The sequence below is a fragment of the Sphingomonas sp. Leaf5 genome (assembly GCF_001421155.1).
In the GTDB taxonomy this organism is placed as follows: Bacteria; Pseudomonadota; Alphaproteobacteria; order Sphingomonadales; family Sphingomonadaceae; genus Sphingomonas.
On record NZ_LMJZ01000020.1, the window covers coordinates 56020 to 111416 of the forward strand.

The window sequence follows — 55397 nt, forward strand, 5'->3', positions numbered from 1 at the left end:
ATCGCGACCGGCTGAAACGCTATCTTGCCGCCGCCGGCGAAGCCGCCGGACGCGGCAGCGCAATCACCCGCCGCCTGCTGAGCTTCAGCCGGCAGCGCGATCTGGCCGCCGAAGTCTTCCGCCCCGACGAAGCGATTCAGTCGATCGAGGAGCTGATCCTGCGGACCACCGCCGGCCGCATCCGCGTGACCTACGACTTCGCGCAGGAACCATGGTCGGTGCGCACCGATCCGGGTCAGTTCGAGCTGGCGATCCTGAACCTTGCCATCAATGCGCGCGATGCGATGGGCGGCGGCGGCACGGTCCGCATCGCCAGTACGCATATCGCCGATCCCGCCGGGCTGGTGCCGGACCTGCAGGGACCGTTTGTCCGCATCTCGGTCGGCGATACGGGCAGCGGCATGGACGACGCGGTGCGCGCGCGGGTGTTCGAACCGTTCTTCACGACCAAGGCGCAGGGGGCCGGCACCGGGCTGGGCCTGCCGATGGTGCGGGCGATGGCGCGCGCGGCGGGCGGCGACGTCACGATCGACAGTGTCGTCGGTCAGGGGACGACGATCCATCTATGGCTGCCCCGCGCCCAGACCGATGCGGTGGCCGCCGCCCGCCCCGACCGGCACGACGCCGTTCCGCGCCGGCTGTTGCTGGTCGAGGACGATCCCGAAGTGCGCGCGGTCGTCGCCGCACAGCTGGAAGCGGTCGGGCACAGCGTCACGGTGCAGGGATCGGCGCGCGCCGCGGTCGATGCGCTGGAGTCAGGCGCACGGTTCGATCTGGTGCTGACCGATTACGCCATGCCCGACCTGTCGGGGATCGACGTCGCCAACCGGGTGCAGTCCTGCTGCCCCAAAACGCCCGTGCTGCTGATCACCGGCTTCGCCGAGATCGGCGATACCCCGGTCGGGGTACCGGTGCTGACCAAGCCGTTCACCGGCGATCAGCTGCACGCGGCGATCGCGGCGGTGCTGGCTACCGCGGACAGCGCACGCGACTGAACGGCTGGCCGCCGGTATCGATGGTCAACCGGTTGCCGGCGACGGTCAGCGTCTGCGTCGCGGTCCAGCGTTCGCCCTCGCCATCATACTCGGCACGGATGCGGATGCGACCGGTGCCGAGCGGTTCGACCCGCGTCACCCGGCCGGCGCTTTCGTGGAACAAGATTTCGTGCGGCGTGACCCGGACCCCCTCGATCGAGGCGGCGGGATTGGCGCAGGCGGCGGCGTCGGTGTTCCAGTTGCCGGTAAAGGTGGCGGGGATCGTCGCTGCCGGTTCACCGGGCGGCGGCGCGGGCGTGCCGGTGAAGGCACAACCGCGCACGGTCCGGCCAGCAAGCGTCAGCGTACCGCGATAGTCGCGCGGCGCGCCCGACATATCGTCTTCGCAAGCGGCGCGCGTCGCGGTGACGACGACGGTGCCGCCTTCGTCGCGCGCGGTCCAGCTTCGGCGGTCGGCGGTGATGTCGCGATCGGTGATCGGCAAGCGCCGTTCGGCCATGTCGACGCCGCTGAGGATGATCGTGTCGCCCGCGACCCGCGCGGAATAGAAGGGTTCGTTGGTCGCCACGGTGATCCGGTCGGGTACGGTCGAGGTGACCGGCGGCGCGACGATCGTCGCGGTCGGGCGGGGCGTGGGCGTTGCCGCCGGTGCGGGATCGCCACGGTCGTTGCAGCCGGCCAGCGCCAGCGCGATCAGCACGGCCGTGATGGCGGTTCCCCGCAGGGGTAAAGTCGGCACGGGGTTCGGCGCACGGCTGTCTAGGACTTTTCGGGCCGATCCGGGGCGACAGCGATTTCGCCTATCGCGGCTCGCCACGACGGCCTCCGCTGCTCACCCGGTCGTCGCGGCCGGCGAGCATCGCCACCTCCGCCTCCAGCCGTGGCACCGGATCGGCAGGGCGATAGGCGGGAAAGGCGATGACGTCGTTCACCACCGCCACCTGCCCGCCGAGTGCCGTCGCGGCGAACAGCGCGCGGGCAAAGGCGGTCGGGATACGGATGCAGCCATGCGATGCGGGGAAGCCCGGAAGATTGCCGGCGTGCATCGCCACCCCGTCCCACGTCAGCCGCTGCATGAACGGCATCGGCGCGTTATTATACAGGTTGGAGCGGTGAAAGGCTCGTTTTTGCAGGATGGCATATTCGCCGATCGGCGTGGTCTTGCCCGGCTTGCCGGTCGACACCGTCGTCGCCCCGATCAACACGTCGCCGCGATAGACGAACGCCATCTGCATCGGCACGCTGACGACGATGCTGACCGGTCCCGGCAGGGTCGGGTCATCGGCCCAGCGATGCGCGCCCGGCCGCATGGTCAGCGCCGCCCGCTCGACCGCCAGCGCGTCCGATCGCTGCGCCATCGCCGGCAGCGGCAACAGCGCCAGCACGAGTCCAAGGCGGAGGGCGACGATCACGCAGCGAATATCGCCCAGCCGCCCACCGAACGCAAATTCGAATGGTATCGACTGCAACGGAGTCGACCGCCCGTGGCATCGCCGCGACCAGTGACGCAACCCATTACCCGGCGTTAATTGAATGGAACCGGTTCGTACCGTATCTGGGGAAGCCACAACGGTTTGACGAGGATTTGGATGCAAGACGAAGCGGTTCGATCGCGGCGGGCAGTGCTGAAGGCAGCAGGGGGCCTTGCGGGGCTGGTGCTGGCACAGGGCTGTACCAGGAACGCGATCGTGCCCGTCGCGCAGAATCTGCCGGTCGGGCCGATGCCGCAGCGACTGGCATCGGCGGCGGTTCCTGCCGCGCCGGTCCAGAAGATGCTGGCGCCGCCGACGGTGAATCCCGGCTTGTTCGAACGCGCCCATGCCGCGCTGCAACGCCATGGCGGCACGGTCCGCAAGACCGACCGGATCGCCATCGCCGACTTCGCGGTCGACTCCGCGCATCCGCGCTTCCAGTTCATCGACATGTACAGCGGCGTCGTGTCGGCAATGCGCGTCTCGCACGGCAGCGGATCGGACCCGCGCCATCGCGGGATGCTCGACCGGTTCAGCAACGTGCCCGATTCGAACGCCACGTCGGAAGGCGCGTTCGTCACCGAGAATTATTATATCGGCAAGCATGGCCGGTCGCAGCGGCTGGTCGGGCTGGACCATACCAACGACAATGCATTGATGCGCGCGATCGTCATTCACGGCGCATGGTATGCCAATCCGGAAATGATCGCACAGCACGGCAAGCTGGGCCGCAGCCAGGGCTGTTTCGCCGTCGCCGAAGGCGATCTGGCGCGGGTGTTCGACCTGATCGGCGAAGGCCGGATGATCTACGCCGCCAAGGTCTAGGGCGGATCGACGGTTACCGGCTGACATGGTGTCTGCGGTACCGACCGTCGCCATTGTTACGCCCGGCCGGAGTGGGACCGGAGCGAACGTCGCCCGCTGAACCACAAATCCGTCGTACGCTCGGCGGAGGCGGTATCTCGGCGAAAGTCCTGCCCCCCCCCAGCCGTACCCCCGCGCAGGCGGGGGGCCAGGGTTCCAAGCGCAAGCCGTTGTTCTGCTTGGCTCTGGACCCCCGCCTGCGCGGGGGTACGGCCAGTTTCCGCCGATGATTGCGGCTTTCGCAGAGGTCTCACGGATGCCGGGGCCCAGTTGGCAGGTCCTTCGGCAAGGTACGAGCGTCCCCCAACTGGACCCCTGCCTTCGCCGGGGTACTGCTCGATTCGGTTTAGCGCGCGACTTTCGAGAGGGTTCGCCTTCGCCGGGGTACGGAACCGGGAGCATCGTAGAAGCCTCCTCCCCCAAGACGGACATGGCGATCGGCCCCCGATCCTGAAGCGTCACGAACGGTTTCGCTTTCCAGCGCCCTCCCCTACGGTGCGGCCCATGACCGCGCACCGCTTCCATTCGATCCACACCCATGGCCTGCTCCGCGTCGGGGCCTGTACCCCGCTGGCGAGCGTGGGCGATCCCGCTGCCAATGGCCGTGCCGCGATCGCGCTGGCCCAAGAAGGGCATGCGGCGGGGGCCGACCTGCTGGTCTTTCCCGAACTCAATCTCACCTCCTATGCGATCGACGACCTGCATGTGCAGGACGCGCTGTGCGACGCGACCGAGGCGGCGCTGGCGGCGGTGGTCGCGGCGAGTGTCGACCTGCGCCCGGCGCTGCTGCTCGGCGCGGCGCTGCGACGCAACGGGCGGCTGTATAATTGCGCGGTGGCGGTGGCGCGCGGACGGGTGCTCGGTGTGGTGCCGAAAACCTATCTGCCCAACTACCGCGAATATTACGAGAAACGCTGGTTCGCACCCGGCGCCGGACTGACCGGACTGACCATGCGCGTCGCCGGACAAGAGGTACCGTTCGGCACCGACCTGATTTTCGCTGCCGACGACCTGCCCGATTTCATCTTCCATGCCGAGATTTGCGAGGATTTCTGGTCCCCCCTGCCCCCGTCGACGGCGGGCGCGCTGGCCGGGGCGCTGGTGCTGTGCAACCTGTCGGCGTCGAACATCGTCATCGGCAAGGCGCGCGACCGCGAGATGCTGTGCGCGTCGCAATCGGCGCGGACCATGTCGGCCTATGTCTATTCGGCGGCGGGCATGGGCGAAAGCACGACCGACCTGTCCTGGGACGGACAGGGCACGATCCATGAACTGGGCGAGGTGCTGGTCGCCTCCGACCGGTTCGATCGTTCGGCGGGCATCGTCTATGCCGATGTCGATCTGGAGCGGTTGCGGCTGGAGCGGATGCGGACCGGCACGTTCAACGACTGCGCCACCGCCAGCGGCCATCCCGAAACCCGGTTTAGCCGGATCGGGTTCGACCATGCGCCGGCCCATGAAGATATCGGGTTGCTGCGCCAAGTGCGTCGCTATCCGTTCGTGCCGAACACCCCCGAGCGGCTGGACGATGACTGTTACGAAGCGTTCAACATCCAGGTCGAAGGGTTGCGGCAGCGGCTGGTCGCGTCGGGGACGAAGCGGCTGGTGATCGGCGTATCGGGCGGGCTGGATTCGACCCATGCGCTGATCGTCGCGGCCAAGGCGTTCGACCGGCTGGAGCGGCCGCGCACCGATATTCTGGGCTTCACCATGCCGGGCTTTGCCACCGGCGAGACGACCAAGAGCAATGCGTGGAAGCTGATGCGCGCGCTGGGCATCACCGGCGGCGAGATCGACATCCGCCCGGCCGCGCGACAGATGCTGGGCGATATGGACCATCCCTTTGCCAAGGGCGAGCCGGTCTACGACGTGACGTTCGAGAATGTGCAGGCGGGCCTGCGCACCGATTATCTGTTCCGGTTGGCGAACCAGCGCGAGGGGCTGGTGCTGGGGACCGGCGACCTGTCCGAGCTGGCGCTCGGCTGGTGTACCTATGGCGTCGGCGATCATATGAGCCATTATGGGGTCAATGCCGGCGTTCCGAAGACGCTGATCCAGTACCTCATCCGCTGGGCGATCCGCACCGATCAGTTCGATGCCGATACCGACGCGGTGCTCGACGCGATTCTGAACACCGAGATTTCGCCCGAGCTGGTGCCGGCGGATTCGTCGGGCAGGATGCAGAGCACCGAAGACCGGGTCGGCCCCTATGCGCTGAACGATTTCTTCCTGCACCATGTCGTGCGCTTCGGGATGCGGCCGTCGAAGATCGCGTTCCTGTCCTGGCATGCGTGGCGCGATGCGGCGGCGGGGCGCTGGCCGATCGACTTTCCGGAGGATGCGAAGGGCAGCTACGACCTGCCGACGATCGCGGCGTGGCTGGAGAAGTTCCTGTGGCGGTTCTTCCAGACCAGCCAGTTCAAGCGGTCGGCGCTGCCCAACGGACCGAAGGTGTCGGGTGGCGGGGCGCTGTCGCCGCGCGGCGACTGGCGCGCGCCGTCGGATGGCGTCGCCGGGCCGTGGGTGGCCGAGCTAAAGGCAGGGTTGCCGCCGCTCTAACCCTGCGCCCGCGCCGTCTTCTCCGACGCCGATCCGCCGAGTGCCCAGCGCAGGACGCGCGCCATGCCGTGGGCGCCGGTGCGGACGCCAACGCCGTTGCCCTGCAATTCCAGCATCGCGCGCGCCCATGGCGGCAACAGGTCGATCGCCGCCGCGGTGTTGAGCGCGCCGAACCCCTTCAACAGCGGGTTGGGCAGCGGCTGGTGCAGCAGCGCATCGCGCACCGTGCGCGTCCGGTCGTCGCAGCGCAGTTCGCGCCGCACCGACAACAGCCATGCATCGACCGCCGCCCGGCTGTCGGGCACGTCGGTTGCGCCCAGCCGTTCGGCCACCACGACATTTTCGGCGAAATACCGGTCCTGATCGGCGCGCGACAGCGTCGGATCGCGGTAGCGAAGATAGGCGCGCAGGAACGAGTCGGTCTCGGCGACATGGACCCATGTCAGCAGGTGCGGATCGTTGGCGTCATAGGGCGTGCCGTCGGGCAGCACGCCGTTGACCCGGTTATGGATCTGCCGGACCCGGCCAATCAGCCGTTCGGCCTCGAGGGTGCTGCCATAGGTGGTGGCGGCGATGAACTGCGCGGTCCGTTTCAGCCGGCCGAGCATGTCGCGCTGGAAATTGCTGTGATCCCATACGCCTGCCAGCGCACCGGGATGCAGCATCTGTACCAGCAAGGCCGCGGTGCCGCCGATCATCATCGACGAGAAATCGCCATGGACGCGCCAGCTGACCGATCGCGGCCCGAAGAGCCCATCGTCACCCGGCGGCCGGGTCAGATCGATCGCGCCATCGCCCGCGCCCGTCAGCAATCGGACCTGGCGGGCAATGGCTTGGCGGACGGGGTTCATGGAAGGTGCAACGACCGGGGGTCGGATCGGGGTCCGTCCCGCCGTGGAACCAAAGCAACCGTTCGAGACCTTTACGCAACTCCTCGAACCGGTAGATTCCGTCCATGCATGCGCCGTCCAGCCCGGAAAAACCGCTCGATCCCGTGCATCGGCAACCGGCGATCGCCGAAGGGGACATGCGCGACCCGGCGAACGGCATTTTTTTCGCGGCGGTCAAGACCACCCGGATGCCGATGATCGTCACCGATCCGAAGCAGGACGACAACCCGATCATCTTCGCCAACCCCGCCTTCCTGCAAATGACCGGCTATACGGCGGACGAGGTGTTGGGCCGCAATTGCCGGTTCCTGCAGGGGCCCGACACCGATGCCGAGACGATCGCGGAAATCGGCGAGGCGATCCGCGAGCGCCGCGAGACCTCGGTCGAAATCCTAAATTACAAGAAGAACGGCAGCGCGTTCTGGAACGCGTTGTTCGTGTCGCCGGTGCTGGATGGCGATGGCGAGCTGCGATATTATTTTGCCTCGCAGCTCGACGTCACCCGCCGCCGCGATGCCGAGGAAGGGCTGCGGCAGGCGCAGAAGCTGGAGGCGGTCGGACAATTGACCGGCGGGATCGCGCATGACTTCAACAATCTGCTGACCGTCATTCAGGGGTTTACCGACGTCGTGCTGACCCAGGTCGAGCGCAGCAACGACAAGCCGATCGACCCCGCGCGAACCACCCGGTCGCTGCGTGCCGTGGTCGAGGCGGCGGAACGGGGTGCCGAACTGACCCGGCAACTCCTCGCCTTCTCGCGCAAGCAGAAGCTGTCGTGGCGCGTCACCAATATCGACGACCTGATCGCGAACCTGTTGCCGATGCTCAACCGCACGATCCGGTCAACGCCGATCGACATCGAGGTGAAGCGTTGCGGGAGCGACTGCAATGCCCGGATCGATCCCGTGCAGGCCGAAACCGCGATCCTCAACATCCTGATGAATGCCCGCGACGCCATGCCCGATGGTGGCACCGTAACGATCGCCGCCCAACACACCTGTATCGACGGCACCGACCCACGTTTTGCCGATGCGCGGCCCGGCCGATATATCGGCCTGTCGATCGCCGATACCGGCCCCGGCATGACCCCGGAGGTGCTGGCGCGGGCGACCGAGCCGTTCTTCACGACCCGGGATCAGGGCAAGGGCACCGGCCTTGGCCTGTCGATGGTCTATGGGTTCATGAAACAGTCGAACGGTGCGCTGCGGATCGAGTCCGTCGCGGGCAAGGGCACGACCGTCCACCTGCTGTTCCCGGCGGCCACCGATGCCGCCGAGCCGATCCGTCGTGGCCGGACGCAGGACGAACGCGACTCCCGCGGGGACGAAACGGTGCTGGTGGTCGAGGACCAGCGCGATATCGGCGATCTGGCCGAATCGATCCTGAACGATTTCGGCTATCGCGTCGTGCGCGCCGGCAACGGTCCCGAAGCGATCGACATTCTGGAACGCGGAACGGCGATCGACCTGTTGTTCACCGACCTGATCATGCCGGGCGGTATGAACGGGGTGATGCTGGCGCGCGAGGCGAAACGGCAGCGCCCCGACCTAAAGGTCCTGCTGACGACCGGCTATGCGGAAGCATCGATCGAGCGGGTCGATGCGCGTGGCACCGAGTTCGATCTGATCGGCAAACCGTATAAGCGCGCCGATCTGGCCGCCCGCATCCGGCAGGTGCTGGACAGCGCGACGGGGGCCGGTTGAACAAAACGCCAAGCCCTTTTACTGCAAGCGTTTCCCGCCGCGATGTTCGCCGCCGGGTCGCATCATGACCACGAAAGGCCACCCGTTGGCGACGACTGCCGATTTCGATGCGCCCAGGCGGCCCGATGCCCATTCGGTGTCCGATCTGGGACCGGACGTGACCGCGTGCGATCGCGAGCCGATCCATATTCCCGGCGCGATCCAGCCGCATGGCGTGCTGTTGATCGTCGATGCCGTCGAGGACCGGATCGTGGGCGGCGCGGGTGACGCAGCCGGATTGTTGGGCGATGCGTGGCTGGGCGGGCCGATCGGAACGCTGGTGGGGGCCGATGCCCTCGCCGTTCTGCAGTCGACCATCGTCGGGCCGGTATCGCTCGGGACGATCAACGACCGCGCGCTGTCGGTCGTCGCCAGTCGGGCTGGGACGTACTGGCTGATCGAGATCGAGCCGACCGCGCCCGGACGACCGGGGACCGACGATGCGTTGACCTGGATCGAGCATGGCGGCGAGGAATTCGCCCGCGCCGTCGATCTCGACGATCTGGGTGCGCGCGCCGCCGCGCTCTTTTCGCGCCTGACCGGGTTCGACCGGGTCATGATCTATCGCTTCCTCGACGATGATTCGGGCAAGGTCGTTGCCGAACGCCACGCCCCGGATATGGACGGGTTCCTGAACCACCACTTCCCCGCCTCCGACATTCCGCGGCAGGCGCGCGCGTTGTATGTCCGCAACCGGGTGCGGGTAATCCCCGAAGTCGGCTATACCCCCGCGCCGATCGCCGGGATCGACCCGGCGTTGCGTTCGATCGACCTGAGCGATGTCGGCCTGCGCGCGGTATCGCCGATCCATATCCAGTATCTGCACAATATGAGCGTCGCGGCGTCGGCATCGGTATCGATCGTCAAAGACGGCATGTTGTGGGGACTGGTCGCCTGCCACCATCGCAGCCCGCGCACCCTGTCGTCGCTACAGCGCAAGACGTGCGAACTGGTCGCGGCATCGTTCGCGCAGCAGGTGACCGCCAAGGAAGAAGCCGCCGAATATCGCGAACGGTTGCGGCTGCGCGCGGCCGAGGATGCGCTGGCGCAGCGGCTGGCACAGGACGGCGATCCCGATCAGCTCGCGGCGCTGATCGGTCCCGACCTGCAACGGATGCTGGGTGCCGACGGCTTCGCCCTGCAACGCGGTGCGGTATTGCATACGACCGGCCATGTCCCGGCGCGAGAGGATATCGACGACCTGTCGCGCTGGATCCGGCGGCAGGGCACGATCCTGACGCACAGCGCGGCGCTGGAACTGCGCCTGCCCGCCGCCCATGCGTATCGCAATCTGGCCAGCGGCATCCTCGCGATCACGCTGTCGGCCGACGAGCCGGTCGTGCTGATGTGGTTCCGTGCCGAGACGTTGCAGACGATCCAATGGGCCGGCAACCCGCACAAGGCGGTGAACGACACTCCCGACCAGCCGCTCAACCCCCGTGCGTCCTTTGCGGCGTGGAGCGAGGATATTCGCGGGCGCGCGCGGCCATGGACCCCGGCCGAGGTCGAGGCCGGGCACCGGTTGTCGCGGCTGTTGTTCGACATGCGCCAGCGGCGGCGGATCGGCGAGTTGAACCGCGAATTGTCGCGCGCGGTCACCGACAAGGATGCACTGCTGGCGCAACAGGACACGCTGATCAAGGAAGTGAACCACCGGGTGCAGAACAGCCTGCAACTGGTGGTCGCATTCCTCGCGATGCAGGCGACCGCGGAAAATGACGAGACGCTGACCCGCCACCTGGGCGAGGCCCAGCGGCGACTGTCGGCGGTCGCGCTGGTCCATCGCCGGCTCTATTCCGACGACGCCGTCACGGTCATCGACCTCGGCCGCTATATCGAGGATCTGCTGGCCGAGATGCAGTCGTCGATGGGGGACGAGTGGACCGGGCGACTGACCATGGACCTGTCGCCGATGCTGATTTCGGCCGACGCGGCGGTGCAGGTCGGGCTGGTGCTGGTCGAACTGGTCATCAATGCCCAGAAATATGCCTATGAAGGCAAGCCGGGGCCGATTTCGGTCTCGCTGGAGCGGTTCCGCAACCGCTTCCGCCTGACCGTCGCCGATCGTGGGCAGGGGCGGGTCGGCAACCGCACCGGATTCGGCACGCGGATGCTGACCGCGATGGTCAAGCGGCTCGACGGAGTGATCGAGGAAAACGACAACGCGCCGGGGTTGCGGTTTACCGTGTCGGCCCCGATCGCCGGGCCGGACGAGGTTTGAGGGCGGATTGCGGCAGAGGCAACCGGCTTCAGCTTATCGAAACGGAGCCGACCTTTCCCGACTGGGATGGTAAAACGGGAATCATCCTTTGCAGGCAACAGGCTCGATCAGGTCCCAGCGGTTGCCGTAGAGGTCTTCGAAGACGGCCACGATGCCATAAGGTTCTGATCGAGGTTCCTCAACGAAGCGGATACCCCGCTGCGTATAGGTAAGGTGGCCACGGGCAAAGTCATCCGTTTCAAGAAATAGGAACACGCGACCGCCACTCTGGTCGCCGATCGCATCACGTTGCCGGTCGTTGACGGCCCGCGCCAGTAACAATGCGCTCGTCGCACCATGCGGCGCGACCACGACCCATCGCTTGCCATCACCCAAGGCAGTATCTTCACGCACCTCAAAGCCGAGTTTCCCGACAAAAAAGGAGAGTGCGGTGTCATATTCGTCGACGAGGAGCGCGGTCATGTTCAAGTGCTGTGGCATTCGGTGAGGATGCCCTGATCCGGACGGACAGCCAACGCCCGTTTCCCATCTGGGAACCAGCAACGGGAATCCACCGGAATTTTCGGGCTTACGGAACATCGCGTCGATCGCGTTCCCAAAATCCGTTCCCGTTTCATTTTCCCGAAACGGCATGTCCCAAGCGGCAAACTGTGAATGTCAGACCGCACCGCCCACAAAAAGGGCGCGGCAGCCATTGGCCACCGCGCCCTTTCCGTAGCGCAATGCGCGCAGCCAATTACTCGGCCGCAGTCGCCTTGACCGGACGCGGATCGCGGCGTTCGGCGATACGCGCCGACTTGCCGGTACGACCGCGCAGATAATAGAGCTTCGCGCGCCGCACGACGCCGCGACGGACGACGTCGATCGAATCGATGTTCGGCGAATAGAGCGGGAAAACGCGCTCCACGCCTTCGCCGAAGCTCATCTTGCGGACGGTGAACGACGAACCCATGCCGGCGTTCGACCGGGCGATGCACACGCCTTCGTAATTCTGCACGCGGGTCCGCTCGCCTTCGACGACCTTCACACCGACCTTGAGGGTGTCACCGGCACGGAAATCGGGGATCGACTTCGATTCGAGGAACTTGGCGATCTGTTCCGCTTCGAGCGTCTGGAGGAGGTTCATGTCTTGTGACCTTCGTCTTGCTTGTGCGCGCCAGAGGGCGACTGAACCCGAGCGTCGACGTGACGCTCCCACAGGTCCGGCCGCCATAGCCGTGTATCGGATTCCGACCGTGACTTGCGCCACGCGGCGATCCGCGCATGATCCCCCGATCGCAACACTTCGGGGATCACGCGCCCTTCCCATTCATAGGGCCGGGTATATTGAGGATATTCGAGAAGGCCGCTTTCGAAGCTCTCCTCGATACCACTCGAAGCCGCGCCCATTACGCCGGGAAGCAGCCGAACGCAAGCGTCGAGCAGCACCAGCGCCCCCATTTCGCCGCCCGACAACACATAGTCACCGATCGCGACGGGCTCGATCGCGCGCGCCTCGAACAGGCGTTCGTCGAAGCCCTCGAACCGGCCGCACAGCACGATCGCGCCCGGCCCCGCCGCCAGCGCGCGCACCCGCCGCTGGGTCAGGGGGCGGCCGCGTGGCGTCATGGCGAGGATCGGGCGGCCGTCGGTCACGCTGTCCAGCGCGGCGGCCAGCACATCGGCGCGCAGCACCATCCCCGCCCCGCCCCCCGCCGGCGTATCGTCCACCGAGCGATGCCGGTCGGTCGCGAAGTCGCGAATCTGCACCGCGTCCAGCGACCAGCGTTCCTCGCGCAATGCCCGCCCGGCCAGCGACAAGCCGAGCGGCCCCGGAAACATTTCGGGATAGAGGGTCAGCACGGTCGCGGCAAAGGTCATGGGCACAGCCTGTGCCCGCAAGTCGCGGGGAACGAAACCCCATCCGCTTCATTTGCGCCCCATGCCGGCGACTGCCCCTACCCCCGATCCCGAGATCGTCGATTGCGTGATCGTCGGCGCCGGCCCTGCCGGACTGACCGCCGCCATCTATCTCGCCCGCTTCCATCTGCGGATCCGGATGTTCGATTGCGGGTCGAGCCGGGCGGCGATGATCCCCCGGACCCACAACCATGCCGGCTTTCCCGGCGGGATCGCTGGCAAGGACTTGCTGGCCCGGATGCACGAACAGGCACGGACCTTTGGCGCGACCTGCACGCCCGCCGCCGTGACCGCCATCGAGCGCGACGGCGACGATTTCCGCGTCACCACCGCCGATGGCGTGGTCGCGGCGCGCAGCGTGCTGCTGGCGACCGGGGTGGTCAATCATCGCCCACGGGGGCTGGACGACGACGTGCATGACGCCGCGCTCGCGCGGGGCCTGTTGCGCTATTGCCCGATCTGCGACGGCTATGAGGTGACCGACCGGCGGATCGGCGTGATCGGCACCAGCGGCCATGGCATGCGCGAGGCGCTGTTCCTTCGCGGCTACAGCGCCGACGTGACGCTGATCGCGCCGGACAGCGATCATCATCTCGACGATGCCTGTCGCGCTGCGCTGGACGATGCGGGGGTCCGCCGGGTCGACGGGCCGTGCGGGCGCTACCGCATCGACGGCGACCGGTTCGTGGTCGAGACGGCCGAGGGGGAGATGGCGTTCGACAGCGTCTATCCGGCGCTCGGTTCGCGCATCCGTTCCGAACTGGCGGTCGCCGCCGGTGCCAAGGCGACGGAGGATGGCTGCCTAGAGGTCGACGATCATCAGCGGACGTCCATTCCCGGCCTGTTCGCCGCCGGTGACGTGGTGAAGGGCCTCGACCAGATCAGCCATGCCATGGGCGAGGCGGGGGTTGCGGCGACGACGATCCGCAATCTCCTGAGCGAACGGCAGCCGCTTCGCCGGTGAGCCTTGGGCCGGGCGGGGCGTCATGCTACCGCCGCGTCATGTCCGTCGGTCTGTTCCTGCTCTTCGCCCTGCCCGCCGGTGTCGCGGGGCAATCGGTCGACCGCATCCTGGCCGCCGCCGCCGAACGCGAAGCCCGCCGGAACTGCACCGCGGCGCGCGACAACGAGGTCGTCGTCTGCGGCGATCCGGACCGCAATGCCCGATATCGCCTGCCCCTGCCCCGCGCCAAATCGCCCGCTGAGGAAGGCGCGGTGGCGGGCGACCCGGCACGGGCGTCGACGCAGGACCCGTTCCTGTCCGGATGCGGAATCTTTCGCGGTCAGCGTCGCTGCGGCAAGGCGGAGGCCGAAGCCTATGGCTATGGCGGCGGGCGCGATCCGGTGACGCTGGTCGGGCGGCTGGTCACGAAGCTTATCGATCCCGATGCCGAGGTCGGCCCGCCACCGACCATTCCCGATCCGAGGCGGTAAGCCACCGCTCCGGGACTTGATTGCCCCCCGTAACGATCATATTTGGCGGGGGTGACTCTCTCTCCGTTTCGCCAGATCTTCTACACCAGCCGGTGCGTGCCGGGCGTGGATGTCGATCAGATCGTCCAGCATTCTCGGCACAACAACGCGGTCGACGGCATCACTGGTCTGTTGTGGTACAAGGACGGCATCTTCCTGCAAGTCATCGAAGGGCCGGAGAGCAGCGTCGCGTCGACCTATGCCCGGATCGCCAAGGATTCCCGGCACGATTCGCTGACGATCCTGTCCGATCGCCCGGTCGAGGCACGCGAATTCGGTTATTGGAGCATGGAGCGTGCCGAACGGGGCAACGCCGATAGCGATGCGTTGCTGGCGCGGCTGGAGCGACGGCTGAACAACGCGCCCGACACGGTGCGGCAGGCGTTTACGGCCGCAGCCTTTCGCTGAACGGTCAGTCGGCGGCGAACAGCGCGTCGACGACCATCCGGTCACCATTCCATTCGGGTACCGCGTGCGGCTGCATCGGCACCATGAAGCGCTTGCCATCGGGCCGTTCGATTTCGATCACGTCCCCGGCACCGAAATCGTCGATCGCGACGACCTGTCCCAAGGCTTCGCCCTCGCTCGACACTACCGGCAATCCCAGCAGGTCGGCATGATAATATTCGCCCTCGCCCAGCGGAGGCAGCTGGTCGCGGCCGATCCATAACTCGGTACCGCGCATCGCCTCGGCCTTGGTCCGGTCGGGGATTTCACGGAATTTGCCGATCACGCCGTTGGTGGCGGGACGCACCGACACGAGGGTCAGTGCGCCGCCGTTCAGCGCCGGATAGGCCGACAGATCGTCGGTGAACAGCTTCAGCCGCACCTCGCCATTCAGCCCGTGCGCGCCGGCGATCGCCGCCAGCACGACACGGTTACGGTCCGCCGGCTCAGGCGTCGGGCGAGCCTTCGCAGCCGGCGGGGGCGTCGTCGCGGCCTTCGGCAGGTTCTTCCGCCGATTGGCCGAGGTTGATGGCGTCTTCGTCATGGTGCGGCTGCTGTTCGGGATCGATCATCGGTCATGCTCCTGGTCGGGTCGACCCGGAACGGATGACGCCGATCAAAGGGTGCCGGCACGTCCCGTAAGACGCACCGGCACGATAGGTCACGCTTCGGCGGTTTCGGCCGGTGCGGCGGCGGCTTCTTCAGCGGCCTTCGCCTTTTCGGCACGTTCCTCGGCGCGCTCGACGGCCTTCTCGCCCGGCTTGCCCTTGCTCGGGTTGTTGCGGGCAGCGCGTTCCTTCACGCCGGCCTTGTCGAGGAAACGGGCGACGCGGTCGGTCGGCTGCGCGCCGACGCTCAGCCAATGGGTCGCACGCTCGGCGTCGAGCACGACGCGCTTCTCGTCTTCCTTGCCCAGCAGCGGGTTGTAGGTGCCGATCTTCTCGATGAAGCGGCCGTCGCGCGGGCTGCGCGCATCGGCGACGACGATGCGGTAATACGGACGCTTCTTCGAGCCACCACGCGACAGACGGATGCTGATTGCCATTATTCTTCTTCCTTCGTTGGTTCGTGTAAGCCGGTTCCGACCGGCGATTACTTCTTCTTGATAAGGTTTTCGAAGCCGGGGGGCAGTTGCGGCATGCCGCCGCCCTTCCCGCCCATGCCGCCGCCAAGCCCCGGCAGGCCCGGCATTTCGCCACCCGCCTTGCTCATCAGGTCGCCAAGGCCGGGGCCGCCCAGCGCATTGCCGAGGCCGCCCATGCCGCCCTTGCCCAGCATCGACATCATGCCCTTGATTCCGCCCATCTTCTTGAGCTTCTTCATGGCTGACTGCATTTCCTGATGCATCTTCAGCAGCTTGTTGATGTCCTGCACCGTGGTGCCCGACCCCTTGGCGATGCGGATCTTGCGCTTGGCATTGATCAGTTCGGGCCTGGCGCGTTCCTTGACGGTCATCGACGTGATCATCGCGTCCATGCGCAGCAGGATCTTTTCATCGACCGCGCCGGACGCCATCGCCGCCTGCGCCTTCTTCATGCCCGGGATCATGCCGGCCAGCGCGCCCAGCCCCCCCATGCGCCGCATCTGCGCCAACTGTCCGCGCAGATCGTTCATGTCGAACTGACCCTTGGCAAGGCGACCGGCCATGCGCTCGGCGTCTTCGGCCTCGATCGACTGCGCGGCCTTTTCGACCAGCGAGACGACGTCGCCCATGCCGAGGATGCGGCCGGCGACGCGCTTGGGGTGGAACGGCTCGATCGCGTCGAGCTTTTCGCCCGTACCCGCAAATTTGATCGGCTTGCCGGTGACGGCACGCATCGACAGTGCGGCGCCACCGCGCGCATCGCCGTCCATCCGCGTCAGGATGACGCCGGTCAGCGGCACCTGTTCGGAAAAGTTCTGCGCGACGTTGACCGCATCCTGACCAGTCAGCGAGTCGACGACGAGCAGGATTTCGTTCGGCCGGGCGATGTCCGCCACGGCCTTCATCTCGTCCATCAGCGCCTGATCGACGTGCAGGCGGCCCGCCGTATCGAGCATGACGACGTCATAGCCCTGCAGCTTTGCCGATTGCAGCGCGCGCCGCGCGATATCGACCGGCTGCTGCCCCTGCACGATCGGCAGCGTCGCGACCTCGACCTGCGTGCCGAGGACCGCCAGCTGTTCCTGCGCCGCCGGACGATTGACGTCGAGCGACGCCATCATCACTTTCTTGCCCTCGCGCTTGGCGAGCAGCTTGGCGAGCTTGGCCGTCGTGGTGGTCTTGCCCGACCCCTGCAGGCCGACCAGCATCACGACCGCCGGCGGGGTGACCGCGACGTCGAGTTCGGCGGTGTCCGACCCCAGCATGTCGATCAGCGCGTCGTGCACGATCTTGACGACCTGCTGCCCCGGCGTGATCGACCGCAGGACATTCTGCCCGACGGCGGCCTCGGTCGCCTTCTCGACGAAATCGCGGGCGACCGGCAGCGCCACGTCCGCTTCGAGCAGGGCGACGCGGACTTCGCGCATCGCGGTGCGAACGTCGGCTTCGGTCAGCGCGCCGCGACCGCGCAAACGATCGAACACCCCTCCCAGCCGGTCACTCAGACTCTCGAACACGCTACCACTCCAGCCTTGCCACCTGAAAAACGCTCAAGCAAAACACGCCGGCGGACGAAACCTCGTCGGCCGGCGTCGCCCGTGGGCGGCAATGCTGAACGTCTCCTTGGCGGAAACGATCTGCGCCCGTACCCCGAAACTCGGTTGGGCGCAAGTCGTGGCGATCGGCGGCGCTTCGGGGGCGGACATTCGGTCGGCTTTAACCGCTTCTATACCGATCATCCTGATAAGCGATGCTGATGGAATGGGATCGTCAAAAAGGAACCGAGGGCATTGGCCCCGCCCTGGCGGAACCGCGGGAACGCGGCGAACGCTGGACGCTGGCGATCTGCGCCTCCGCCATCCTGCTGTTCGTGGGCCTTAGCTTCGCGGTCATATCGGGGCTGCTCGACCATCGGTTCTACGGCGGTGAGCCGGTCGCGCAGCCGCTGGTGACGGCATTGCTGATCAACGCCGCGCTGGTCATCTTCGGCTGGCGACGCCACCGCGCCGTCCGGGTCGAGATGCACGGCCGTTCCGCCGCCGAGGAGCGCGCGCGGATGCTGGCGTCGCGCGACCCGCTGACCGGCTTCCTCAACCGCCGCAGCCTTAGCGAAGCCGGTGCCGCGCTGCTGCGGTCGGCGACGAAGCGCGATCAGGCCGTGGCGCTGCTGATCGTCGATCTCGACCATTTCAAGATGGTCAACGACATGCACGGCCATGCCGCGGGCGACAGCGTGCTGCGCAACGTCGCGCTGGAAATCGCCGGCGCGATGCCGCCCGCGGCACTGACCGCCCGATTCGGGGGCGACGCCTTTGCCTGCGCCTTCGTGTTCGACGCACGCGATCCCTCGGTCGTCGAACGCATCGCCAACCGCGTCACCACCGCGCTGTCGCAACCGATCTTCGTCGACGACCTGCGCATCCATCTGAGCTGTTCGATCGGCATCGCCCGGTCGGACTTCGATGGCGGCGGCATCGACACGCTGCTGCGCTCTGCCGATATCGCGATGTATTCGGCGAAGAAATCGGGTCGCGGCGACTTCACCTGGTTCGACCGGGCGATGGAACATGCGTTGATCGACCGCAACGACATTGAAAGTGGCCTTCGCCTCGCCATCCCCGCCGGACAGGTCGTCCCGTATTTCGAACCACAGGTCGATCTGGCGACCGGCCGGTTGTGCGGGTTCGAGGTGCTGGCACGCTGGACGCATCCGACGCAGGGGCCGATTCCGCCCGATCGCTTCATTCCGGTGGCGGAGGAAGCCGGGCTGATCGGTGATCTGTCGCTGTCGATCATGCGACAGGCATTCGCCGCCGCGCGCGACTGGGATCCGGGCATCACCCTGTCGGTCAACATCTCGCCATGGCAGCTGCGCGACGCATGGCTGGCGCAGAAGATCATCAAGACGACCGTCGAATGCGGTTTCGCGCCCAACCGGCTGGAGATCGAGATCACCGAAAGCGCGTTGTTCGACAATCTGCCGCTGGCGCAGTCGATCGTCGGATCGCTCAAGAATCAGGGCGTGCGCCTGTCGCTCGACGATTTCGGTACCGGCTATTCGAGCCTAGCGCATCTGCGGGCACTGCCGTTCGACCGGATCAAGATCGACAAGAGCTTCGTCCTGTCGCTGCTCGACAATGCCGATTCGGCGGCGATCGTCCACGCGATCATCGGCCTTGGCGAAAGCCTGAACCTGCCGATCACCGCCGAGGGCGTCGAAACCGACGCGATCGCGGAGCGACTGGCCGCGCTGGGGTGCGCGAAGGCGCAGGGCTGGGCATATAGCCGGCCGCTGACCGTGGCCGACACGCGGCGGATGCTAGCCGCGCGCGGGCTGCTGCATAGCGGCGGATCGGCCGACGCCGACACGACCGACGTCACCAACCGGCGTCGGGCCGGGTGAGATAAGCGCGCTCCGCCTCGGTCGATTCCCGGCCGAGCGCGGCGTTGCGCGACGGATACCGACCATATTGCGCGAGGACCGCCGCATGATCGCGCGCGAATTGCAGGTTCAGCGGATTGCCGAGCGATTCGAAACAGCGCAGCGAGAATCGCGCCACCCCGGCGTCCTCGCAGTGCATCAGCGGCATGTAGAGAAACGAGCGTTCGAGCGGCGGAAATTCCCTATCGTCGCCGCGCGCAATCCCGATCAGTGCCAGTTCGAGCGCCAGCGGGTCGGCGGCGAACGCATCGGCGGTACCGCGATGGAGGTTGCGCGAAAACTGGTCGAGCAGGATTACCGCCGCCAATAGAGGATGCGCGTCCGCCCGCCACTCGGCGGCCTCGCTCGCCAGCACCGAGTCGCGCAAGCCGCCGAACCGGTCGGCGATCGTCGCGTCCAGCGCCGCATCCTTGGCGAAATGCCGGTCCGGCCCGACCTCGTCGAACCAGAAGTCGAGCACGCGCCGCGCGTTCGCGTGGACTTCGCGTGTCCCTGTCCCTAGATCACCGCCCATGCCATCCTCCGCTGGTCCCAACATCATCACGCTCGGCTGCCGGCTGAACATCGCCGAAAGCGATGCGATCCGCGGGTTGCTGGTCGACCGCGACGTGACCGTGGTCAATAGCTGTGCGGTCACCAACGACGCGGTAGCCGCCACCCGCCGCGCGATCCGCCGCGCCCGCCGCGACCGGCCGACGGGGGCATTGATCGTCACCGGCTGCGCGGCGCAGATCGATCCGGCAAGTTTCGCGGCGATGCCCGAAGTCGACCGGGTCATCGGCAATTCGGACAAGCTGAACCCGGCAGCGTGGGGCTCCACCGATCCGGTCGTGGTCCGCGACATCGCCCGTGTCCTCGACACCGCGCCGCAACTGGCCGGCGGGTTCGAAGGGCAGACCCGCGCCTTTGTCGAGGTGCAGAACGGGTGCGACCACCGCTGCACCTTCTGCGCGATCCCAGCCGGTCGTGGCCCCTCGCGATCGGCGACGATCGATGACGTAGTGGCGCAGGTCGCCGGCCTCGTTTTGGCTGGTCATGCCGAAATCGTGCTGACCGGTGTCGACGTGTCGAGCTATGGCGACGACCTGTCCGATACCCCGAAACTGGGCGATCTGGTCGAGGCGATCCTTGCCCGCAGCGGCTTGCGACGGCTGCGGCTATCCTCACTCGATCCGGCAGTGTTCGATCCCAAGCTGTTCGAATTGTTGACGCAAGAGCCACGCGTCATGCCGCACGCCCATCTATCGTTTCAAGCCGGCGACGACATGATCCTCAAGCGGATGCGCCGCCGCCACAGCCGCGCCGATGCGGTCGCGCTGGTCGATCGATTGAAGACGGCGCGCGGAGAAATCGCGATCGGTGCCGATCTCATCGCCGGCTTCCCGACCGAGGACGATGCGATGGCGGCGAACACGCTCTCGCTGATCGACGATTGCGATATCGTCCACGCCCATGTCTTTCCCTACAGCCCGCGCGCGCGTACCCCGGCGGCTCGAATGCCGCAGGTGCCGCCGCCGATCGGCAAGGCGCGCGCGCAGGCGTTACGCGCCGCCGCCGAACGCCGCCACCGCGACTGGCTGCAACGGCAGGTCGGTACCACCGCCGACATCCTCGTCGAACGCCCCGGCACGCGCGGGCACAGCCCCGGTTTCGCCGATGTTTCGCTTCCCCCCTGCCCGCCCGGTGCGATCGTGACCGCGCGGCTGATCCATATCGAAGGCAATCAGTTGATCGGAATGCCCCTATGAGCCTTTCGTGGCACGAACGCCTGCTCGGCGGCCTCAAGAAGACCTCCGACCGGTTGACCGGCAATCTAGTCGGCCTGTCCGCCGCGCGGCTCGACGACGCGCAACTCGACGATATCGAGGAAGCGCTGATCGCCTCCGACCTCGGCCCCGCCACTGCCGCGCGAGTCCGCCAGCGCCTCGCCGAAGGGCAATATGAGCGCAACATGGAGGAACTCGGCATCCGGCTGGTCGTCGCCGAGGAGATCGAAAAGGTCTTAACACCGGTTGCCAAGCCACTGGAAATCGAAGCCTTTCCACGACCGCAGGTCATTCTGGTCATCGGCGTCAACGGATCGGGCAAGACCACCACCATCGCCAAGCTCGCCAAGACACTGGTCGAGCAGGATTACGGCGTGATGCTGGCGGCGGGCGACACGTTTCGCGCTGCCGCCATCGGTCAGCTCAGGACCTGGGCCGAGCGGATCGGTGTGCCGATCGTCAGCGGGGCCGAGGGCGGCGACGCGGCAGGCATCGTTTATGAAGCGGTCAAGCAGGCGACGGCGACCGGCATCGACGTGCTGATCGTCGACACCGCCGGCCGTCTGCAAAACAAGCGCGAACTGATGGACGAACTTGCCAAGGTCCGCCGCGTCCTCGGCCGCCTGAACCCGGCAGCCCCGCACGACGTCGTCCTCGTGCTCGACGCGACGACGGGTCAGAATGCGCTGAACCAGATCGACGTGTTCAAGGAGATGGCGGGCGTCACCGGTCTCGTCATGACCAAGCTGGACGGCACCGCGCGCGGCGGCGTGCTGGTCGCGGCGGCGGAACGGTTCGGGCTGCCGATCCATGCAATCGGAGTCGGCGAGACCGCCGACGACCTGCGCGGGTTCGACGCCAACGAAGTTTCCCGGATCATCGCCGGTGTCGAACGGGTGCGCAAATGACCGTCAATCGCAAGCCCACCTCGCCGCTGTTCCGCATGGCGCTCGATTACGGGCCGCTGGTGGTGTTCTTCGTCGCCAATCTGCTGGCGGGCAAGATCGGCCTTCCCGACATGATCGATTCGCTGGCGCAGGTCATCATCGCCAGCGCCGCGTTCATGATCGCCAGCGTGATCGCGATCATCGTGTCGAAATGGAAGACCGGCCATATCTCGCCGATGCTGTGGCTGTCAGCGGGGCTGGTCGTCGTGTTCGGCGCGCTGACGCTGTATTTCCGCGACGATACCTTCATCAAGATGAAGCCGACGATCGTCTATGCGATGTTCTCGGCGATCCTGACGTTTGGCCTCGTCACCGGGCGGCCGTTGCTGCAACAATTGCTGGAAACCGCCTATCCGGGGCTGAGTGCGCTTGGCTGGCGCAAGCTGACGATCAACTGGGCGGCGTTCTTCGCGTTCATGGCGGTGCTGAACGAGGTCGTCTGGCGGCATTCGACCTGGGATTTCTGGGTCGGGTTCAAGCTGTGGGGCGCGGTCCCGCTGACGCTGCTGTTCGCGCTGGCGAATATTCCGATGCTGTTGCGCAACGGCCTGCAAATGGAAAAGGACGCACCGCTGCCCCCGGCGGACTGAATCTCCCTCTCCCCTTCAGGGGAGAGGGCCGGGGAGAGGGGGAGTCGCGGGCGTCGTGCGCATGAAAAAGGGGGCTGCCCTCGCGGACAGCCCCCTCTCCCAACCCTCTCCCCTGAAGGGGAGAGGGCTTTGCGGCTTACTTCACCGCTGCGTCGTAACGCTGGCCGACCTTGTCCCAGTCGACCACGTCCCACCACGCCTTCAGATACGCCGGACGCGCATTGCGGTACGTGATGTAATAGGCGTGTTCCCACACATCGTTGCCGAGGATCGGCGTGCCCTTGACCGGGGCAACGTCCATCAGCGGGTTGTCCTGGTTCGGGGTCGAGGTGATGGCCAGCTTGCCGTCCTGACCGACGATCAGCCACGCCCAGCCCGACCCGAACTGGTTCGCGCCCGCCGTGTTGAACTGCTCCTTGAGCGCATCCAGCCCGCCAAACTGGTCGTCGATCGCATCCTTCAGCGCGCCCGACGGCTGCGAACCGCCGCCCTTCATCGTTTCCCAGAAAAAGGTGTGATTCCAGAAGCCGCCGCCATTGTTGCGCAACTTGGCCGAACCGCTGCCGATATTGGCCAGCAGCTCTTCGATCGACTTGCCTTCGAGGCTCGCATCTTCCGACACGGCTTCGTTCAGCTTGTCGGTATAGGCCTGATGATGCTTGTCGTGGTGCAGCGTCATCGTTTCCTTGTCGATGGTCGGCTCCAGCGCATCATAGGCATAGGGCAGCGGCGGAAGTTCGAACGCCATGGCAATCCTCCTTGGGTAACAAAGAACTCGTGCGACCGAACGCCGTACGCGCCGCTTGGCTCCGATCGTTACGCCGGCGAACCCATAGGCGGGCCGGGCGGTGGCGAAAAGGGGTCAGCCGCCCTGCCCGAGCATGCCGTGCCGCTTCAGCGCGTGGCGCAACTGGTCATAGGTCAGCCCGATCGCATCGGCGCAGTTGCGCTGGTTATAGCGCGCCTCCGCCATCGCCCGCGTCAACAGCTGCCGTTCGAACCGGTTGACCCGCGTCTTGAAATCCTCGCCGCAATCGTCCGGAGCAGCCGGTTCGGCCACCGGCGCACCCGCTACCGGAGCGGCAGCACCGGCAGCTGCGGTGGCACCGCCTCGCGGGCGGAAGGGTGAGGCGAACGGATCGACCTCGATCAGATCGATCGCCCCCGGCCGTTCCCAGCGATAGACCGAGCGTTCGACCGCATTGCGCAGCTCGCGGACATTGCCCGGCCAGCGATGCTCCATCAGCTGGTCGACGGCGTTGGGGCCGAACCCGACCCATTCGTCGCGCCCGATCTCCGCCGCCATGCGACGCCCGAAGAAATCGGCGAGCACCATGATGTCCCCCGGCCGTGCGCGCAGCGGCGGCAGTGTCACCACTTCGAAGCTCAACCGGTCGAGCAGATCGGCGCGGAACGTCCCGCACTCGACCCGGTCGGGCAGATGTTCGTTGGTCGCCGCGACGATGCGGACGTCGACCCGGATCGGCCGCGACGATCCGATGCGGGTTACCTCGCCATATTCGACCGCGCGCAACAGCCGTTCCTGCGCCCCCATCGACAGCGTGCCCAGTTCGTCGAGGAACAACGTGCCGCCATCGGCTTCCTCGAACCGCCCCGTCCGTGCCTTGGTCGCGCCGGTGAACGCGCCCGCCTCGTGCCCGAACAATTCGGCCTCGATCAGCGTTTCGGGCAGCGCGGCACAGTTCATCACCACCAGCGGTTGATCCCAGCGCGCCGACAGGCGGTGGAGCCGTTCGGCCACCAACTCCTTGCCGGTCCCCCGTTCGCCGATCACCAGCACCGGGCGATCGAGCGCCGCGGCCCGGCTGGCCCGTTCGAGGGCATCTAAAAACGGACCGGACTGGCCGACGACCTGGGTTGCGCGCTCCATGCCGATCATGTGGCGTATTTTCCCAATAATTCGCAAGAGGCCAAATGCCAGAGGACATCCAATCCCCGGAAAGTGACGTAAATCCGTCATTTTCGAAATTGGCACGGCTCCTGCAGAGTAGTCAGCAAGCCCGACACAGGGCGCAGAACACAAGGCTTCAGGGAGTTTTCCTCATGCGCAACCAATCGAACCTCTCGCTCTCGCAATCGGTCGCCAGCATGGCCGCCGCGCTGCTGGTGAGCCTGTTCGTCCTTGGCGCGACGACCACGACCGGTCCGACCGCCGCCACCCATGCCACCGCGCCAATCGCGTAAGGTGGCAGGCCGGGGCGGTTCTGCCCCGTTCCGTCCCGGCCACCCGAGAATTCTTCAGGAGTAACCGATGGGTATTTTCTCCCGCACCCGCGACATCATCGCTGCCAACGTCACCGACCTGCTCGACAAGGCCGAGGATCCGGCGAAGATGATCCGCATGATCATCCTTGAAATGGAGGAAACGCTGGTCGAGGTCCGCGCCTCTGCCGCGCGCACCATCGCCGACCAGAAGGAAATGCGCCGCCATATCGGCAAGCTGGACAAGCTGCAGGAAAACTGGACCGAAAAGGCCGAACTGGCGCTGAGCAAGGACCGCGAGGATCTGGCCAAGGCAGCACTGGTCGAACGACAGAAGGCGGTCGACATGGCCGAACAGCTCAACAGTGAGATCGTCGTGCTCGACGACGCGCTGCGCGCTTCGGAAGTCGATATCGCCAAGCTCCAGAGCAAGCTGCGCGAGGCGCGGACCCGGCAGAGCGCCATCCAGACGCGGATGGAAACCGCCAACAACCGCACCAAGCTGCGCGAGATGTATGCCGGCAGCAAGACCGCCGACGCCTTTAGCCGCTTCGACGTGCTGGAACGCCGTGCCGATCTGGCCGAAGGTCGCGCCGACGCCGCCGGCATGGGCCAGCCGGGCAAGAGCCTTGAGGAAGAGATCGCCGAACTGCGGTCGTCCGACAAGATCGATGCCGAACTGGCCGCGCTGAAGGCGCGGCTCAACCGGGAGGGCTGAGCGTGGAGGATTTCTTCGGCATCGCCGTGCCGCTCGGCGTCCTCTTCATCGGACTGCCGTGGCTGATCCTCCACTATATCACCAAGTGGAAACAGTCGCCGTCGCTGACCAACGAGGACGAGCGACTGCTCGACGACATGCACCTCACCGCCCGCCGGCTCGAGGAGCGGCTCCAGACGATCGAGCGGATCATCGCCGCCGATCATCCGGACTTCCGCCCCGCCGACCGCGACCTGCCCACCCGCGATTATCGCGACAACGACTTTAACCGGAGGCTCTGATGTCCAGCGCACGCACCAAATTCTATGTCGACAAGGCGAATGGCAAGGTGTCGGGCGTGTGCGCCGGCATCGCCGACTACACCGGTGTCGAGGTCATGTGGATCCGCATCGGCACGGTGTTGCTGACGCTGGCCGGTGGCTTCCCCTGGACAGTGATCGCCTATTTCATGATCGCCTGGATGGCGCAGAAAAAGCCGGTCGGCCTGTACGAAAGCCGCGAGGACGAGAAATTCTGGCAGGGCGTACGGTCGAACCCGACCCGCACCGCGTCGGAAATGCGATCGACGTTCCGCGACATCGACCGTCGCCTCGCCGATATCGAAATGTACTATACCAGCCGCAACACCCGTCTGGCGGACGAGATCGACAGCCTGCGCTGAACCGATCCCCGCCGGGGCCGATGAGGGAGAGAGACGATGAATTGGGGTGGACCGGGGTTCGTGCTGGCGATCATCGCGATCGTCATGGTCGCGAGCATCGTCAAGACCGCGATCCGTGCGAAGCACGGTTATCCGCTGGACGACGAAGGATGCGAAGGCAAACGCAAGGGCAGGCGCCGCCATGAACAGATCGACGCGATCCGGCAGGCGCAGCTGATGGCGCAGCAGAACGAACAGTTGCAGGGCAAGGTCCTGCGCCTCGAAGAGCGCATCGCCGTTCTCGAACGCATCGCCACCGATCCCGCCACCCGCACCGCCCGCGAAATCGACGCGCTGCGCTGAACCGATCAGGAGTACCGATCATGCCTCCCACAACCCTCATCGTGATCGCCGCAGTCGTCGGCCTCTCCGCCATCGGCGGCTGGATCTTCACCACGTGGCTCCGCGTCAAGAACGGCTACCCCCTCGACGGCGCATGGGGACAGGCGATCTATCCGAAGCGCGACGACGAAACAGTCGAACGGGTGAAGCTGCTGAGCCAGGAAAACGCCCGGCTCAAGGCCGAACTGGGTTCGATCAAGGACCGGCTCGCCAATGTCGAGCGGATCGTGACCGACAGTTCGCATGGGCTCGACCGCGAGATCGAGTTGTTGCGCGGCCGGACGAACTGAAAGGAACGACCATGAGCCCGCTCTGGATTCCCATTCTCGGCGTGTCGATCCCGGTCATCGCGATCCTCGCCAACCACGTCTTCAAACCCTGGATGGCGCTGAAGGAACGCGAACTCGAAATCCGCGGCACGGAAACCGCCGAGAAGGCAGCGCAATATGCCGCCCAGACCGAACGGCTGGAACAGCGCGTCCGCGTCCTCGAACGGATCATCACCGATCGCGGCGTCGACCTGTCCGACGAGATCGAGCGCCTCCGCGACAAACCGCTCAACTGACAAACCCGACGAGAAGGGCAGTCCGATGAACCTTACTTTTACCCTCGCACTCGCCGCCACCACCCTTGCCGCCGTCGCGATCGTATCGGTCACGATGCTGTCGGGCTGGCGCGGCTGGCTGGCGCTGCAACAGCAACGGCTTGGCGACAAACCGATGACCCAGCCCGCCCCCAATGTCGGCACCCGGATCGAAATCGCCGACCTCAAGGAACGCATCCGCAAGCTCGAAGCGATCGCCGCCGGGGTGGAACTCTGACGTCGAATGCCTATAGCGGCGTCATGCAGAGCATCGACGATATCCGCGAAGAATATGAATTCCTAGACGGCGACGACCGCTACCGGTTGCTGATCGACCTGGGTCGGCAACTGGAGCCGATGCCCGATCCCCTCAAGACCGATGCGACGCTGGTGCGCGGTTGTTCGGCATCGGTCTGGGTATATCCGCAGCAACAGGCCAACGGCACGCTCCACTTCCTCGCCGACAGCAACGCTGCGATCACCAAGGGGATCATCGCACTGGTGCTGGCGACCGTGCAGGATCGCGAAGCACCAACGATCCTGTCCACCGATATCGACGCGACCCTCGCCCCGTTCGACCTGCGCAACCAGTTGAGTTCGAACCGGACGCAGGGGATACCGAACATGATCGCGCTGATCCGGGAGACGGCGGCGCGGCTGGCGTGACGCGACTGGCGGCCGGTGCCGCCTTTCGTTAGCATCGCGCCGAACGCCGACAGAACCGGCAAGTCCGGGGGGAGTGCCGTTGGCATGAAGCACGTGCGATGGATAAACCCTCTGCTGTTCGCCGGACTGGTCGCCGTACCCTTGCCCGGACAGACCCCTGCTCCGCCTGACGCGACTGCCGATGACGAGATCGTCGTCATCGCCCGCAAGCTGCGCAAGGTGCGGCTGAACTACGCGACGCGCGGGCAATGGGTGACGAAATGCGAAGCCGAGGTGTCGAGTGGCGATCCCCGCATCGACCGGATCATGTGCGCGATCGTGAAGGCCTGCGTTCGCGAGGGCAATCGCGAGGTGAAGGAAACGCAAGCCTGCGTCGCCGGCCGGATCGACCAACTGGTCGACGGCGTACCTGCCCCGGTTGGCGTTGCCGCTGCACCGCCGCCCCCGGACCTGCCGCCTGTAGCGCAAAGCACTGCGCCGATGTCGAACAGCGGGGGGTCGGATATCGTCGTCCGCGGTGCGCCGGCCGATATCGTCGTGGTGGGTAATATCCCCTCGCTGCGTGGCGGCCTGTGGCAGTTCCGGCGCAGCGCGACGCTCGCCCTCGCCGGCGGCGGCGGCGCGCGCCCGGTACGGTTTACCCAGTGCTTGCCCGACGGCACGATCGAAGCGACGCTGCGGCGCGCTGCAGGGGAAGGCAACATGATGACCGGCCTTCTCGCCGGGGCGCAGTGCGGGCGGCTGCGGACGAAGATGGCCAACGGCCGCATCGATGCGTCGCGCTCGTGCATCAATGCCCGGACCCAGCGCCGGCTGGAAATGACCGGTCGCTACGATAAACGACAGCTGACGCTGAACTATGTCATCGAACAGGATCAGGACGGCCCGGAACGTGGCGGGGGCGCGGGCTGGAACCCCGCGAGACAGGTCGGCTATCGCTGGCAGGTCAGCGCCACCCGGATCGGCGAATGTCCGGTCAAGGAACGGCGCGACGAGGTGAACATGAACGAGGCGATCCTCGCGCTGTTCTCCGAATACGGCCCGAGCGACTCAGGCGCCCTGATCGAGCCCTAACCGAGCCGCCACCGCGTCCAGATCATCGCCCGGCCGCACCAGCAGCCAGTCCCCCGGCCGTTCGCTGTCGACAACGACCACCGCGCCCTTGGGACACACGTCGAGGCACTTCACCTCGACCACGCCCGCCGCGGCCTTCGGACCGTTCTTCAGCTTCAGATGCTTGCGCAATGCCTTCGCCAGCGGTTTGCCACCGTCACCGAAGCCACCGTCCAGCTTCTTCGAACATTTGGCGCAGACCAGCACGGCCTTGTCCCAGCGCGACCGGACGCCGGTCCTCACGCGAGCGCCCTCACGCCGGTTTCCAGTTCCGCCGTTCCTCGGCGGTCCGCAGCACGTCATAGGCCGCCTGGATCGCGTGGAATTTCTTCGCTGCCTCGGCATCGCCGGGCCGGACATCGGGGTGGTTCACCTTGGCCAGCTTGCGCCATGCCAGCCGGATCGTGTCGAAATCGGCGTCGGGATCGCATTCGAGGACGTCGAGCGCGCGCATTTCGTCGCGCGAACGCGTGCCATCGCCCGACCCGGCCCAGGCATTCGATGCCGATGCCGCATAGCCGTTGGCGGTGCGGCGTTCGTCCGCTTCCCGCGCCTTGGCCTCTTCCTCGTTCAGCCCTTCGAAGTAATTCCAGCCCTTGTTATATTCGGCCGCGTGCGCTTCGCAGAAATACCAGCGATCGGGGCTGTTGGGCGATTTGGGCGCGGGGCATTTGCCGGGTTCGGTGCAGCCATGGCGATCGCACAGCTTCACCGTCTGGGCCTCGCGGCCCTCGCTGTACCCCCGCCAGCGGGGAAAGCCCCAGTCGTTCGATCGCGTATATCTTGCCATTGTTGTCGAAATAAGCCGCCATGCGCCCCACGCAACCCATTGCCGCGCGCGAATGTCAGAGGGTCTGTAAGCCGGGTTCTGTCCACCTGCATGAAACAGGATAGGCGACCATTCCTCTTGGACGACGCTTGCGCGCCGTCTCCAGCAACCAACCCGGGCAGCGGGCCGGAACATGCCCCGAAGCGCTTGCGCGCTTCATGCCGCCCCTATTCGGTCTTGCTCCCGGTGGGGTTTGCCATGCCGCTGCTGTTACCAGCCGCGCGGTGCGCTCTTACCGCACCCTTTCACCGTAACCCGGCCGAAGCCAAAGGCCGTCTGCTCTCTGTGGCACTGTCCCTGAACCCCCGGCCGAAGCCGAAAGCCCGCCGGGCGTTACCCGGCACCGTCGTTTCCGTGGAGCCCGGACTTTCCTCGGCACGCATGACACGTGACGCGGCCGCCCGACCCTCTGACGCGCCTGCTCCTAGCGGACGGAGCGCGCCGGTTCAATCGTCGCCTTGCGGCTTGGGCAGCAACAGCGCCAGCAACAGCATGCGACATTCGCCATCGGCGATGCCGTCGATCATTTCGGGCCGGAAGCGCCGCTGGAACGCGGTGATCGCCGCATGCCGGTCGGACACGTCATATCCAAAGCGTTCGAGTGCCAGCAGGAACCCGGCATCGCTCCATCCCGGGTCCATCAGATTGCGGGTCGGCCGGGGCAGCGCGAGGCGCAGGCGGGCGAGCAGGTTCCACGGGAACAGCTCGCCCGGGTCCTGCTTGCGCGCCGGAGCGATATCCGAATGGCCGACGACATTGCCGCGCGTGATCTGGTGCCGGTCCTTGATGTCATGGACCAGCGGGATCAGCGCATCGATCTGCGCCTCCGGAAAACTACGATAGCCGAATTCGTGACCGGGATTGACCAGTTCGATGCCGATTGATGCGCTGTTGACGTCGGTGACCCCGCGCCAGTGCGACTTGCCGGCATGCCATGCGCGCTTGTCCTCGGCGACCAGCCGGTGGATCGTGCCGTCTTCATCGATGACGTAATGCGCCGACACTTCGGCCTGTGGATCGGTCAGCCGCGCGATCGCCGACGCCGCGTCGGCCATGCCCGTATAATGCAGCACCAGCATGGTGACGGGCAGCAAGCGTTCGCCGAAGTTCGGCGACGGCGTCTCGATCATCTGCACGCGACTCTTTCCCCTCACGCCACTGCGTCCCGATTGCGGCGGGACGCGGGGAAAGGCAAGGTCAGTGCGCCGCCGGCCGGTACAGTCCGCGATAACGCTCCGACGGCACCAGCGCGTCGGTATGGCCAATCACCGTCTCGCCCGCGCCCAGCACGAGCAACGCGCCGGGGCGCATGACGCCGGCGATCCGGTTGAGCACCTGCCCCCGCATCGCCGGCGAGAGATACATCAGCACGTTGCGACACAGCACGATATCGAATTTGCCCCCCGGCATCGGATCGGCGATCAGGTTCTGCTGCCCGTACAGCAGGCGGAACCGCAGTTCGGCCTTCGCTTCCCACAGGTCGTCGCGCGGTTCGAACCACTGCATCATCCGCCGGATCGGCAGCCCGCGCTGGATCTCGAACTGAGTATAACGGGCCTCGCGCGCGCGCATCAGGGCGCGCAGCGAAATGTCGGTCGCCCGGATTTCCGGCAGCTGGATCCCCGTCCGCTCGCTCGCCTCGGCGAACAGCATCGCCATCGACAACGGCTCCTGCCCGGTGGAGCACGCCGCCGACCAGACCCGCAGCCGGCGCGGAGCATCGGCGACCATGTCGATCGCCGCCTGCACGACCGTGTCGAGCGTCGCCGCGTCGCGAAAGAAGGACGTTTCCTGATTGAGCAGCGCATCGACGACCAGATCGGCCAGCCCGCCCTCGTTCGATCCCCGGCCGTTGATCCGCGCCACCAGTTCGTCGAGCGTGGTCAGCCCGCGTTCGCGCAGCATCGGCTGCAGCGCGCTGTCGATCCGCCATGCGCGCCCGGCGTCGAGCTGCTGCCCGGTCCGCTGTTCGAGCAGCGCGACGATCGCGTTGGCGGCGGAGCCGAGCGGCCCGGCGGGGCGCGGCGCGGTCATGCCGGCCGCCGCCGGCGCGCGACGAACGCCCCCAGTTGCGCCGGGGTACCGATCGTGTTGGCCAGCCCCGCCTCGGCCACCGCCCCCGGCATTCCCCATACGACCGAACTCGCCTGATCCTGCACCGCGACGATCCCCCCTGCCGCCCGGATATTCGCGGCGCCCCGCGCACCGTCGCGACCCATGCCCGACAGGACGATCGCCAACGCGCGTGCGCCATATACCTGCGCCACCGAATCGAACATCGGATCGACCGACGGCATGCATCCGCTGATCGACGGCGACCGGTCGAGCCGGGTCGCGGCACCTTCGCTGGTCGGCACCACCCGGATATGCGCGTCGCCGGGTGCGACGATCAGCCGCCCGCGCTGGATGCGCAGGCTGTCGCGCGCGACATCCACCGGACGCCGCGCCAGCCCGGCCAGCTGCTGCGCGAAATAGTCGGTGAACGTTCCCGGCAGATGCTGGGTGACCAGGATCGGCAGGTCGAGATCGGGCGGGATCGCCGCCAGCAGCGGGGCCAGCGCGTGGATACCGCCGGTCGACGCGCCGATCGCTATGATGTCGAACGCATCGCTGCGGCGGGTGGCACCGGTGCCGGTTCCCCGCGGTACCGTCCGCATTACCCGTTCGATCAGCGCCGCCAGCCTCGTCCCAAACCCGCCGGCCAGCGGCGACGATTCGGGCTTGGCCAGCGTCGCCGCCGCCCCCAGCGACAGCGCGTGGCACGCCGCCGGCGACCCGTCGGCGCAATCGCCCGACAGGACGATGACCCGCACCCCCGGTGCCGCCGCCATCAGGTCGGGCAGGCCCGACAGGCCATCGATGCCGGGCAGGTTGATGTCGAGGAGGATCAGATCGGCAGGTTGTGCCGCCAGGCTGCCGGTCGCCTGTGCGATGCCCCCGACCGCGGCGACGACCCGGTGGCCGGGCATCGCATCGACGATCCGGGCCAGCACCGCCCGGGTGACCGCCGAATCGTCGACGATCAGGATCCGGACGACCGTTCCGTCGGCTGCGGTAGGGGTGAACGGCGCGTTCACGGGCTGTATTCGGATCGGATCAGGCGACGCCGACGATCTGCAGCTTGCTTTCCAGCGTCTCGCGATCGAACGGCTTCATCACATATTCGTCGGCCCCGGCCTCGATCGCGGCGCGGATATAGGCCATGCCGTTCTCGGTCGTGCAGAACACGACCTTGGGCTGCATGCCGCCCTCGCTCTGGCGCAACGCGCGCAGGAAATCCATGCCGCTCATCACGGGCATGTTCCAGTCGAGCAGGATCACGTCGGGCTGCGCCTTGGCACATTGGTCGAGCGCCTCGCGGCCGTCCCCTGCCTCGCGCACCTCGAACTGGAGCGTTTCGAGAATGTGCCGGGCGACCTTGCGGATCACCTTCGAATCATCGACGACCAGGCAACTCTTCATCACGATACCCCATCTTGATACGCCCGGGTGTACCCCGTGCGCGTAACCACCGCGTTAATGCTCACGCCGCCGCGCGTCCCGCATCGGCCGCACGGGCGACGATGGCGGGCAGGTCGAGGATCAGGACGGCACGCCCGTCCTGTTCGATCAGGCCGTTAGCGATCGCCGCCCAGCCCGCCCCCGGCAACAGCCCGGCGGACAGGGGTTTCGGCACGAAACGATGCGCATCGTCCAGCGTATCGACCAGCAACGCGTAATGATGCCCGTCGACCTGCGTAACTACCGCGCGCCGCCGTTTCGCCGGGGGTGGCACGGGATCGATCACGATCGCGGTATCGATCACTGTCACCACCCGGCTGCGCAGCGCCGCCAGTCCTCGCACCGCGGGCGCGGTGCGCGCGACCGACGTGATCTCGCCGATATCGACCACCGATTCGACATGGTCGGACCGGATCGCGACATCCTGTCCGACGATGGTGGCCAGCAGGAACAATTCACTCACGCATATCCTCCCGCCGCCATGCGCAGCGCGCGCAGCACGCCTTCGCGATCGTATCGATAGATGCTGCCGTCGCCGATATCGGCAGGCGACGCGCGCAGCCGCACGACCGGCACGTCGGCGGCGGGGGCCGGCACCGCGATATCGGCCTGCGCTAGGACCAGCGTCGGCCGCTCGCCCGCATCGACCCGCTCGACGATCTGATATCCGGCCTGCTCCAGCATCGGCCGGAGGAACGCCCGCATCCATCCGCTGCCGCCATCCGCCAACAGGCACGTCGGCCGGCTGCGTGCGATCAGCGCCGACGCCGCCTCGCGCACATGGCGTTCGAACAGCCACAGCGGATCGACCTGTTCGATCTGCTCGCCGTCGAGCAACACGATCCCGGCGATCGGACCCGGCACGTCTCCGACCGGGGCCAGTTCGGGCAGCATCACGATATCGACGGCATCGACGATCGCATAGGCGACCTCCATCACCCCGTCGGTCAGGCGCAGTACGGTCGTCACCCGGCCGATCGCCGTCAGATCGCTCGCCTCGGCCGGCACAATCCGCCCGTCGATCGCCAGCCGGATGCGCCCGGCACTTTGCTGGAGCGATCCGGCACGGATACGTTCGATCCGGTCGATCACCGCCAGCGGAATGACCCGCTGCCGCCCGTCCAGATCGTTGAACAGCAGCGCGGTGACCCGGTCGTCGACCTCCGCCGCTTCCTCCGCCTCGATCTCCAGATCCATGGCGTCGGCAAAGCTCAGCCCGGCCGCCTGCGCCACCCCGGCGCAATCGAGCATCAGCATCGGCCGCCCGGTGTCGGGCAGCGTCTGTCCGGCATACAGCCCCGTCGCCATCACCGCCGGCGCGGCGGGCTTGACCACCAGTTCCTCGGTATCGAGCACTTCGTCGACCGCGATCGCGAAGTCGCCCGCGCCGATCGTCACCACCACCAGCATCTTGGGTGCCGCGGGCGTGTCGGCCGCGACGCCGATGACGTCGCACAGGTCGACGACCGGGATACGCCGGTCGCGGATGCGGGCGATCCGGTTGTCGCCCAACTGGTCGACGCGGATATTGGCGGCGCGTTCGTTGACGATCTCGCCGATCGTCTGGCGCGAAACGGCGAAGCGATGGCTGCCCGCCCGCACCACGATCGTCGACACGATCGACAGCGTCAGCGGTACCTGTACCGCGATGCGCAGCCCCCGCCCCGGCTTGTTGTCCAGCGTGATCCGCCCGCCGATCTGGTCGATCGCGGCGCGCACCACGTCCATGCCGACGCCGCGCCCCGAAATCTCGGTCGCGGTATCGCGCGACGACAGGCCCGGCGCGAAGACCAGTTCGCACCGCTGCCGATCGGTCATCTTGCGCAGGTCCGCCTCGCTGCGCTGCCCGCTCGCCGCCAGTTTCGTCATCAACCGTTCGGTGTCGATGCCGCGTCCGTCGTCAATGACCTCGATGACGATCTGGTTGCCCGATTGCCGTGCGGAGATATGCAGCCGTCCGCTTTCGCGCTTGCCGATCGCGCGGCGTTCGGCGGGCTGTTCGATGCCGTGGTCGATGGCATTGCGCACGATATGGACCAGCGGGTCGCGCATGACCTCGATCATTTCGCGGTCCAGCTCGACGTCGCTGCCATCGACGGTCAGCATCACCGCCTTGCCCACCGCCGCCGCCGTATCGCGCACGATGCGCGGCAGGGGCGAGAACAGCGTTTCGATCTTCTGCATCCGCGTCCGCGTCACCGCGTCGCGCATATCGGCCACCGAACTCGACAGCCGGTCCAGCGCCGCCTCGACCGCCGGGTCGAGCGCGATATCGCGCAACCGCCGGACCAGCTCGTTGCGGACCAGCACCATGTCCGACATGCCGCTCATCATCCGGTCGAGCAGATCGACGTTCAGCCGCACGCTGCGCAGCGGTGCCCGGCCCGCCGCCATCGCCGCCGCCGCCACCGGCGTCGCCGCCGCGATCGGGTTGCCGATCTTCGGCGAAAGCGCGGCGATCAGTTCGTCCTCGCCCTCGTCGGTCAGCGGCAGTCCGGCATCGATCGCCTCGACCAGTTCGCCGATCCGGTCGACGATCGCCAGCACCGCATCGACCAGCCCGCTATCGGGTCGTCGCTTGCCGTCGCGCACGCCGCACAGCGCGTCCTCGGCAGCATGGCTGAGGCGCGACAGGCGCGGCAGGTCGAGGAAGCCGCAGCTGCCCTTCACCGTGTGGACGAAGCGGAAAATGGCGTCCAGCCGGGCGCGATCGTCGGGCGCGGCTTCCCACGCGACGATCTCCGACGACAACGCTTCCAGCGTCTCGCGGGTCTCGGCAATGAATTCCTGTAACAGATCGTCCATGCGGCCCCGCCCGGTTATGGACACGACCATGGCGGCAGGCAGGTTAAGAAGCCGTTAGTGAAGCGATGGCGGTACGGATCGGGTGGTCTAGCCTCCCGAATACACGCGGGTGTCGAAACCCGCGCGGCATCCGAACTCTATCGGCCGGCGAACGAAGCTCCGAACAGCAGCACCGGCGAGTCGGTCGGCGATACCTGCAACGTCCCGCCACCCTGTTCGACCAGTTCGCGCGCCAGACACGCCGCCGCCGCCCGCGGCGTCATCATCGCCGCATCGCCCAGCAATGCGCCGCGCAGTTCGGCGTCGAGCACGATCCGTGGCCCGTCCCCGCGCACCGCGATGTCGATGCCGGTCGCGGTGACCTCCGCCCCGACGTCCAGCTGCCCGCCTCGTACCAGCGCGTCGCCCGCGATCAGCGCGAGGTTCAGCAACACCTTCACCGCCGGCTTGGGCAGCGACGGTGCCTCGATCATCCAGCCGAGCTTCACCTTGTGCTGGTCGCCGAACAATCCTTCCAGCGCCGCCCGCGCCTCGCGCGTGTCGATCGAATCGCCGAACCCGCCGGCCGCGCCAAAGGCGAGGCGAAAGAATTTCAGCTTGTTCGCCGATGCCCGCGCGCTGTCGGTCAGCAGTTCCAGACAGCGGGCACGCATATCGGGATCGGTCTCGTCCGCCAGCAGTTCGAGGCCGTTGTTGAGCGCACCGACCGGGCTGAGCAGATCGTGGCACAATCGCGAACACATCAGGCTGGCGAAGTCGGCTGGGCTGATGTTCAAAGCGGCGATCCCTGCGCAGCCGCGAACGTCATCGTCCGGCTGCTGGCGTCCATGTGCACCGCCCCGCAATTTTTTTCAACGTGGCCGGCATGGCGGACGTCGAAGGAAACCGGGTCGAATCGGCCATGGCGTTCACCGTTCGCGACCGCCCGCCACAGCCGGGCGGTACCACGGCCGAGGATGAGCCACAGCCGCCCGTCCGCCGCCGCCTGCACCGCGTCGGTCGGCGACGGATCGGCGCTGCCGACCGGATGCGAATGATACCAGCCGAGCACCGCCGCTCCGCCCGCTCGGGCGTCGCGATAGGCCTTGAGCAGGGTCGCGGGATCGATCTCGAAATGGCGGGCAGGATCGGCGGCGACGTTGCGGGCCGGTTCGGCCGCCTCGACGCGCGCGTCCGTGCCCCGCAGCAACCCGCAAATCTCCTCCGCGCTCGCCGCCGCCTCGACCAGCAACCGCCGGATCGTTTCGCTTGTAAAACTTGGCCTCATGCCCATCTTTGTAGGCAATGGACCGGGGGGTTTCCACGATAGAGGCGCGCATCACCGATGCCGCGCACGGGCTTCGGATCGACAAGGCACTGGCCGAAGTCGTGCCCGATCTGTCGCGCGAACGGGTCAAGGCGCTGATGGCGGCGGGCCATGTCGCCGGTCCCGACGGTCCGGTCTCCGATGGCAAGCGCAAGGTTGTGGCGGGACAGCAGTTCGTCATCACGCTGCCGCCGGCGGTCCCGCTCGATACGGTGGCGCAGGATATTCCGCTGGTCGTCGCCTATGAGGACGACCATCTGATCGTCATCGACAAGCCCGCCGGGCTGGTCGTGCATCCGGCCGCCGGCAATCTCGACGGCACCTTGGTCAACGCGCTGCTGCATCATTGCGCGGGCAATCTGTCAGGGATCGGCGGCGTCGCGCGGCCCGGCATCGTCCACCGCATCGACAAGGATACGTCCGGGCTGCTGGTCGTCGCCAAGCACGACGTCGCGCATGAGGGGCTGGCACGACAGTTCAAGGATCACAGTATCGACCGCCGCTATCTGGCGATCGCGGCGGGACGGGTGCTGACGTCGGCGGGCACCGTCGACGCGCCGCTTGCGCGATCCCCCAATGATCGCAAGAAGATGGCGATCGTCCGTTCGCCCATCGCCAAGCATGCTGTGACCCACTGGCGCAAGCTGCGCCAGTTGCGCGACGCATCGCTGATCGAATGCCGGCTGGAAACGGGCCGCACGCATCAGGTGCGGGTGCACATGGCATCGATCGGCCATCCGCTGCTCGGCGACCCGGTCTATGCGGGGCGGCGGCCGGCGTTGCGCGCCGAACTCGAACGGCTCGATTTCCGGCGACAGGCGTTGCACGCGGCACATCTGGGGTTCATCCATCCCGTGACAAGCAACGCTTTGGCGTTCGATAGCGACCTTCCGGCAGACATGCAGGAACTGTTGGATCATCTTCACGTATAGATTACGGTGATGCCGCAATGCGGCGTGGCCCACGACAAAGGGAGTTTTGACGATGGCAACTGGCAGCAACGTCCCGGCGACGATTCCGGCGCTCGGCGGCGAGGCGAGCCTCAACCGCTATCTCTCCGAAATCCGCAAGTTTCCGATCCTCGCGCCCGAGCAGGAATATATGCTCGCCAAGCGGTTTCAGGAACATGGCGATCCGGAGGCGGCGGCGCAGCTCGTCACCTCACACCTGCGTCTCGTCGCCAAGATCGCGATGGGCTATCGCGGCTATGGCCTCCCCGTCAGCGAACTGATTTCCGAAGGGAATATCGGGCTGATGCAGGGCGTGAAGAAATTCGAACCCGATCGCGGCTTCCGCCTCGCCACCTATGCGATGTGGTGGATCCGCGCGTCGATCCAGGAATTCATCCTGCGGTCGTGGTCCCTCGTGAAGATGGGCACCACCGCCGCGCAGAAGAAGCTGTTCTTCAACCTGCGCCGGATGAAGTCGAAGCTGGATGCGTTCGAGGACGGCGATCTCAGCCCCGAGCATCTCGCCAAGATCGCGACCGATCTCGGCGTGACCGAGGACGAGGTGACGTCGATGAACCGCCGCATGGCGATGGGCGGCGACACGTCGCTCAACGTCCCTATGCGCGAGGATGGTGAGAGCCAGTGGCAGGACTGGCTGGCCGATGACGGCCCCTTGCAGGACTCGGTCGTCGCCGAGGCGCAGGAGGCCGATGTCCGTCACGGCATGCTGGTCGAGGCGATGGACGACCTCAACGACCGCGAAAAGCACATCCTGACCGAACGCCGCCTGACCGACGATCCCAAGACGCTGGAAGAACTGAGCCAGGTGTACGGCGTCAGCCGCGAACGCGTCCGCCAGATCGAGGTCCGCGCCTTCGAAAAACTGCAAAAGGCGATGATGCGTCTCGCCGGAGACCGCCGGATGCTGGCCGCTGTCTGACGCGACGGGGGGCGAACCAAACCGCTCCCCTACTCGTCACCCAGCGCCCCCAATCGTCATCCCGGCATCCCCAATCGTCATCCCGGCACCCCCAATCGTCATCCCGGCGAAGGCCGGGATTCATAACCCATGCCGTCAACAGCTCCTGCCGCAACGCCGACGTCACGACCCGGCCGCCCAAAATCGCTCCTGCGAAAACTGGGCCACCAAACGCCCCCCCTCCCCCGCCAAGCGTAAGATCACCCCGCACCGGCAGAACGCCCCCTTCAACAACAGAAGACGGGCGATCCCCTTGCCCAAACACGCCACACCATCGTAGCGAGCCACTATGGCCGCCCGCACCACCCAACGCTCCCGCCCCAAACCTGCGACAGCCCCCCGCGGCGTAGGCCGACGCCTGATCGGCTGGACGATCAAGGCCCTGCTCGGCTTCATCCTGCTGTCGGTGCTGTGGGTGCTGCTGCTACGCTTCGTCCCGCCGCCGATCACGCTGACCATGCTCGGTGACGTACCGACCGGACACGGCGTCACCAAATCATGGCGCAGCCTGTCGAGCATCGACGCCGACATGCCCCGCGCGGTGATCGCCGCCGAAGACAGTCGCTTCTGCGGCCATAACGGGTTCGATTATGCCGCCATCGCCAACGCCGCCCGCCGCAACGCGCAGGGCGGCCGCATTCGTGGTGGCTCGACGATCAGCCAGCAGACCGCCAAGAACGTGTTCCTCTGGCAGGGCGGCGGCTATTTCCGCAAAGCGATGGAAGCCTATTTCACCGTGCTGATCGAGGCGCTGTGGGGCAAGCGGCGGATCATGGAAGTCTATCTCAACGTCGCCGAAACCGGGATCGGCACCTACGGCATCGAGGCTGGCGCACAGCGTTACTTCAAGCACGGCGCAGCGAAACTCTCGGGTCGCGAAGCCGCACAGATCGCCGCCGTGCTGCCCCTGCCCAAAAAGCGCGCCGGCATCGCGCCGACCGGTTTCACCGGCCGCTACGCCCGCACGATCGAACGCCGCATCGGCATCGTCCGCCGCGAACGGCTGGACCGCTGTCTCAACTGAATAAAGTCGTTAGGGTTGTCGCCCCGGAATTGATCCGGGGCCCGCTCCTCGTAACGGAGAATAGAAGCGGGATACTGGATCAAGTCCTGGGTGACGAAGAGGACACAGCGTATTACTTCGTCGCCCGTTCGACCGCGTCCCCGGCCTTGTCCGCCGCCGACCCCACGCTCTTTGCCGCACCTGCAACGGCATCGGTCCGGACATTGTCGTTGTTGGCGTTGTTCAGCAGGAAATAGGCACCGACGATCACCGCGATCAGCACGGCAAGACCGATCAACAGCCCGCCGCCCGATCCGCGCCGTTCGATGATCGTCGTGTGCGGCGCACCGTTGGTGGTGGTTTCGATACGATCGGGTTGCATGGTCATCCTCCCTACAAATTCGATCGCTCGAAAACCACCGGGCCAACCGCTTGTTCCAGTAGCGTTCCGATCGATCAGAACGGCAGCTTGAACCCCGGCGGCAGCGGCAGGCCGCTGGTCAGCTTCGACATCTCGGTCGAACTCGCCGCATCCGCCTTTGCCCGCGCATCGTTGAACGCGGCGACGATCAGGTCTTCGAGCATCTGCTTTTCCGACGGCTGCAACAGCGAGTCATCGATATCGACGCCCAGGATGCGCCCCTTCGCCGACGCGCGAACCTTGACCAGCCCGCCGCCCGATTGTCCGTCTACCTCGATCGTATCGAGGTTCGCCTGTGCCTTGGTCAGCTCGCTCTGCACGTTCTGCGCCATGGCCATGATGTCGTCCAGATTCTTCATCGCGCGATACTCCCGTCGCTGCGTTGCCAATGATCGAGGGTGGCGTCCGGAAACGCCGCCAGTGCCGCCTGTACCAGCGGCGATTTGAGGACCTGTTCGCGTTCCGATTCCGCCTTGGCCGTTTCCTGTTCGCGAAGCGTTGGCGCGCCCGCCCCCTCACCGATCAGAACGCGCCAATGGCTGCCGGTGATCCCTTTGAGCGCATTCTCCAGATCGCGAGCGAAATCGGCGGGCAAGGGCCGCGATCCGCTCAGTTCGATCAGGTTCGGCTCCAGCCGGATCATCCGCGCGCAATTGCGGAACTGCGCCTCCAGTGAGTGCCGCCCATGTTTCGACAACAGGTTCGCGACCTGCTCCATCGTTTCGGGCACCGGATCGACCGCGACCTCTGCAACGGCCGGTGCAACCGGCGCAGCGGTAGCGGGCGCCATCGCCGGCACCTGCCCCGCCGCCAACTGCTTCGCCAGCGTCCCGGGATCGGGCAGCGACGATGCATGGACGATGCGCAGCAACGCCATCTCGCACGCCTCGATCGGCAGTGCCGCGCGCGACACTTCCTCGTGGCCCTTCAACAACAACTGCCACAACCGGTGCAGCATTGGAAACGACAGTGCGCTCCACGCATCGAACGCGGCGCGTTCCTCGGCGGACTGGCCCGGCCCGCGATCGCCACCGACCTTGACGATCGTCACCGCATGGACGGTTTCGAGTAACGTTCGCAGCACCGACGCCGGATCGACGCCCAGATCATATTGCGCGCGCAGCGCCCGTAGCGCCCCCGCCGCATCGGCCTTCAGCAACAAGTCGAACAGCCCCCGGATCGCCCCGCGATCGGACAGGCCCAGCATCTGCCGCACGGCATCGGCACGTACGCCTTCACCCTCCAACCCGCCATGCGCGATCGCCTGATCGAGGATCGACAGCCCGTCGCGCGCCGACCCTTCTGCCGCGCGAGCGATCAGTTGCAGCGCTTCCGGCTCGGCCTCGACGCCCTCCGCCTCGACGACCTTCGCGAAATGCCCGGCCAGCAGGTCGGCCGGAATCCGCCGCAAGTCGAAGCGCTGGCAGCGCGACAGCACCGTCACCGGCACCTTATGCACCTCGGTCGTCGCCAACAGGAATTTGACGTGCGCGGGCGGCTCTTCCAGCGTCTTCAGCAACGCGTTGAACGCCGGCGTCGACATCATGTGCACTTCGTCGATGATGTAGATCTTGAAGCGCGCCGACACCGCCGCATAGCGCACCGCCTCGGTCATCTCGCGCACGCTGTCGACGCCGTTGTTCGATGCGGCGTCGATCTCGATCACGTCGATATGCCGCCCCTCGGCGATCGCCCGGCACGGCTCGCACACCCCGCACGGATCGATGGTCGGGCCGCCCTGACCATCCGGCCCGATGCAGTTCAGCGCCTTGGCGATCAGCCGCGCGGTCGACGTCTTGCCGACCCCGCGCACGCCGGTCAGCAGAAACGCATGCGCCAGCCGCCCGCGCTTGATCGCGTTGCCCAGCGTCGTGACCATCGCATCCTGCCCGATCAACTGGCTGAACGTCTGCGGCCGATATTTCCGCGCGAGCACGCGGTACGGCTGCGCGGACTGCGGCTGTTCGGGGATGTCGAGGGCGAGGAGGGAGTCGGACATTACGGCTGTCTTAGCGGGTGGTGGCGGCGGTGTCGCCTGTCATACCGGTAGCACTCACAGAGTGACGCGTACTGGTCAGATAACGTCGTCGCGCTTCTGCATCGGTCGTAGTCGACCAATTTTTCGAGCCTGACGATGCGGAAGTCGAAGTTCAAAATACCGGAGTTGCGCTTTTGCTTCCGTGTCTCCTGCTCTCACAGCCCGCCGAAGCCAAGTTCGGTATCCGTTCAGATCGCCTCGGTTGAAGTAACTGACCGCGAGATTCTGCGCTGCGCGCGTGTCACCCTTGACGTAAGCGCGGCGATAAAGGCCGACTGCGCTGAAGGCGTCGGCTGCGGTACCCATGCCTTCGAAACTAGCGTAATATGAAAACCAATCGGCCAATTCGATCATGGCCCCCGGGTAACCGCGTAGCGCCAAATGCCACATGATCGGCATCCACAACCCACGATGACCTTCATAGCGGATCGCTAAGGCGCGAAGGTAAAGCCGGTCCAATGGTGTGTCGTCTGTGACATACTCCATAGCCTGACTTCTTTCCCACCCAATTCGAAGGGCACAAACCCTCTAAGCCGCCAAAGCCTCCAACGCCTCGTTCGCCTCCATCCACTTCATCTCCGCCACCTCGATCTCGGTATCGAGGCTCGCGCGGCGCTTCATCAACTGCGCCATGGTCAGCTTCGCCAGCGCCGGGGTAGCCTTCCCCGCCATCGCCGCGTCCAGCGCGTCGCGCTGCTCGGTCAACCGCGCCAGATCGCGTTCGATCGCCTGCGCATCCTTCTTGAGCACCTGCGCCTTTTCGCGCGCTTCGGCGGCGGCCTTGCGGTCGTCCTTCTTGTTGGCCTTCTTCGCCTTTTCCTTCGCCGAATTGCCGAGGATCAGCGCGATGTAATCGTCGATCGTCCCGTCGAATTCCTTCGCGGTCCCTTCATCGACCAGCACCAGCCGGTCGGCGGTCGCCTCCAGCATATGCCGGTCGTGGCTGACCAGCAGCACGCAGCCGGTATAGGCGTTGAGCGCCTGCACCAGCGCCTCGCGCGCATCGACGTCGAGGTGGTTGGTCGGTTCGTCGAGGATCAGCATGTGCGGCGCATCGCGGGTAATCAGCGCCAGTGCCAGCCGCGCGCGCTCGCCGCCCGACAGCTTGCCGACCAGCGTGATCGCCTTGTCGCCCGAAAAGCCGAACCGCCCGAGTTGCGCCCGCACCGCGGCAGGCGAAGCACCCTTCATCTGGCGCGTCATGTGTTCCAGCGGCGTGTCGTCGGTGCTCAGTTCCTCGACCTGATACTGGGTGAAGTAGCCGACCTTCATCTTGCCGGCGGCGTTCATGTCGCCGTCCATCGGGGCCAGCTGCGCCGCCAGCAGCCGCGCCAGCGTCGTCTTACCGTTGCCGTTGCGCCCGAGCAGCGCGATCCGGTCCTCGGGGTCGATCCGCAAATTCAACCGCTTGAGGATCGGCGTGTCGCTATAGCCGACGCTCGCCATGTCGAGCGTGATCAGCGGTGGGCGCAGTTCGTCGGGGGCCGGAAAATCGAAGGTCAGCGACGGATCTTCGGCCACCGCCGCGATCGGCTTCATCTTCGCCAGGATCTTCATCCGCGACTGCGCCTGCTTCGCGGTGGAAGCACGGGCGGAATTCTTTGCCACATATTCCTGGAGCTTGGCGCGCTGCGTCGCTTGGTTCGCACGGGCCGATTCGATCTGGGCCAACCGTTCGGCACGCTGCTTCTCGAACGCGTCATAGCCGCCCGGATACAGCGTGATCTTGCCCTGATGCAGGTGCAGGATATGGTCGACGACATTGTTCAGGAAATCGCGTTCGTGGCTGACGACGACGATCGTCGCCCGATATCCTTTCAGGAAATCCTCCAGCCACATCACCGCTTCGAGGTCGAGGTGGTTCGACGGCTCGTCGAGCAGCAGCACGTCGGGCTGGCTGAACAACAACGCCGCAAGCGCGACGCGCATCCGCCAGCCGCCTGAATAACTTTCCAGCGGTCGCTGCTGCATCTCTTCGTCGAAGCCGAGGCCGACAAGGATGCGCGCCGCCCGCGCCGGTGCGCCATAGGCGTCGATCGCCAGCAACCGTTCGTGAATGTCGCCCAGCCGGTCGGGATCGGTCACCGTCTCGGCATCGTGCATCAGCCGCGCGCGCTCGACATCGGCCTCCAGCACCGTCTCGAACGGCGTCGCCTGTCCGGCGGGTGCTTCCTGCGCGACATAGCCAAGCCGCGATCCGCGCGGCATTTCGGCGGTGCCGTTATCGGGTTCCAGCTGCCCGGCGATCACGCGCACGAGCGTCGACTTGCCGGCACCGTTGCGGCCGATCAGCCCGACGCGGCTACCCGGCGGCAGCGCCGCGCTGGCATTGTCGAGGATCGTCCGCCCGCCAAGGCGCACCGTGATACCGTTCAGATTGAGCATGGCGCGGCGCGTAGCATTTTTTGCCGCGTTTGCGAAGAGCGGCGCGAAACGGCTTTCCTACACAGCTATCTCGCGGCAGGCTCGGCGTTTGTTGAGTGCCCAACACCTACCCCACCCGTCACCCCGGGCTTGCCCCGGGGCCCCGCTTCTTCTCATGGCTGGCCATAAAAGCGGGACCCCGGATCAAGTCCGGGGTAACGGCACACGAAACGCAAGTTGCAACCCACTCGCAACAACCACACCGAAAACCCCGCAAGTGTGACCTTCGTGACCTTTGCCGCTAACTCCCTGCGAACATTGCCCGCAATTCGTCCTTCATGATCTTCCCATTGGCATTGCGTGGCAGCACCGTGTCGGAGAACCGCACAGCGACCGGCACCTTGAACGCCGCCAGCCGGGCACGGACGAACGCCCGTAACTCCTCCTCGCCCGCCACACCGCCCGGACATAGATGGACGACCGCGACCGGCACTTCGCCCAGCACCCGGTCGGGCATCCCGACGAGCGCCGCATCGGTCACCGCCGGGTGCGCGTACAACACGTCCTCGACCTCGATCGAATAGATGTTCTCGCCGCCGCGAATGATGATGTCCTTGGCGCGGTCGACGATGAAGCAGAACCCTTCCTCGTCCAGCCGCGCCAGATCGCCGGTCCGGACCCATCCGTCGACGAACGTCTCCGCCGTCGCCTCAGGGCAGTTCCAGTAGCCCTTCACGATCATCGGACCGCGTGCCCACAGTTCGCCGACCTCGCCCACCGGCAATTCGCCGCTGCCGTCGGAGCCCATGATCTTCAGATCGGCGACCGGCACCGGCGGGCCGCAGCTGGTCGGCCGGTTCAGATAATCCTCGGCGCTGTGCTGCGTGACCGTCGCCATCGTCTCGGTCATGCCCCAGCCATTGCCGGGCATCGCCCCGAACACCTCGTAGATCCGCCGCACCAGATCGGGCGCGGACGGCGCGCCGCCATATTGGATGATCTCCAGCGACGAGAGGTCATATTGCGCGCGGTCGGGATGTTCCAGCAGCTGCCATGCGATCGTCGGCACGCCGCCCGTCATCTGCACCCGCTCCCGCTCGATCAACGCCAGCGCCTGCGCGGGGTCCCATTTGCGCATCAGCACCAGCGTCGTTCCGCTCGCCATTGCCCCCATCAGCGACGCACTGCACGCCGTCACGTGGAAGAACGGGATGACCAGCAACCCGACCTTGGGTTGTGGCACCGCCGGCGGCACCTCGCCCCGGCGCAACTGCGCCCGCGCGGCGATATAGGCGCTCGAAAAGACATTGGTGACGAGGTTGCGGTGCGTGCCCAGCGCGCCCTTGGGCTTGCCGGTCGTCCCGCTGGTGTAGAAGATCGTCGCGTCATCATCGGGCGCGATCGCCACCTCGGGCAAAGCGACCTCGGGCAACGACGCATAGTCCGCGCAACTGCCGATGATGTCCTCCAGCGCCCGCGCCGGTGCCGAGAGCGGCGCCCGCGCCCGCGCCACGATCACTGTTTCCAGCGTCGGCAGCGCCGCATAGTCGCCATCCATCCGGTCGTGCCGCTGCCGATCGACGATCAGCATCTTGGCCCCCGAATCGCGTACGCCGAACGCGAGTTCCTGCGGCGTCCACCATGCGTTCAGCGGCACACAGATCGCACCGATCGCCACGATCGCAAAAAAGGCGACGGGCCATTCGGGCATGTTTCGCATCGCCAGCGCGACCCGGTCGCCCTTGCCGATCCCACTGTCCTGCAAATGCCTCGCCAACGTCGCGATGGCACGAAACTGCGCATCGAACGTGACGCGCTGATCCTCGTGGATCGTCGCCAGCCGATCGCCATGACTGCGGGAAAAAGCGACCAGTTGCGCAAGGTTCGCCGGCGCATTCTTCCAGATGCGCGTCGGAATACCCCGGATCGTCTCGGTCGCCATTTCGAACGGTGCGCCGGGGGCGGTCAGCGCCGCCTGTACCTGCGCCATCGATAGGCGCGGCCAATCCGCCCCGATGGAAATCGTCGCTTCGCCTGCCTGCAAGACACCGCTCCCGTTCGCCGACCCTAGAATATCGGGTTTGCCCGATCGGTCGCTTTCATACAGGTTGTTATTGATTACTGTTCCGGCAAAGGCAATAGAATGCGCCGAACGCTCGCCGGTTTAGAAATACCGGTATGGCAGAAGCTGGAGAAGGGCCGAACATGTCCGTACACACCGAACGTCATGGCGACATCCTGGTGGCGATGTCCGACAACCCGCCGGTCAACGCGCTGTCGGCCTCGGTTCGGCTGGGGCTGAAGGCGGCGATCGAAGAAGCTGCGGCCGACGACTCGGTCCGCGCGATCGTCATCGCCTGCGCCGGAAAGACCTTTTTCGCCGGGGCCGACATTACCGAATTCACCAAGCCGCCGGTCGAACCGCTGCTGCCGCAACTGGTCGACATGATCGAGGCGTCGGACAAGCCGGTCGTCGCCGCGATCCATGGCACGGCGCTCGGTGGCGGCTGCGAGGTCGCGATCGGCAGCCATTACCGCATCGCCGTCCCCAGCGCGAAGCTCGGCACGCCCGAGGTGAAGCTCGGCCTGCTCCCCGGTGCCGGCGGCACGCAACGCCTGCCGCGCCTCGCCGGTGTCGCGGTCGCGCTCGAACTGGTCGCTAAGGGCGATCCTATCCCGGCCAGCAAGGCGAAAGACGCCGGCATCGTCGACCGCCTCGCCACCGAAGGCAATCTGCTGGAGGAAGCCATCGCCTTCGCCCGCGAGGTCGCCGACCTCCGCCCCCTGCCCCGCACATCCAAAAAGTCGGCATCGCCCGACCCGCAAGCCGTCGCCGCTTTCGAAAAGGCGAACGCCCGCCGCTTCCGCGGCTACGAAGCCCCCGCCGCCAACATCGCCTGCGTGGTCAAGGCCAGCGAAACCCCCTTTGCCGAGGGGATCGAGTTCGAGCGGCAGCAATTCATGAAGCTGATGTTCTCCGTCCAGTCAGCCGCACAGCGGCACATCTTCTTCGCCGAGCGCAAGGCATCGAAGATCGACGGCATCGCCGACGACATCGCGCTGCGCCCGATCCAGCGCGTCGGCGTGATCGGCGCGGGGACGATGGGCGGCGGCATTGCCATGAACTTCCTGTCGGTGGGCGTGCCCGTAACCATCGTCGAGATGCAGCAGGACGCGCTCGACCGCGGCGTCGGCATCATCCGCAAGAATTACGAGGCGACCGCCGCCAAGGGCCGGATGAAGCCCGAACAGGTCGAGCAGGCAATGGGCCTGCTGACCCCCACGCTGTCGATGGACGACCTTGCCGAAGTCGATCTGGTGATCGAGGCGGTGTATGAGGAAATGTCGGTCAAGCAGGACATTTTCGGCAAGCTCGACGCCATTTGTAAACCCGGCGCGATCCTCGCGTCGAACACCAGCTATCTCGACGTCAACGTCATCGCCGCTGCGACCAAGCGGCCGCAGGACGTGCTCGGCCTGCACTTTTTCTCGCCCGCCAACATCATGAAGCTGCTGGAAATCGTGCGCGGTGACGCGACCGCCGACGATGTGCTGGCCACCGCGATGGCGCTGTCGAAGAAGATCCGCAAGGTCGCGGTGGTGGCTGGCGTCTGCCACGGTTTCATCGGCAACCGGATGCTCGAACCGCGTCAGGTCGAGGCGATGAAGCTGCTGATGGAAGGTGCGACCCCCGAACAGGTCGACCGCGTCCATGTCGAATTCGGCATGCCGATGGGGCCGTTCCAGATGGCCGACCTGGCCGGCGTCGATATCGGCTGGCACCGCGACCCCAGCCGGATCGAGAATATCCGCGATGCGCTCGCCGCCGAGGGTCGCTGGGGTCAGAAAAAGGGCGCGGGCTTCTACGATTACGACGACAAGCGGCAGGCATCGAACAGCGCCCGCGTCGCCGAGATCATCGACGACTTCCGTACCAAGACCAATACCCCGCAGCGCGAGATCACCGACGAGGAGATCGTCGAACGGACCCTTTATCCGATCGTCAACGAAGGCGCGAAAATCCTGTCGGAAGGCAAGGCACAGCGCGCGTCCGATATCGATGTCGTCTGGATCTATGGCTATGGCTGGCCGCCCTATCGCGGCGGGCCGATGTTCTGGGCCGATATCGAAGGCGCCAAGAAGATCGTCGCGGGCCTCGAAAAGCACGGCTTCGACGTCGCGCCGCTGCTGCGCGAAAAGGCAGAGACCGGCGGGCGGTTCAACAAGTGACCGACCTGGCCGCGTTCCGCGCCGACACCCGCGCATGGCTGGCGGCGAATTGTCCGCCATCGATGCGCGAACCGGTCCGTTCCGACAAGGACGTGACGTGGGGCGGTCGCAATCCAACCTATGCCAATCCCGATCAGAAGCTGTGGCTGGACCGGATGGCGGAGCGCGGCTGGACGGTACCCGACTGGCCGACCGCCTATGGCGGCGGCGGCCTGTCGCCGGCGGAAGCGAAGATATTGCGCGAAGAAATGGCGGCAATAGGCGCACGCAATCCGCTCTATTCCTTCGGTATTTCGATGCTTGGCCCCGCCCTGCTGAAATACGGGACCGAGGAACAGAAGCAGACGCATCTCCCGAAGATCGCGCGTGGGGAAATCCGCTGGTGTCAGGGCTATAGCGAACCCGGCGCCGGTTCCGACCTCGCCGGGCTGCAAACCAGCGCGGTTGCCGACGGCGACGACTTCATCGTCAACGGGCAAAAGGTGTGGACCAGCTATGCCGACAAGGCCGACTGGATCTTCTGCCTCGTCCGCACCGACCGTTCGACCAAGCAGGGCGGGATCAGTTTCCTGCTGTTCGACATGGCATCGCCCGGCATCACCACCCGTCCGATCAAGCTGATTTCGGGCAACTCGCCCTTCTGCGAAACCTTTTTCGACGATGTCCGCGTGCCGAAGGCCAATCTGGTCGGCGACCTGAACAAGGGCTGGGACGTGGCCAAATATCTGCTCGGCCATGAGCGGGAGATGATTTCGGGGATGGGCGGCACCGGCAACGGCCCATTGATCGCAAAGGCGATCGAGACGATCGGCACCGACGATGCCGGCCGTTTGGCCGACCCGATGCTGCGATCCGCCATCGCGACCTTCGACGTCCGGGCTCGCGCCTTTACCGCGATGTCGGAACGCTTCCGCGACGAACTGAAGGCCGGTCGCGCGCATCCCGCACAGCCGAGCATGATGAAATATGTCGGGACCGAGTTGAACAAGACCCGCCACGAACTGCTGATGGCATCGGGCGGATCGGACGCGCTCGAATGGGAAAGTGCCGACAGCGATCATGGTGCGGCGGCGCGCGCATGGCTGCGGACCAAGGCGAACTCGATCGAGGGCGGCACGTCCGAAATCCAGCTCAACATCATCGCGCGCCGCATCCTCGACCTGCCGCTGCAATAACTGTCAGGAACACCATCCATGCCCCTGTTTCTGAACGACGATCAGACGATGCTGGCCGACACCGCGCGCGAGTTTCTGTGTGAAGCCGCACCGGTCGCGCAGTTGCGGGCGCTGCGCGACGCCGACGACCCGACCGGCTTCGATCGCGGCCTGTGGGCGAAGTTTGCCGAGATGGGCTTTACCGGCATGATGGCGCCCGAAAGCGCGGGCGGCCTAGGCCTTGGTCATGTCGAGGCCGGCATCGTGCTGGAAGAGATCGGCCGCAACCTGTCACCCTCACCCTTCCTCACCACCTCGGTCGCCGCCGTCGCCGCGTTGTCGGGGACGACCGCCGGCGAACGCTGGCTGCCGCGCATCGCCGCGGGCGAAACCGTTGCCGCGCTGGCGATCGACGAACGCGCGAAGCACGGCGATGCCGTTGCGATGCGCGCCGAGCGATCGGGCAACGGCTTTCGTTTGGTCGGCACCAAGCAGTTCGTCGTCCACGGCCATGTCGCTGACCTGATCCTCGTCATCGCCCGTACCGCAGGCGGTGATCGCGATGCAGACGGACTGACGCTGTTCGCCCTCCCCGCCGATACTCCCGGCCTGTCCGCCGATCCACGCCGCCTGACCGACAGCAGCATCGCCGCCCGGCTGACCTTCGACCATGTCGAGGTCGATGGCGATGCGGTTGTCGGCGCGGTCGACGATGGTCGCGGCGCACTCGACCGCCTGCTTGCCGCCGCGCGGACCGGGGCGGCGGCGGAATCGCTGGGCGTCGGCGACGGCGCAGCGACGCGGACGCTCGACTATTTGCGCCAGCGCAAGCAGTTCGGCCAGACCATCGGCAGTTTTCAGGCGCTGCAACACCGCGCCGCGCACCTCTATTCCGAACTGGAGATCGCCCGCGCCGCCGTGCTGAAGGCGCAGCAACTCCTCGACGAAGGGGCGGCGGACGCCGACACCGCCGTTTCGGTCGCAAAGGCGATGGCCGGCATGGCGTCGACGCTGGCGGTGCAGGAAGCGGTGCAGATGCATGGCGGCATCGGCATGACAGACGATGCCGATATCGGCTTCTTTATGAAGCGCGCCCGCGTCCTGAGCGAGATGTTCGGCGATATCGGCTATCACAGCGACCGCATCGCCCGGATCGGAGGATATTGATGGAGCCGACGCCCGCCGATCTGGTCGCGGGACTGGTCGCGCTGCTCGATATCGAAGAGATCGATACCGACCTGTATCGTGGGAGCCGCAATCCGGGCGGCGTCGGCCGGGTGTTCGGTGGACAGGTGATCGGGCAGGCCTTGCAAGCGGCGCAACGCTCGATCGGCGGGACGAAGATCGCGCATTCGCTCCATGCCTATTTCCTGCGGCCGGGCGATGAGGAGCATCCAATCCTCTACCGTGTCGTCCGCGACTTCGCCGGACGCAGCTTCGCCAATGCCCGCGTGATCGCGATGCAGCGCGGACAGGCGATCCTGAACATGGCGGCGTCATTCCAACTGCCCGAGGACGGCATGACGCATCAGGACGCGATGCCCGACGTTCCCCCGCCCGAGGCGTTACGCTCCGATCGCGAACTGCGGCTGGCGATGCAGGACCATATCCCCGACAAGTTCCACCGCCTGTTCCTGCGCGCCCGCCCGATCGAGATCCGCCCGGTCGAGGCCGATCACCTGACCGACGCAACGCCGCGCGCACCGATCCAGCATGGCTGGTTCCGTGCGGTCGCGCCGCTCGGCGACGACGCAACGCTTCACCGCGCGATCCTTGCCTATGCCAGCGACATGATGCTGCTCGGCACCTGTATGTTGCCGCACGGCATTCACTGGATGATGGATCGGGTCCAGACCGCCAGCCTCGACCACGCCCTATGGCTGCACGAACCGTTCCGTGCCGACGACTGGCTACTATACGCCACCGACAGCCCATGGGCGGGCCATGCCCGCGGCTTCAACCGTGGCCGCATCTTTGCCCGCGACGGGCGACTGGTGGCGAGCGTGGCGCAGGAAGGGCTGGTTCGGGTGCGGGGATAGGTGTCGTCCACCTTCCCCGGCATTCCCGTGCGAAGGCGGGGGTATCGTTGGCCCCGAAACCCTCACCCCGGCTCGTGCAACGGACACCCGTTGAACCGCTCGCGATACTGCGCCGAATGGTCATAGACCGGCTTGCGCACCCGGTTCACCCCACCCAGCGGTTGGTGTGCGGCCAGCCCGGTCCATACGCTGAACCGTAGCCCCTCATCGACCTCGGAAACCTTGTACGCCGACCAGCTATCCTGCGGCTCGCAGCGCAACGTCGCGACGGTCAGATACGGGCTGACATCCTCCGGCCATGGCGTCGCCGCATCCTCGATCGGCTGCGTTTCGGGATCGCGCAGCAACTGCACCCGCACTTCCCATTGGCCGCGCACCTTTGCTGCCGACGCCTGCAACTCTTCGCGGATCGCATTCGGACGCCCGCTGGTATCGACCACGACGTCGGTCAGCGCGGTCAGATCGGGCGACACCGGCACCACCTGATATTTGGCGACATAGGAACCGTGGCGGAACGGCGTGGCGGAGTAATAGGTCTCACCCAGCGGATGGACGTTCTTCGATCCGCCCATCGTCTTCAACAACGTGCTCTCGGTCCCGACTGCCTCCAACGCCGCCTCGGCCCCGCGCAAGACATAGGACAGCGCCTTCTTCGCCCATTCCGCCTTGTCGGTGGTCTTGGCGAGCAGCTTCAGGTTGCTGGCGAACTTCGCGGGTGTCGGCGCGGCAAAGGCGGGCGCGTTGACCATCACGAAATCCTGCGTCCGCCCGCCGGCTCCGGCCAGACGTTCGCCCTCGACCTCCATCACCTTCCACGCCAGCCCGCGCGGTAAGCCGATGGCGTCGTCGAGGATATCACCGGGATTAGTCGAAAACCGCATCCACACCGGATAGACGCCGGGCTTCGCGAAGAGCCCCTGGGCCAGTTCGGGCGGCAGATCGTCATGCACGCTCAGTTCGGCCTTCAGGATGCCATGCGACTTGGCATGGACCGCGCGCACCGCTTTGCCGTAATCCGCCGAGGTTGTCGTCAGGATCGTGTCGAACGCCTGCTCCATGTCGGCGACCGTCTCCGCTTCGTCCGCTTGGCGTTCTTCGAGTGCGGCGGTGTAGCGCACCGGCGGTTTCAGCAGGTCGGTCATGTGCAGGAACTCCTCGTCTTCGCATCGACAAGCGCGGGCGAGGCTATTCGTTCCGGGGACTTACACGGCGGTACGCCCATAGTCCTGCCGCGTGAACGGGTGGCTCGACGACAGTCCGCCATCGACCGCCCATGCCTGTCCGTTGACATAGCTGGCCTCGGGCGACGCGAGGAACAGGACGACGTTGGCGACCTCCTCGGCCTCGCCGCCGCGCCGCAGCGGGTTCAGCCGACCGATCCGCCCTTCCTTTCCCGACTGGCGGGCATGGTCATAGACCATTGCCGTCATGCCCGTCTCGATCAGGCCCGGACATACCGCGTTCACCCGCACGCCCGATCCCGACAATTGCTGCGCGGCGGTCTGGACCAGATTGATGACGCCCGCCTTCGACGCCGAATAGGCCGCGCCACCCGCGCCCGATCGCAGCCCGGCGACGCTGGCGGTACACACGATCGCCCCGCCGCCCGCTGCCGCCATCACCGGTGCCGCGTGTCGGATCGCGAGGAACGGCCCGATCAGGTTGACCCGCAATATTTCCGCCCAATCGTCGGCGGATTGTTCGAACAGACTGGCCAGCCCGCCCGAAATGCCGGCATTGGCATGGACGATATCGATCCCGCCGAAGCGTTCGACCGCCAACGCGACCGCACCGGCGACATCCTCGTCCGCGCCTGCGTCCATCGTACAGGCCACCACCCGACCGCCCGCCGCTTCGATCAACGCTGCCGTCGTTCCGGCATCGGTCCGGTCGCCACAGACCACCCCCGCCCCTTCGCGGGCAAAGGCCAGCGCACAAGCCCGCCCGATCCCCGATCCGGCCCCGGTGACCAGCACTGACTTGCCCGCAAACCGCATCATGCCCCCGCCTGTTGCGCAAACCGCCACGCCGCCGCGGCCAGTTCGGGTACCCGTTCGGCCATGCGCGCCGCCTGCGCGCTCGACGCATTGCCGTCGCGCACCCGCTGCTTGATCCCCTGCACGATCCCGGTCAGGCGAAAGAGGTTATAGGCAAAATACCAGTCGAGCCCCGGCACCCCGTCCCGCCCGGTCGCCCGACAATAGCGCGCCACGACCTCCTCCATCGTCGGAATCCCGCTGTCGCCGCCGCTCAATCCCGCGATGCCCGACCGGCCGTCGGGCGGCGTCATCCAGTTCATCAGCAGATAGGTGAAATCGGCCAGCGGATCGCCCAGCGTCGACAGCTCCCAGTCGAGCACCGCCGCGACGCGCGCGCCGTCTTCGGCAAAGATCAGATTGTCGATCCGGTAGTCGCCATGGACGATCGCCACCCGTTCCTGCGCCGGCACCGTGCGCGGCAGCCAGTCGATCAGCCGCTCGACATCCGCCAGATCGTCGGTCTGGCTCGCGCGATATTGCCGGGTCCAGCGCGCCACCTGCCGCTCGAAATAATTGCCCGGCTTGCCATAATCGCCAAGGCCGACCGCCACCGGATCGATCGCGTGCAGCGCGGCCAGCGCATCGACCATCGCCTCGTACTGCGCGCGGCGTTCGTCGGGCGACAGGTCGGGCATCGCGCCGTTCCAGATCGTCCGCCCCGCGACCCGCTCCATCAGATAGAAGGGCGCGCCGATCACGCCTGCATCCTCGCACAGCGCCAATGGCCGCGGCACCGGATAGCCGGCCGGATGCAGCGCCGCAATCAACCGATACTCGCGCTCGACCGCATGGGCGCTGGGCAACAACACCCCGAACGGCTTGCGCCGCAGCACATAGGACCCGGCGGGCAGGTCGACGCGATAGGTCGGATTGCTTTGCCCGCCCGGATAGCGCGTCACCGCGACCGGCCCGTCCCCGACCGTCGCCGCCAGCCACGGCGTCAACCGGTCGAGATCGAGGTCGACGTCACCGCCCACCGGACACCCTCGCGAACTCGGCGCGG

At 66.4% G+C, this 55397-nt stretch carries 62 protein-coding genes and 1 other RNA gene (2 of these 63 only partly in view); 29 read left to right on the forward strand and 34 right to left on the reverse strand.

The window, feature by feature from the left end; translation table 11 throughout:
* Positions 1–995, forward strand: the 3' portion of a protein-coding gene (locus ASE50_RS12720) for a response regulator (RefSeq protein WP_056400995.1). The gene continues 808 nt to the left of window position 1, outside the view; 995 of the gene's 1803 nt are visible here — the last part of the coding sequence; the start codon falls outside the window, past its left edge; its stop codon occupies positions 993–995.
* Here ASE50_RS12720 and ASE50_RS12725 read toward each other — a convergent pair.
* Positions 970–1695 (reverse strand): hypothetical protein, encoded by a 726-nt coding sequence (locus tag ASE50_RS12725; RefSeq protein WP_056400997.1) that lies wholly within the window; start codon positions 1693–1695, stop codon positions 970–972. The genes ASE50_RS12720 and ASE50_RS12725 overlap by 26 nt on opposite strands.
* Positions 1696–1795: 100 nt before the next feature.
* Complete coding sequence (locus tag ASE50_RS12730) at positions 1796–2407, reverse strand: L,D-transpeptidase family protein (RefSeq protein WP_268794934.1); 612 nt, start codon at positions 2405–2407, stop codon at positions 1796–1798.
* A 177-nt stretch (positions 2408–2584) separates the two neighbouring features.
* Here ASE50_RS12730 and ASE50_RS12735 point away from each other — a divergent pair, with 177 nt between their 5' ends.
* The gene (locus tag ASE50_RS12735) at positions 2585–3292 is read left to right on the forward strand and encodes a murein L,D-transpeptidase catalytic domain family protein (RefSeq protein WP_056401004.1); all 708 of its coding nucleotides are present in this window, start codon (positions 2585–2587) and stop codon (positions 3290–3292) included.
* 543 nt (positions 3293–3835) lie between these two features.
* On the forward strand, positions 3836–5890 hold the full coding sequence (locus ASE50_RS12740) for an NAD(+) synthase (RefSeq protein WP_056401006.1): 2055 nt from the start codon (positions 3836–3838) through the stop codon (positions 5888–5890).
* On the opposite strand, the gene ASE50_RS12745 is transcribed toward ASE50_RS12740, so the two are convergent.
* Positions 5887–6741 (reverse strand): oxygenase MpaB family protein, encoded by an 855-nt coding sequence (locus tag ASE50_RS12745; RefSeq protein ID WP_056401009.1) that lies wholly within the window; start codon positions 6739–6741, stop codon positions 5887–5889. The genes ASE50_RS12740 and ASE50_RS12745 overlap by 4 nt on opposite strands.
* Before the next feature lie 104 nt (positions 6742–6845).
* On the opposite strand from ASE50_RS12745, the gene ASE50_RS12750 reads away from it, so the two are divergent.
* Both ASE50_RS12750 and ASE50_RS12755 read left to right on the forward strand, forming a co-directional pair.
* On the forward strand, positions 6846–8483 hold the full coding sequence (locus ASE50_RS12750; RefSeq protein WP_056401012.1) for a histidine kinase famiy protein: 1638 nt from the start codon (positions 6846–6848) through the stop codon (positions 8481–8483).
* Positions 8484–8568: 85 nt separating this feature from the next.
* Positions 8569–10743, forward strand: coding sequence for a histidine kinase dimerization/phosphoacceptor domain -containing protein (locus ASE50_RS12755; RefSeq protein ID WP_235512330.1), 2175 nt, complete (start codon positions 8569–8571; stop codon positions 10741–10743).
* An 81-nt stretch (positions 10744–10824) separates the two neighbouring features.
* Here the strand turns inward: ASE50_RS12755 and ASE50_RS12760 are convergent, their stop codons facing one another.
* The 3 genes from ASE50_RS12760 to trmD form a co-directional block, all read right to left on the reverse strand.
* On the reverse strand, positions 10825–11223 hold the full coding sequence (locus ASE50_RS12760; RefSeq protein WP_056401019.1) for a VOC family protein: 399 nt from the start codon (positions 11221–11223) through the stop codon (positions 10825–10827).
* 256 nt (positions 11224–11479) lie between these two features.
* Positions 11480–11869 (reverse strand): 50S ribosomal protein L19, encoded by a 390-nt coding sequence (rplS, locus tag ASE50_RS12765; RefSeq protein ID WP_055994811.1) that lies wholly within the window; start codon positions 11867–11869, stop codon positions 11480–11482.
* A complete protein-coding gene (gene trmD / locus ASE50_RS12770) occupies positions 11866–12603 on the reverse strand; it encodes a tRNA (guanosine(37)-N1)-methyltransferase TrmD (RefSeq protein ID WP_056401021.1) in 738 nt (245 codons plus the stop codon). The genes rplS and trmD overlap by 4 nt, the downstream gene beginning before the upstream one ends.
* A gap of 61 nt (positions 12604–12664) precedes the next feature.
* Here trmD and ASE50_RS12775 point away from each other — a divergent pair, with 61 nt between their 5' ends.
* From ASE50_RS12775 to ASE50_RS12785, 3 genes are read left to right on the forward strand one after another with little or no spacing between them, the layout of a single operon-like run.
* Entirely contained in the window at positions 12665–13606 is a 942-nt protein-coding gene (locus ASE50_RS12775) for an NAD(P)/FAD-dependent oxidoreductase (protein ID WP_056401024.1), read from the forward strand.
* A 38-nt stretch (positions 13607–13644) separates the two neighbouring features.
* A complete protein-coding gene (locus tag ASE50_RS12780) occupies positions 13645–14076 on the forward strand; it encodes a hypothetical protein (RefSeq protein ID WP_056401027.1) in 432 nt (143 codons plus the stop codon).
* 51 nt (positions 14077–14127) lie between these two features.
* Complete coding sequence (locus ASE50_RS12785; RefSeq protein ID WP_162236191.1) at positions 14128–14523, forward strand: BLUF domain-containing protein; 396 nt, start codon at positions 14128–14130, stop codon at positions 14521–14523.
* Positions 14524–14527: 4 nt separating this feature from the next.
* Here the strand turns inward: ASE50_RS12785 and rimM are convergent, their stop codons facing one another.
* The 4 genes from rimM to ffh form a co-directional block, all read right to left on the reverse strand.
* On the reverse strand, positions 14528–14986 hold the full coding sequence (gene rimM / locus ASE50_RS12790) for a ribosome maturation factor RimM (protein ID WP_056401030.1): 459 nt from the start codon (positions 14984–14986) through the stop codon (positions 14528–14530).
* A gap of 22 nt (positions 14987–15008) precedes the next feature.
* A complete protein-coding gene (locus tag ASE50_RS19635; RefSeq protein ID WP_268794935.1) occupies positions 15009–15134 on the reverse strand; it encodes a hypothetical protein in 126 nt (41 codons plus the stop codon).
* Between the two features lie 89 nt (positions 15135–15223).
* The gene (gene rpsP / locus ASE50_RS12795) at positions 15224–15607 is read right to left on the reverse strand and encodes a 30S ribosomal protein S16 (protein ID WP_055994826.1); all 384 of its coding nucleotides are present in this window, start codon (positions 15605–15607) and stop codon (positions 15224–15226) included.
* A 47-nt stretch (positions 15608–15654) separates the two neighbouring features.
* Positions 15655–17163, reverse strand: coding sequence for a signal recognition particle protein (ffh, locus tag ASE50_RS12800; RefSeq protein ID WP_056401033.1), 1509 nt, complete (start codon positions 17161–17163; stop codon positions 15655–15657).
* Positions 17164–17402: 239 nt separating this feature from the next.
* On the opposite strand from ffh, the gene ASE50_RS12805 reads away from it, so the two are divergent.
* Positions 17403–19049, forward strand: coding sequence for a putative bifunctional diguanylate cyclase/phosphodiesterase (locus tag ASE50_RS12805; protein ID WP_056401418.1), 1647 nt, complete (start codon positions 17403–17405; stop codon positions 19047–19049).
* On the opposite strand, the gene ASE50_RS12810 is transcribed toward ASE50_RS12805, so the two are convergent.
* The gene (locus ASE50_RS12810) at positions 19024–19548 is read right to left on the reverse strand and encodes a DUF924 family protein (RefSeq protein WP_321163378.1); all 525 of its coding nucleotides are present in this window, start codon (positions 19546–19548) and stop codon (positions 19024–19026) included. The two genes, ASE50_RS12805 and ASE50_RS12810, sit on opposite strands and share 26 nt — an antisense overlap.
* 52 nt (positions 19549–19600) lie before the next feature.
* Here ASE50_RS12810 and mtaB point away from each other — a divergent pair, with 52 nt between their 5' ends.
* Genes mtaB through ASE50_RS12825 form a run of 3 tightly spaced genes read left to right on the forward strand, consistent with a single transcriptional unit; the run spans position 19601 to position 22391 of the window.
* Positions 19601–20836, forward strand: a complete 1236-nt coding sequence (mtaB, locus tag ASE50_RS12815; protein ID WP_056401039.1) for a tRNA (N(6)-L-threonylcarbamoyladenosine(37)-C(2))-methylthiotransferase MtaB — start codon at positions 19601–19603, stop codon at positions 20834–20836.
* The gene (gene ftsY / locus ASE50_RS12820; RefSeq protein ID WP_056401043.1) at positions 20833–21762 is read left to right on the forward strand and encodes a signal recognition particle-docking protein FtsY; all 930 of its coding nucleotides are present in this window, start codon (positions 20833–20835) and stop codon (positions 21760–21762) included. The genes mtaB and ftsY overlap by 4 nt, the downstream gene beginning before the upstream one ends.
* Positions 21759–22391: a septation protein A gene (locus tag ASE50_RS12825; RefSeq protein ID WP_082439007.1), complete on the forward strand. Its 633-nt coding sequence runs from the start codon at positions 21759–21761 to the stop codon at positions 22389–22391. The genes ftsY and ASE50_RS12825 overlap by 4 nt, the downstream gene beginning before the upstream one ends.
* A 136-nt stretch (positions 22392–22527) precedes the next feature.
* Here ASE50_RS12825 and ASE50_RS12830 read toward each other — a convergent pair whose 3' ends face one another.
* Together ASE50_RS12830 and pspF are read right to left on the reverse strand one after the other, a co-directional pair.
* The gene (locus tag ASE50_RS12830) at positions 22528–23139 is read right to left on the reverse strand and encodes a superoxide dismutase (protein WP_056401046.1); all 612 of its coding nucleotides are present in this window, start codon (positions 23137–23139) and stop codon (positions 22528–22530) included.
* 114 nt (positions 23140–23253) lie between these two features.
* Complete coding sequence (pspF, locus tag ASE50_RS12835) at positions 23254–24282, reverse strand: phage shock protein operon transcriptional activator (RefSeq protein ID WP_056401424.1); 1029 nt, start codon at positions 24280–24282, stop codon at positions 23254–23256.
* A 173-nt stretch (positions 24283–24455) separates the two neighbouring features.
* On the opposite strand from pspF, the gene ASE50_RS18810 reads away from it, so the two are divergent.
* The 10 genes from ASE50_RS18810 (at position 24456) to ASE50_RS12880 (ending at position 28697) form a co-directional block, all read left to right on the forward strand.
* Positions 24456–24596, forward strand: a complete 141-nt coding sequence (locus ASE50_RS18810; RefSeq protein ID WP_156347458.1) for a hypothetical protein — start codon at positions 24456–24458, stop codon at positions 24594–24596.
* Positions 24597–24663: 67 nt separating this feature from the next.
* Positions 24664–25332, forward strand: a complete 669-nt coding sequence (pspA, locus tag ASE50_RS12840; RefSeq protein ID WP_055994846.1) for a phage shock protein PspA — start codon at positions 24664–24666, stop codon at positions 25330–25332.
* 2 nt (positions 25333–25334) lie between these two features.
* Entirely contained in the window at positions 25335–25613 is a 279-nt protein-coding gene (pspB, locus tag ASE50_RS12845; RefSeq protein ID WP_055994849.1) for an envelope stress response membrane protein PspB, read from the forward strand.
* A complete protein-coding gene (pspC, locus tag ASE50_RS12850; RefSeq protein WP_055994852.1) occupies positions 25613–25993 on the forward strand; it encodes an envelope stress response membrane protein PspC in 381 nt (126 codons plus the stop codon). Before pspB ends, pspC begins: the two co-directional genes overlap by 1 nt.
* Positions 25994–26029: 36 nt before the next feature.
* Positions 26030–26335: a hypothetical protein gene (locus tag ASE50_RS12855; RefSeq protein WP_056401049.1), complete on the forward strand. Its 306-nt coding sequence runs from the start codon at positions 26030–26032 to the stop codon at positions 26333–26335.
* 20 nt (positions 26336–26355) lie between these two features.
* Positions 26356–26664: a hypothetical protein gene (locus tag ASE50_RS12860; RefSeq protein WP_056401052.1), complete on the forward strand. Its 309-nt coding sequence runs from the start codon at positions 26356–26358 to the stop codon at positions 26662–26664.
* An 11-nt stretch (positions 26665–26675) separates the two neighbouring features.
* Positions 26676–26939, forward strand: a complete 264-nt coding sequence (locus tag ASE50_RS12865) for a hypothetical protein (protein WP_055792834.1) — start codon at positions 26676–26678, stop codon at positions 26937–26939.
* A gap of 25 nt (positions 26940–26964) precedes the next feature.
* Positions 26965–27195 carry a hypothetical protein gene (locus tag ASE50_RS12870; RefSeq protein WP_055994863.1) on the forward strand — a complete coding sequence of 77 codons (231 nt, stop codon included), beginning with the start codon at positions 26965–26967 and terminating at the stop codon, positions 27193–27195.
* 23 nt (positions 27196–27218) lie between these two features.
* Positions 27219–27623, forward strand: a complete 405-nt coding sequence (locus ASE50_RS12875; RefSeq protein WP_056401055.1) for a SufE family protein — start codon at positions 27219–27221, stop codon at positions 27621–27623.
* Between the two features lie 84 nt (positions 27624–27707).
* A complete protein-coding gene (locus tag ASE50_RS12880; protein ID WP_056401057.1) occupies positions 27708–28697 on the forward strand; it encodes a hypothetical protein in 990 nt (329 codons plus the stop codon).
* Here the strand turns inward: ASE50_RS12880 and ASE50_RS12885 are convergent.
* The 11 genes from ASE50_RS12885 to ASE50_RS12930 all read right to left on the reverse strand — a co-directional run bounded on the left by ASE50_RS12885 (position 28674) and on the right by ASE50_RS12930 (position 37138).
* A complete protein-coding gene (locus ASE50_RS12885; RefSeq protein ID WP_235512331.1) occupies positions 28674–28979 on the reverse strand; it encodes a (2Fe-2S) ferredoxin domain-containing protein in 306 nt (101 codons plus the stop codon). The genes ASE50_RS12880 and ASE50_RS12885 overlap by 24 nt on opposite strands.
* Positions 28980–28989: 10 nt before the next feature.
* Positions 28990–29526, reverse strand: coding sequence for a J domain-containing protein (locus ASE50_RS12890; RefSeq protein ID WP_056401062.1), 537 nt, complete (start codon positions 29524–29526; stop codon positions 28990–28992).
* 51 nt (positions 29527–29577) lie between these two features.
* An RNA gene (rnpB, locus tag ASE50_RS13550) (RNase P RNA component class A) lies at positions 29578–29978 on the reverse strand.
* A 33-nt stretch (positions 29979–30011) separates the two neighbouring features.
* Positions 30012–30695: an N-acetylmuramoyl-L-alanine amidase gene (locus tag ASE50_RS12895; protein ID WP_056401065.1), complete on the reverse strand. Its 684-nt coding sequence runs from the start codon at positions 30693–30695 to the stop codon at positions 30012–30014.
* 67 nt (positions 30696–30762) lie between these two features.
* Positions 30763–31599: a CheR family methyltransferase gene (locus tag ASE50_RS12900; RefSeq protein WP_056401067.1), complete on the reverse strand. Its 837-nt coding sequence runs from the start codon at positions 31597–31599 to the stop codon at positions 30763–30765.
* Positions 31596–32642, reverse strand: coding sequence for a chemotaxis protein CheB (locus ASE50_RS12905; RefSeq protein WP_235512333.1), 1047 nt, complete (start codon positions 32640–32642; stop codon positions 31596–31598). Before ASE50_RS12905 ends, ASE50_RS12900 begins: the two co-directional genes overlap by 4 nt.
* Positions 32643–32661: 19 nt before the next feature.
* Complete coding sequence (locus ASE50_RS12910; RefSeq protein ID WP_056401071.1) at positions 32662–33027, reverse strand: response regulator; 366 nt, start codon at positions 33025–33027, stop codon at positions 32662–32664.
* Positions 33028–33088: 61 nt separating this feature from the next.
* The gene (locus ASE50_RS12915) at positions 33089–33529 is read right to left on the reverse strand and encodes a chemotaxis protein CheW (protein ID WP_056401073.1); all 441 of its coding nucleotides are present in this window, start codon (positions 33527–33529) and stop codon (positions 33089–33091) included.
* Positions 33526–35871 (reverse strand): chemotaxis protein CheA, encoded by a 2346-nt coding sequence (locus ASE50_RS12920; RefSeq protein WP_056401076.1) that lies wholly within the window; start codon positions 35869–35871, stop codon positions 33526–33528. Before ASE50_RS12920 ends, ASE50_RS12915 begins: the two co-directional genes overlap by 4 nt.
* Before the next feature lie 137 nt (positions 35872–36008).
* A complete protein-coding gene (locus ASE50_RS12925; RefSeq protein ID WP_056401079.1) occupies positions 36009–36647 on the reverse strand; it encodes a histidine phosphotransferase family protein in 639 nt (212 codons plus the stop codon).
* Entirely contained in the window at positions 36644–37138 is a 495-nt protein-coding gene (locus ASE50_RS12930; protein WP_082439018.1) for a M67 family metallopeptidase, read from the reverse strand. Before ASE50_RS12930 ends, ASE50_RS12925 begins: the two co-directional genes overlap by 4 nt.
* 17 nt (positions 37139–37155) lie before the next feature.
* Here ASE50_RS12930 and ASE50_RS12935 point away from each other — a divergent pair, with 17 nt between their 5' ends.
* The 3 genes from ASE50_RS12935 to mtgA all read left to right on the forward strand — a co-directional run bounded on the left by ASE50_RS12935 (position 37156) and on the right by mtgA (position 40130).
* Entirely contained in the window at positions 37156–38109 is a 954-nt protein-coding gene (locus tag ASE50_RS12935) for an RluA family pseudouridine synthase (protein WP_056401084.1), read from the forward strand.
* 52 nt (positions 38110–38161) lie between these two features.
* Positions 38162–39067, forward strand: a complete 906-nt coding sequence (gene rpoH / locus ASE50_RS12940; protein ID WP_055994898.1) for an RNA polymerase sigma factor RpoH — start codon at positions 38162–38164, stop codon at positions 39065–39067.
* A gap of 328 nt (positions 39068–39395) precedes the next feature.
* Positions 39396–40130 (forward strand): monofunctional biosynthetic peptidoglycan transglycosylase, encoded by a 735-nt coding sequence (gene mtgA, locus ASE50_RS12950; RefSeq protein WP_082439009.1) that lies wholly within the window; start codon positions 39396–39398, stop codon positions 40128–40130.
* A gap of 112 nt (positions 40131–40242) precedes the next feature.
* Here the strand turns inward: mtgA and ASE50_RS12955 are convergent, their stop codons facing one another.
* The 6 genes from ASE50_RS12955 to ASE50_RS12975 form a co-directional block, all read right to left on the reverse strand.
* Positions 40243–40491 (reverse strand): lipase chaperone, encoded by a 249-nt coding sequence (locus ASE50_RS12955; RefSeq protein ID WP_056401435.1) that lies wholly within the window; start codon positions 40489–40491, stop codon positions 40243–40245.
* A gap of 74 nt (positions 40492–40565) precedes the next feature.
* Complete coding sequence (locus ASE50_RS12960) at positions 40566–40889, reverse strand: YbaB/EbfC family nucleoid-associated protein (protein ID WP_056401092.1); 324 nt, start codon at positions 40887–40889, stop codon at positions 40566–40568.
* Entirely contained in the window at positions 40886–42529 is a 1644-nt protein-coding gene (locus ASE50_RS12965; protein ID WP_056401095.1) for a DNA polymerase III subunit gamma/tau, read from the reverse strand. Before ASE50_RS12965 ends, ASE50_RS12960 begins: the two co-directional genes overlap by 4 nt.
* A 75-nt stretch (positions 42530–42604) precedes the next feature.
* Positions 42605–43054, reverse strand: a complete 450-nt coding sequence (locus ASE50_RS18815) for a hypothetical protein (RefSeq protein WP_156347459.1) — start codon at positions 43052–43054, stop codon at positions 42605–42607.
* Between the two features lie 42 nt (positions 43055–43096).
* Positions 43097–44953 carry an ABC-F family ATP-binding cassette domain-containing protein gene (locus tag ASE50_RS12970; RefSeq protein WP_056401099.1) on the reverse strand — a complete coding sequence of 619 codons (1857 nt, stop codon included), beginning with the start codon at positions 44951–44953 and terminating at the stop codon, positions 43097–43099.
* Between the two features lie 280 nt (positions 44954–45233).
* A complete protein-coding gene (locus ASE50_RS12975; protein WP_056401438.1) occupies positions 45234–46922 on the reverse strand; it encodes a class I adenylate-forming enzyme family protein in 1689 nt (562 codons plus the stop codon).
* Positions 46923–47137: 215 nt separating this feature from the next.
* On the opposite strand from ASE50_RS12975, the gene ASE50_RS12980 reads away from it, so the two are divergent.
* The 4 genes from ASE50_RS12980 to ASE50_RS12995 are packed head-to-tail and all read left to right on the forward strand — an operon-like array spanning position 47138 to position 52355.
* Positions 47138–49162, forward strand: coding sequence for a 3-hydroxyacyl-CoA dehydrogenase NAD-binding domain-containing protein (locus ASE50_RS12980; protein ID WP_156347460.1), 2025 nt, complete (start codon positions 47138–47140; stop codon positions 49160–49162).
* The gene (locus ASE50_RS12985; protein ID WP_056401103.1) at positions 49159–50337 is read left to right on the forward strand and encodes an acyl-CoA dehydrogenase family protein; all 1179 of its coding nucleotides are present in this window, start codon (positions 49159–49161) and stop codon (positions 50335–50337) included. Before ASE50_RS12980 ends, ASE50_RS12985 begins: the two co-directional genes overlap by 4 nt.
* An 18-nt stretch (positions 50338–50355) precedes the next feature.
* Positions 50356–51483, forward strand: a complete 1128-nt coding sequence (locus ASE50_RS12990; RefSeq protein WP_056401106.1) for an acyl-CoA dehydrogenase family protein — start codon at positions 50356–50358, stop codon at positions 51481–51483.
* Entirely contained in the window at positions 51483–52355 is an 873-nt protein-coding gene (locus tag ASE50_RS12995; protein ID WP_200909545.1) for an acyl-CoA thioesterase, read from the forward strand. The genes ASE50_RS12990 and ASE50_RS12995 overlap by 1 nt, the downstream gene beginning before the upstream one ends.
* 62 nt (positions 52356–52417) lie before the next feature.
* Here the strand turns inward: ASE50_RS12995 and ASE50_RS13000 are convergent, their stop codons facing one another.
* The 4 genes in view from ASE50_RS13000 to ASE50_RS13015 are tightly spaced (at most 60 nt apart) and all read right to left on the reverse strand, a layout consistent with a single transcriptional unit that may run on beyond the window.
* Complete coding sequence (locus tag ASE50_RS13000; protein WP_056401111.1) at positions 52418–53497, reverse strand: catalase family protein; 1080 nt, start codon at positions 53495–53497, stop codon at positions 52418–52420.
* Between the two features lie 60 nt (positions 53498–53557).
* Positions 53558–54355 (reverse strand): SDR family NAD(P)-dependent oxidoreductase, encoded by a 798-nt coding sequence (locus ASE50_RS13005; RefSeq protein ID WP_056401114.1) that lies wholly within the window; start codon positions 54353–54355, stop codon positions 53558–53560.
* Positions 54352–55371 (reverse strand): phosphotransferase family protein, encoded by a 1020-nt coding sequence (locus ASE50_RS13010; protein ID WP_056401118.1) that lies wholly within the window; start codon positions 55369–55371, stop codon positions 54352–54354. Before ASE50_RS13010 ends, ASE50_RS13005 begins: the two co-directional genes overlap by 4 nt.
* On the reverse strand, positions 55361–55397 hold the 3' end of the coding sequence (locus tag ASE50_RS13015; protein WP_056401443.1) for an acyl-CoA dehydrogenase family protein. 1208 nt of this gene lie beyond the right edge of the window; 37 of the gene's 1245 nt are visible here — the last part of the coding sequence; the start codon falls outside the window, past its right edge; its stop codon occupies positions 55361–55363. The genes ASE50_RS13010 and ASE50_RS13015 overlap by 11 nt, the downstream gene beginning before the upstream one ends.

What these genes read in the sequence shown, in the direction of transcription:
- ftsY (WP_056401043.1), top strand. Translation starts at nt 20,833, where the DNA reads ATGAGCCTTTCGTGGCACGAACGCCTGCTCGGCGGCCTCAAGAAGACC.
- pspC (WP_055994852.1), top strand. Translation starts at nt 25,613, where the DNA reads ATGTCCAGCGCACGCACCAAATTCTATGTCGACAAGGCGAATGGCAAG.
- mtgA (WP_082439009.1), top strand. Translation starts at nt 39,396, where the DNA reads ATGGCCGCCCGCACCACCCAACGCTCCCGCCCCAAACCTGCGACAGCC.
- ASE50_RS12805 (WP_056401418.1), top strand. Translation starts at nt 17,403, where the DNA reads ATGGAATGGGATCGTCAAAAAGGAACCGAGGGCATTGGCCCCGCCCTG.
- ASE50_RS12935 (WP_056401084.1), top strand. Translation starts at nt 37,156, where the DNA reads ATGGACCGGGGGGTTTCCACGATAGAGGCGCGCATCACCGATGCCGCG.
- ASE50_RS12955 (WP_056401435.1), bottom strand. Translation starts at nt 40,491, where the DNA reads ATGCAACCCGATCGTATCGAAACCACCACCAACGGTGCGCCGCACACG.
- ASE50_RS12975 (WP_056401438.1), bottom strand. Translation starts at nt 46,922, where the DNA reads ATGGCGCAGGTACAGGCGGCGCTGACCGCCCCCGGCGCACCGTTCGAA.
- ASE50_RS12760 (WP_056401019.1), bottom strand. Translation starts at nt 11,223, where the DNA reads ATGCCACAGCACTTGAACATGACCGCGCTCCTCGTCGACGAATATGAC.
- ASE50_RS12775 (WP_056401024.1), top strand. Translation starts at nt 12,665, where the DNA reads ATGCCGGCGACTGCCCCTACCCCCGATCCCGAGATCGTCGATTGCGTG.
- ASE50_RS18810 (WP_156347458.1), top strand. Translation starts at nt 24,456, where the DNA reads ATGCGCAACCAATCGAACCTCTCGCTCTCGCAATCGGTCGCCAGCATG.
- mtaB (WP_056401039.1), top strand. Translation starts at nt 19,601, where the DNA reads ATGCCATCCTCCGCTGGTCCCAACATCATCACGCTCGGCTGCCGGCTG.
- ASE50_RS12890 (WP_056401062.1), bottom strand. Translation starts at nt 29,526, where the DNA reads ATGGCAAGATATACGCGATCGAACGACTGGGGCTTTCCCCGCTGGCGG.
- ASE50_RS12740 (WP_056401006.1), top strand. Translation starts at nt 3,836, where the DNA reads ATGACCGCGCACCGCTTCCATTCGATCCACACCCATGGCCTGCTCCGC.
- pspF (WP_056401424.1), bottom strand. Translation starts at nt 24,282, where the DNA reads ATGGAGCGCGCAACCCAGGTCGTCGGCCAGTCCGGTCCGTTTTTAGAT.
- ASE50_RS12965 (WP_056401095.1), bottom strand. Translation starts at nt 42,529, where the DNA reads ATGTCCGACTCCCTCCTCGCCCTCGACATCCCCGAACAGCCGCAGTCC.
- ASE50_RS19635 (WP_268794935.1), bottom strand. Translation starts at nt 15,134, where the DNA reads ATGATCGATCCCGAACAGCAGCCGCACCATGACGAAGACGCCATCAAC.
- ASE50_RS12870 (WP_055994863.1), top strand. Translation starts at nt 26,965, where the DNA reads ATGAACCTTACTTTTACCCTCGCACTCGCCGCCACCACCCTTGCCGCC.
- ASE50_RS12900 (WP_056401067.1), bottom strand. Translation starts at nt 31,599, where the DNA reads ATGACCGCGCCGCGCCCCGCCGGGCCGCTCGGCTCCGCCGCCAACGCG.
- ASE50_RS12825 (WP_082439007.1), top strand. Translation starts at nt 21,759, where the DNA reads ATGACCGTCAATCGCAAGCCCACCTCGCCGCTGTTCCGCATGGCGCTC.
- ASE50_RS12995 (WP_200909545.1), top strand. Translation starts at nt 51,483, where the DNA reads ATGGAGCCGACGCCCGCCGATCTGGTCGCGGGACTGGTCGCGCTGCTC.
- ASE50_RS12990 (WP_056401106.1), top strand. Translation starts at nt 50,356, where the DNA reads ATGCCCCTGTTTCTGAACGACGATCAGACGATGCTGGCCGACACCGCG.
- ASE50_RS12855 (WP_056401049.1), top strand. Translation starts at nt 26,030, where the DNA reads ATGAATTGGGGTGGACCGGGGTTCGTGCTGGCGATCATCGCGATCGTC.
- ASE50_RS18815 (WP_156347459.1), bottom strand. Translation starts at nt 43,054, where the DNA reads ATGGAGTATGTCACAGACGACACACCATTGGACCGGCTTTACCTTCGC.
- ASE50_RS12980 (WP_156347460.1), top strand. Translation starts at nt 47,138, where the DNA reads ATGTCCGTACACACCGAACGTCATGGCGACATCCTGGTGGCGATGTCC.
- ASE50_RS13005 (WP_056401114.1), bottom strand. Translation starts at nt 54,355, where the DNA reads ATGATGCGGTTTGCGGGCAAGTCAGTGCTGGTCACCGGGGCCGGATCG.
- ASE50_RS12780 (WP_056401027.1), top strand. Translation starts at nt 13,645, where the DNA reads ATGTCCGTCGGTCTGTTCCTGCTCTTCGCCCTGCCCGCCGGTGTCGCG.
- ASE50_RS12970 (WP_056401099.1), bottom strand. Translation starts at nt 44,953, where the DNA reads ATGCTCAATCTGAACGGTATCACGGTGCGCCTTGGCGGGCGGACGATC.
- ASE50_RS12830 (WP_056401046.1), bottom strand. Translation starts at nt 23,139, where the DNA reads ATGGCGTTCGAACTTCCGCCGCTGCCCTATGCCTATGATGCGCTGGAG.
- rplS (WP_055994811.1), bottom strand. Translation starts at nt 11,869, where the DNA reads ATGAACCTCCTCCAGACGCTCGAAGCGGAACAGATCGCCAAGTTCCTC.
- ASE50_RS12960 (WP_056401092.1), bottom strand. Translation starts at nt 40,889, where the DNA reads ATGAAGAATCTGGACGACATCATGGCCATGGCGCAGAACGTGCAGAGC.
- ASE50_RS12750 (WP_056401012.1), top strand. Translation starts at nt 6,846, where the DNA reads ATGCATGCGCCGTCCAGCCCGGAAAAACCGCTCGATCCCGTGCATCGG.
- ASE50_RS12930 (WP_082439018.1), bottom strand. Translation starts at nt 37,138, where the DNA reads ATGAGGCCAAGTTTTACAAGCGAAACGATCCGGCGGTTGCTGGTCGAG.
- ASE50_RS12895 (WP_056401065.1), bottom strand. Translation starts at nt 30,695, where the DNA reads ATGATCGAGACGCCGTCGCCGAACTTCGGCGAACGCTTGCTGCCCGTC.
- ASE50_RS12865 (WP_055792834.1), top strand. Translation starts at nt 26,676, where the DNA reads ATGAGCCCGCTCTGGATTCCCATTCTCGGCGTGTCGATCCCGGTCATC.
- pspA (WP_055994846.1), top strand. Translation starts at nt 24,664, where the DNA reads ATGGGTATTTTCTCCCGCACCCGCGACATCATCGCTGCCAACGTCACC.
- ASE50_RS12875 (WP_056401055.1), top strand. Translation starts at nt 27,219, where the DNA reads ATGCAGAGCATCGACGATATCCGCGAAGAATATGAATTCCTAGACGGC.
- ASE50_RS13000 (WP_056401111.1), bottom strand. Translation starts at nt 53,497, where the DNA reads ATGACCGACCTGCTGAAACCGCCGGTGCGCTACACCGCCGCACTCGAA.
- rpsP (WP_055994826.1), bottom strand. Translation starts at nt 15,607, where the DNA reads ATGGCAATCAGCATCCGTCTGTCGCGTGGTGGCTCGAAGAAGCGTCCG.
- trmD (WP_056401021.1), bottom strand. Translation starts at nt 12,603, where the DNA reads ATGACCTTTGCCGCGACCGTGCTGACCCTCTATCCCGAAATGTTTCCG.
- rpoH (WP_055994898.1), top strand. Translation starts at nt 38,162, where the DNA reads ATGGCAACTGGCAGCAACGTCCCGGCGACGATTCCGGCGCTCGGCGGC.
- ASE50_RS12745 (WP_056401009.1), bottom strand. Translation starts at nt 6,741, where the DNA reads ATGAACCCCGTCCGCCAAGCCATTGCCCGCCAGGTCCGATTGCTGACG.
- ASE50_RS12920 (WP_056401076.1), bottom strand. Translation starts at nt 35,871, where the DNA reads ATGGACGATCTGTTACAGGAATTCATTGCCGAGACCCGCGAGACGCTG.
- ASE50_RS12880 (WP_056401057.1), top strand. Translation starts at nt 27,708, where the DNA reads ATGAAGCACGTGCGATGGATAAACCCTCTGCTGTTCGCCGGACTGGTC.
- ASE50_RS12910 (WP_056401071.1), bottom strand. Translation starts at nt 33,027, where the DNA reads ATGAAGAGTTGCCTGGTCGTCGATGATTCGAAGGTGATCCGCAAGGTC.
- ASE50_RS12860 (WP_056401052.1), top strand. Translation starts at nt 26,356, where the DNA reads ATGCCTCCCACAACCCTCATCGTGATCGCCGCAGTCGTCGGCCTCTCC.
- ASE50_RS12735 (WP_056401004.1), top strand. Translation starts at nt 2,585, where the DNA reads ATGCAAGACGAAGCGGTTCGATCGCGGCGGGCAGTGCTGAAGGCAGCA.